This window comes from Micromonospora sp. NPDC048842 (genome assembly GCF_040649935.1).
In the GTDB taxonomy this organism is placed as follows: Bacteria; Actinomycetota; Actinomycetes; order Mycobacteriales; family Micromonosporaceae; genus Micromonospora; species Micromonospora hortensis.
Map to the genome: position 1 here is coordinate 1 of NZ_JBEZGK010000038.1, position 45,623 is coordinate 45,623.

32 protein-coding genes and 2 pseudogenes are annotated in these 45,623 nt (G+C 71.1%); 27 read left to right on the forward strand and 7 right to left on the reverse strand.

Annotation, left to right across the window (positions count from 1 at the left end; genetic code table 11):
• The 6 genes from AB0C19_RS31855 to AB0C19_RS31880 all read left to right on the forward strand — a co-directional run.
• Positions 1 to 1,695 (forward strand): serine hydrolase (locus AB0C19_RS31855; RefSeq protein ID WP_357191334.1); only part of this gene is annotated, 1,695 nt, incomplete at its 5' end.
• A 25-nt stretch (positions 1,696 to 1,720) separates the two neighbouring features.
• Positions 1,721 to 2,689 (forward strand): ornithine carbamoyltransferase, encoded by a 969-nt coding sequence (locus AB0C19_RS31860; RefSeq protein ID WP_357191336.1) that lies wholly within the window; start codon positions 1,721 to 1,723, stop codon positions 2,687 to 2,689.
• Positions 2,659 to 3,957 (forward strand): MFS transporter, encoded by a 1,299-nt coding sequence (locus AB0C19_RS31865; RefSeq protein ID WP_357191338.1) that lies wholly within the window; start codon positions 2,659 to 2,661, stop codon positions 3,955 to 3,957. Before AB0C19_RS31860 ends, AB0C19_RS31865 begins: the two co-directional genes overlap by 31 nt.
• Positions 3,954 to 4,709: an alpha/beta fold hydrolase gene (locus AB0C19_RS31870; RefSeq protein WP_357191340.1), complete on the forward strand. Its 756-nt coding sequence runs from the start codon at positions 3,954 to 3,956 to the stop codon at positions 4,707 to 4,709. The genes AB0C19_RS31865 and AB0C19_RS31870 overlap by 4 nt, the downstream gene beginning before the upstream one ends.
• A 16-nt stretch (positions 4,710 to 4,725) precedes the next feature.
• On the forward strand, positions 4,726 to 5,670 hold the full coding sequence (locus AB0C19_RS31875; RefSeq protein ID WP_357191343.1) for a TauD/TfdA family dioxygenase: 945 nt from the start codon (positions 4,726 to 4,728) through the stop codon (positions 5,668 to 5,670).
• Between the two features lie 35 nt (positions 5,671 to 5,705).
• A complete protein-coding gene (locus AB0C19_RS31880) occupies positions 5,706 to 6,650 on the forward strand; it encodes a TauD/TfdA family dioxygenase (protein WP_357191345.1) in 945 nt (314 codons plus the stop codon).
• A gap of 178 nt (positions 6,651 to 6,828) precedes the next feature.
• Here AB0C19_RS31880 and AB0C19_RS31885 read toward each other — a convergent pair whose 3' ends face one another.
• The 4 genes from AB0C19_RS31885 to AB0C19_RS31900 form a co-directional block, all read right to left on the reverse strand.
• Entirely contained in the window at positions 6,829 to 9,306 is a 2,478-nt protein-coding gene (locus AB0C19_RS31885; protein ID WP_357191347.1) for an FtsX-like permease family protein, read from the reverse strand.
• Positions 9,300 to 10,037 carry an ABC transporter ATP-binding protein gene (locus tag AB0C19_RS31890; protein ID WP_357191350.1) on the reverse strand — a complete coding sequence of 246 codons (738 nt, stop codon included), beginning with the start codon at positions 10,035 to 10,037 and terminating at the stop codon, positions 9,300 to 9,302. The genes AB0C19_RS31885 and AB0C19_RS31890 overlap by 7 nt, the downstream gene beginning before the upstream one ends.
• A 128-nt stretch (positions 10,038 to 10,165) precedes the next feature.
• Positions 10,166 to 10,945, reverse strand: a complete 780-nt coding sequence (locus tag AB0C19_RS31895; RefSeq protein ID WP_357191352.1) for an AfsR/SARP family transcriptional regulator — start codon at positions 10,943 to 10,945, stop codon at positions 10,166 to 10,168.
• Positions 10,946 to 11,130: 185 nt separating this feature from the next.
• Entirely contained in the window at positions 11,131 to 11,664 is a 534-nt protein-coding gene (locus AB0C19_RS31900) for a DedA family protein (RefSeq protein WP_357191354.1), read from the reverse strand.
• Positions 11,665 to 11,844: 180 nt separating this feature from the next.
• Here AB0C19_RS31900 and AB0C19_RS31905 point away from each other — a divergent pair, with 180 nt between their 5' ends.
• The 5 genes and pseudogenes from AB0C19_RS31905 to AB0C19_RS31925 all read left to right on the forward strand — a co-directional run bounded on the left by AB0C19_RS31905 (position 11,845) and on the right by AB0C19_RS31925 (position 16,149).
• Positions 11,845 to 13,134: a sensor domain-containing protein gene (locus tag AB0C19_RS31905; RefSeq protein ID WP_357191356.1), complete on the forward strand. Its 1,290-nt coding sequence runs from the start codon at positions 11,845 to 11,847 to the stop codon at positions 13,132 to 13,134.
• A 47-nt stretch (positions 13,135 to 13,181) separates the two neighbouring features.
• The gene (locus tag AB0C19_RS31910; protein WP_357191359.1) at positions 13,182 to 13,766 is read left to right on the forward strand and encodes a response regulator transcription factor; all 585 of its coding nucleotides are present in this window, start codon (positions 13,182 to 13,184) and stop codon (positions 13,764 to 13,766) included.
• A 281-nt stretch (positions 13,767 to 14,047) separates the two neighbouring features.
• Entirely contained in the window at positions 14,048 to 15,043 is a 996-nt protein-coding gene (locus AB0C19_RS31915) for a helix-turn-helix domain-containing protein (RefSeq protein ID WP_357191361.1), read from the forward strand.
• A gap of 64 nt (positions 15,044 to 15,107) precedes the next feature.
• Positions 15,108 to 15,218, forward strand: a pseudogene (locus AB0C19_RS31920) (transposase); the annotation flags it as partial.
• A gap of 124 nt (positions 15,219 to 15,342) precedes the next feature.
• Positions 15,343 to 16,149, forward strand: a complete 807-nt coding sequence (locus AB0C19_RS31925; RefSeq protein ID WP_357191363.1) for an FkbM family methyltransferase — start codon at positions 15,343 to 15,345, stop codon at positions 16,147 to 16,149.
• 318 nt (positions 16,150 to 16,467) lie between these two features.
• Here the strand turns inward: AB0C19_RS31925 and AB0C19_RS31930 are convergent.
• Positions 16,468 to 16,937: pseudogene (locus AB0C19_RS31930) on the reverse strand (tyrosine-type recombinase/integrase); the annotation flags it as partial.
• A 2,068-nt stretch (positions 16,938 to 19,005) separates the two neighbouring features.
• On the opposite strand from AB0C19_RS31930, the gene AB0C19_RS31935 reads away from it, so the two are divergent.
• From AB0C19_RS31935 to AB0C19_RS31965, 7 genes are all read left to right on the forward strand, one after another.
• On the forward strand, positions 19,006 to 21,885 hold the full coding sequence (locus AB0C19_RS31935) for an AAA family ATPase (protein WP_357191365.1): 2,880 nt from the start codon (positions 19,006 to 19,008) through the stop codon (positions 21,883 to 21,885).
• 151 nt (positions 21,886 to 22,036) lie between these two features.
• Complete coding sequence (locus AB0C19_RS31940; RefSeq protein ID WP_357191367.1) at positions 22,037 to 23,062, forward strand: hypothetical protein; 1,026 nt, start codon at positions 22,037 to 22,039, stop codon at positions 23,060 to 23,062.
• Between the two features lie 151 nt (positions 23,063 to 23,213).
• Positions 23,214 to 25,490 (forward strand): TOMM precursor leader peptide-binding protein, encoded by a 2,277-nt coding sequence (locus tag AB0C19_RS31945; RefSeq protein ID WP_357191368.1) that lies wholly within the window; start codon positions 23,214 to 23,216, stop codon positions 25,488 to 25,490.
• A gap of 79 nt (positions 25,491 to 25,569) precedes the next feature.
• Positions 25,570 to 27,033: a SagB family peptide dehydrogenase gene (locus tag AB0C19_RS31950; RefSeq protein ID WP_357191370.1), complete on the forward strand. Its 1,464-nt coding sequence runs from the start codon at positions 25,570 to 25,572 to the stop codon at positions 27,031 to 27,033.
• Positions 27,030 to 27,839 (forward strand): hypothetical protein, encoded by an 810-nt coding sequence (locus AB0C19_RS31955; RefSeq protein ID WP_357191373.1) that lies wholly within the window; start codon positions 27,030 to 27,032, stop codon positions 27,837 to 27,839. Before AB0C19_RS31950 ends, AB0C19_RS31955 begins: the two co-directional genes overlap by 4 nt.
• The gene (locus AB0C19_RS31960) at positions 27,836 to 30,019 is read left to right on the forward strand and encodes an NHLP family bacteriocin export ABC transporter peptidase/permease/ATPase subunit (RefSeq protein ID WP_357191375.1); all 2,184 of its coding nucleotides are present in this window, start codon (positions 27,836 to 27,838) and stop codon (positions 30,017 to 30,019) included. The genes AB0C19_RS31955 and AB0C19_RS31960 overlap by 4 nt, the downstream gene beginning before the upstream one ends.
• Before the next feature lie 24 nt (positions 30,020 to 30,043).
• Positions 30,044 to 33,076 (forward strand): ATP-binding cassette domain-containing protein, encoded by a 3,033-nt coding sequence (locus AB0C19_RS31965; protein ID WP_357191377.1) that lies wholly within the window; start codon positions 30,044 to 30,046, stop codon positions 33,074 to 33,076.
• A gap of 8 nt (positions 33,077 to 33,084) precedes the next feature.
• Here the strand turns inward: AB0C19_RS31965 and AB0C19_RS31970 are convergent, their stop codons facing one another.
• On the reverse strand, positions 33,085 to 33,864 hold the full coding sequence (locus AB0C19_RS31970; RefSeq protein WP_357191379.1) for a MerR family transcriptional regulator: 780 nt from the start codon (positions 33,862 to 33,864) through the stop codon (positions 33,085 to 33,087).
• A gap of 323 nt (positions 33,865 to 34,187) precedes the next feature.
• On the opposite strand from AB0C19_RS31970, the gene AB0C19_RS31975 reads away from it, so the two are divergent.
• From AB0C19_RS31975 to AB0C19_RS31995, 5 genes are all read left to right on the forward strand, one after another.
• Positions 34,188 to 34,550 carry a hypothetical protein gene (locus AB0C19_RS31975; RefSeq protein ID WP_357191381.1) on the forward strand — a complete coding sequence of 121 codons (363 nt, stop codon included), beginning with the start codon at positions 34,188 to 34,190 and terminating at the stop codon, positions 34,548 to 34,550.
• Positions 34,551 to 34,698: 148 nt separating this feature from the next.
• Positions 34,699 to 35,073 (forward strand): class IIb bacteriocin, lactobin A/cerein 7B family, encoded by a 375-nt coding sequence (locus AB0C19_RS31980; protein WP_030487871.1) that lies wholly within the window; start codon positions 34,699 to 34,701, stop codon positions 35,071 to 35,073.
• A 27-nt stretch (positions 35,074 to 35,100) separates the two neighbouring features.
• Positions 35,101 to 36,267, forward strand: coding sequence for a YcaO-like family protein (locus AB0C19_RS31985; RefSeq protein ID WP_357191383.1), 1,167 nt, complete (start codon positions 35,101 to 35,103; stop codon positions 36,265 to 36,267).
• Complete coding sequence (locus tag AB0C19_RS31990; RefSeq protein ID WP_357191385.1) at positions 36,260 to 37,657, forward strand: TfuA-like protein; 1,398 nt, start codon at positions 36,260 to 36,262, stop codon at positions 37,655 to 37,657. Before AB0C19_RS31985 ends, AB0C19_RS31990 begins: the two co-directional genes overlap by 8 nt.
• 10 nt (positions 37,658 to 37,667) lie before the next feature.
• Positions 37,668 to 39,794, forward strand: coding sequence for a radical SAM protein (locus tag AB0C19_RS31995; RefSeq protein WP_357191387.1), 2,127 nt, complete (start codon positions 37,668 to 37,670; stop codon positions 39,792 to 39,794).
• Between the two features lie 138 nt (positions 39,795 to 39,932).
• Here AB0C19_RS31995 and AB0C19_RS32000 read toward each other — a convergent pair whose 3' ends face one another.
• On the reverse strand, positions 39,933 to 40,826 hold the full coding sequence (locus AB0C19_RS32000) for a LysR family transcriptional regulator (RefSeq protein ID WP_357191389.1): 894 nt from the start codon (positions 40,824 to 40,826) through the stop codon (positions 39,933 to 39,935).
• 92 nt (positions 40,827 to 40,918) lie between these two features.
• Between AB0C19_RS32000 and AB0C19_RS32005 the strand changes: the two genes are divergently transcribed.
• From AB0C19_RS32005 to AB0C19_RS32020, 4 genes are all read left to right on the forward strand, one after another.
• The gene (locus tag AB0C19_RS32005) at positions 40,919 to 41,845 is read left to right on the forward strand and encodes a DMT family transporter (protein ID WP_357191392.1); all 927 of its coding nucleotides are present in this window, start codon (positions 40,919 to 40,921) and stop codon (positions 41,843 to 41,845) included.
• 34 nt (positions 41,846 to 41,879) lie between these two features.
• Entirely contained in the window at positions 41,880 to 43,394 is a 1,515-nt protein-coding gene (locus tag AB0C19_RS32010; RefSeq protein ID WP_357191394.1) for a leucyl aminopeptidase, read from the forward strand.
• Positions 43,395 to 43,616 (forward strand): PhzF family phenazine biosynthesis protein, encoded by a 222-nt coding sequence (locus AB0C19_RS32015; protein WP_357191399.1) that lies wholly within the window; start codon positions 43,395 to 43,397, stop codon positions 43,614 to 43,616.
• Between the two features lie 123 nt (positions 43,617 to 43,739).
• On the forward strand, positions 43,740 to 45,257 hold the full coding sequence (locus tag AB0C19_RS32020; protein ID WP_357191397.1) for a hypothetical protein: 1,518 nt from the start codon (positions 43,740 to 43,742) through the stop codon (positions 45,255 to 45,257).
• Positions 45,258 to 45,623: the final 366 nt, after the last annotated feature.

Sequence of the window (45,623 nt, forward strand, 5' to 3'; positions counted from 1 at the left end):
GAGTTGGGTCAGTGGTGCCGGGTGCGGTTGCCGGAGTACATGGTCCCGTCCGCGTTCGTCGGTCTCGACGTCATCCCACTCAACGCCAACGGCAAAGTCGACCGGCGGGCCCTACCGGCGCCCGACCGCGCCACGATGGACACCGCTGACGAGTTCGTCGCGCCGGAGACGCCCACCGAACGGCTCCTGGCCGGCATCTGGTCCGAGGTCCTCGGCGTCGACCAGATCGGCGTGCACGACCGCTTCGCCGACCTCGGCGGCCACTCGCTGCTGATGATCAAGGTGCTGGCTGCGGCCAGGCAGGCCGGGCTGACCGTCTCTATCTGGCGCATGTACCAGCACGAGACCCTGCACGCACTCGCCGCGGCCGTCGACGCCGACGAAGCCGAGGCAGCCGAGGAGGCCACGCAGGCCGCCGCCCCCGAACCCCAGGTGACGGTGTCGGCCGAGCTCCTGGCCGACCTGCTCTGGCGGGCCGGCGAGGCACCCGGGGCGCAGGACCCGAAGTTCGCCGTGGCCGCGGCCCTGGTGGACCGCGCCCGCGCGGCGGCGTCCCGGGCCGTCCTGCCGGATCTCGCCGACGGCCTCCGCGCTGTCATGGCGGAGAACCACGTGCCGGGCGCGAGCATCGCGCTGCTGCGCGACGGCGAGGTGGCGGAGACGCTCGGCCTCGGTGTGCTCGGCGCGGAGGCCGACCCGGCCGTCGAGCCGGGCACGATCTTCCAGACCGGGTCGATCAGCAAGCACCTGACCGCGTTCGCCGCTCTGCGGCTCGTCGCGGACGGGGTGCTGGACCTGGACCTGGACGTCGACGCGTACCTCACCTCCTGGCGGCCCGCGGCCGACGCGAACGCGCCGGGCCCGCTCACCCTGCGGCACCTGCTCGGCCACCGCGCCGGACTGGCCCGGCACCGCAGCGTCGGCTTCCGCCCTGGCGAGCCGGTGCCCACGCTGCTGGACCTGCTCACCGGACGGCCGCCCGCGGTCAACCCGGAGGTCCGGCGCGAGCTGGTGCCCGGGTCGGCGTTCCGCAAGTCCAGCACCCACTACTGGGTCGTGCAGCAGGTCCTCGAGGACGTCACCAGCGAAGCCTTCGAGCCGCTCATGCGCCGGCTCGTGCTCGACCCGCTCGCGATGACCAGCAGCAGCTTCGCGCAGGACTTCCCGCGTACGGCGGGGCGCAGCGTCGCGCTCGGGCACGACCGGCGGGGGACGGTGCTGGACGGCGGCTGGCGTGAGCGCGGGCACCTCGCGGCGGCCGGGTTGTGGTCAACCGCGGGCGACCTCGCCACCTTCGCCGCGCAGGTGCGCCGCTGCCTGCTCGGGGAGCCGGGGGCGCTGCTCGCCCAGCCGTACGCGCAGCAGCTCGTCGGCGCCGAACCGGGCAGCTTCTACGGGCTCGGCACGATCGTCGACGACACCGGCGCGGACCTCGAGTTGGGCCACGGCGGCGAACCCGCCGGCTACTGGAACATGGCGATCAGCCGGGTCACCGGTGGCTCCGGCTTCGTCGCCCTCACCAACGCCGACGGCGGCAAGGACGTCGTGCGGCACCTGACCGCCGCGCTCGCCGAGCGCGACGCATCCTTCGGCCGCGGCACTCTCGCGGCCGGCTGGGCGGGCACCGCCGGCCCCGACGCGGGCGCCGCGGCGGCCGTGCTGCGGCCCGTGATCACCGACGACGAGCGTGCCTGATCCGGCGCGCAGCCAGGGAGCGGACATGACCCAGCAACGCGTACGCCATCTGATCTCCATCGACGACCTTACCGACGACGACCTGCGGGCCATCGTCGCGCGGGGCGTGGAATTCTCGGCGGCCGCCGGCGACGGCACCAGCGGACGGGCGGCTCACACCCGCCCGCTCGCCGGGCGGGTGGCCGGCATCTACTTCAGCAGGACCTCCACTCGCACCCGTACGGCCTTCTCCGCGGGTGCGCTGCGGCTGGGCGCGCAGATCATCGCGTTCGGTCCCGCCGACCTGCAGCTGAACACGGGGGAGACCAACGCCGACACCGGCCGGGTCATGTCCCGGATGCTCGACGTGCTGGTCGCGCGGACCGCCGCTGACCCGGCCGAGATGCGCGAGTGGGCGGCGCAGGACCGGATGGCGGTCGTCAACGCGATGAGCGCCGACGAGCACCCGACCCAGGCGCTGACCGACCTCACCACGATGACGCGCCGCTTCGGCCACATCGACGGGCTGCGGGTGCTCTACGTCGGCGAGGGCAACAACACCGCCACGGCCCTGGCCCTGGCTCTCACCCGCTTCCAAGGCGTGACGCTGGAGATGCGCACCCCGCCCGGGTACGGGCTGCCGCCTGCGTACCGGCTCGGGGCGACCGAGCAGGCGGCGCGGTACGGCTGCTCGTTCGCCGAGCGCCACGACATGGACGACCTGCCCGCCAACCTCGACGTCGTCTACACGACCCGCTGGGAGACCACCGGCACGGTCAAGCCCGACCCGCGATGGCGGGAGGTCTTCGCACCATTCACAGTGGACGCCGGGCTCTGGCAGGCCAGCCCGAAGGCCGTGTTCATGCACGACCTGCCGGCCAACCGAGGCGACGAGGTGAGCGCCGAGGTGCTCGACGGTCCGGCCAGCATCGCGTTCGACCAGGCGGAGAACAAGATGCACAGCGCCATGGCTGTGCTGGAGTGGTGCCGGCCCGCGGACGGCTCGCCGCGGTGACCGCCGTCGGCCAGGCTCCGCCCGGCAGGGACGCGCCGCCGCCGCTGCGCCGCAACCGCGACTTCCTGCTGCTCTGGTCGGGCGCCGGCGTCTCCTTCGTCGGCGCCCGGGTCAGCGCCGTCGCCTACCCGCTGATCGTCCTGTGGCACACCAACTCGCCGCTGGCGATGTCCGCGGTCTCGTTCGCGGCGCTGCTGCCGGTGCTGCTCGTGCAGTTGCCGGCCGGGGCGCTCACGGACCGGTGGGACCGCCGCCGGCTGATGATCACCTGCGAGGCGGGCCGTGCGCTCGTGCTCGGCAGCGTCGCCGTGGCGCTGGCGCTCGGCTTCGTGTCGGTCGCCCACCTCGCGGCGGCGGCGTTCGTGGAGACCAGCCTCGCCGTCTTCTACAAGCTCGCCGAGCGCGGGGCAGTACGCAACGTCGTGCACCCCGCCCACCTCGGGCAGGCCCTGTCGCAGAACGAGGCACGCAGCCGGGCCGCCGGCCTGATCGGTCAGCCCGGCGGGGTGCTGCTGCATACCGCGGCGCGCTGGGCCCCGTTCTCGTTCTCGGCGCTCGCCTCGTTGATCTCCCTGGTCGCCCTCCTGCTCATCAAGAAGGAGTTCCAGGGCGAACGGGCGCCTCGCCGCAAGCTCACCGCCGAGGTGCTCGACGGGCTTCGGTGGCTGTGGCGGCAGCGGTTCCTGCGCGGAGCGCTGGTTTTCGTGGCGCTCAGCAACATCCTGTTCCAGGTGCTCGCCCTGACCCTGATCGTCGTGGTCAAGGAGGAGAACCGCAGCCCGGCGACGCTGGCCGTGATCGTCGGCATCGGCGGGATCGGCGGCGTCGCGGGCGCCCTCACCGGCGGCTGGTGGCTGCGCCGCCTCACCCAGCGCGCGACCCTGCTCGGCGGCGCGAGCGCCTGGGCGGTGCTGATGAGCGCCATGGCCTTCACCCGCAACCCCGTCGTGCTCGGCGTGCTGTTCGCCGCGACCGGCTTCGTCGGCGCGATCTTCAACGTGACCGCCGCGGTCTACCAGGTACGGGTCACACCCGACGCGCTGCAGGGCCGGGTCGCGGCGGCGATGAACATCGTCGGCTCCGGCACCAACGCGCTCGGCGCACTTGTCGGCGGCGTGCTGCTCGCGGCCTGGGGCGGGGGAGCGACCCTGCACACCATCGGCGCCGCGATGGCCGTGCTGGCCCTCGCGTGTGCGCTGAGCCCGGCACTGCGCGCCGAGGACCGTGCCGTGGGTGTCTCCCGATCCGAGCAGAGCGGACAACGATGACCGACATCCGCCGGCAGGCCCGGCCCGAGGACTGGTTCCGCGCGTACCGCCGGGTCGTCGAGCCCCGCGTACGCCTCGTCTGCTTCCCGCACGCCGGCGGCAACGCCCAGCTCTTCCACGGCTGGTCCGCGCTGCTGCCGGCGGACGTGGAAGTGCTCGCGGTGCGCTACCCGGGCCGGCAGGACCGGCTCGCCGAGCCGTGCGCGACCGACATGGCCGAGCTCGCCGACGACATCACTGCGGCGCTGAGCCGGTGTCCGCCGCGCAGCGTCGCGTTGTTCGGGCACAGCATGGGCTCCTCGGTCGCATACGAGGTCACGCTCCGCCTGGAGGCTGCCGGCATCCCGGTGCGCAGGCTCTTCGTCTCGGCCCGCGCGGCCCCGCACCAGGCCCAGCGGACGGGGCTGCACGAGCTGGGCGACGACGCGCTCGTCGCGGGCGTCCGAAGGCTGGGCGATCTCGGTTCGGCGGCGTACGACAACGCCGAGCTGCGCGAGCTCCTGCTACCGGCACTGCGCGCGGACTACGCCCTCATCGAGGGCTACCGGCCGGCGGCTCCGGCCCCGGTGCGCGCTCCGATCACCGCGTACGTCGGCGACCGTGACCCCGGATGCGCGCCGGAGCGCGTCCGCGGCTGGTCCGATCTCACCGCGCCCGGGCGGTTCGAGCTGCACAGCTTTCCGGGTGACCACTTCTACCTGGCACCGCGCCAGGCCGAGCTCGTCTCGCACATCACGAGGCGGCTGTCGTGAACGAGAGGGTAAGTCAGTGACGCAGACGGAGCACACCAAGGTCTGGTCCCCGCTGGAGATCCCTGCGGTCGGCCGCAGCGGGCCGCAGGGGATCGTCGCACGCCTGGGCGACCTGGGCACCGAGCTGGGCGACCTGCTCACCGAGCACAAGGCGCTCGTGTTCCGGGGCTTCGGCATCACGCCGGAGACGCTGGACCCGGTCTTCGACCACCTGCTGCCCAACCGGCTCGCGTACGTGCACGGCAACTCTCCGCGAACCAAGGTCGGCAGCAACGTCTACACCTCCACGGAGTATCCGCAGGAGTTCACCATCTCGATGCACAACGAGATGAGCTACGCGCACGCCTGGCCGACCCGGCTGGCCTTCTACTGCCAGGTGCAGCCGGGCGGCGGGGGCGCCACGCCCGTGCTGGACGCGGCCCTGTGGCTGAACTCGCTCGACCCGGAGGTCCGCGAGGCCTTCGCCGGCGGCGTGCGCTACGTGCAGAACCTGCACGACGGGTACGGCTTCGGCAAGAGCTGGCAGGACACGTTCGAGACCACCGACCGGGCGCAGGTCGAAGCGTTCCTCGCCGACGCGGGTGCCACGTGGGAGTGGAAGCGCGACGGCAGCGTCCGGATCTGCTCGGTGCGCCCCTCCACCATCCGGCACCCGGTGACCGGCGTGGAGGTGTGGTTCAACCAGGCCGATCAGTGGCACACCGCCGGACTCGGCGACGACACCGCGGCCGCCCTGGCCCAGATCATGCCGGAGGAGGACCTGCCGCAGCACGTCACCTACGCGGACGGCTCGCCCATCCCCGCCGAGTACATCCTGCAGATCCGCGACCGAGGGCTGGACAACGCCGTCGACGTCGACTGGCGGGCCGGCGACCTCATGGTCATCGACAACATGGCGCTCGCGCATGGCCGCCGGCCGTTCACCGGCGGCCGCCGGGTCCTCGTCGCGATGTCCGACTGAGTCGCGGCCGACGGCAACGAAGGGAGCACGCCGACATGACGAGCAGCATCAGGCAGACGGTGGCCGCGGTCCGGCGGGCCCCGCACCCCGGCACCGATGTCCACGACTACATCCGGGACAACCGCGAGGACCTGCGCGCGAACCTCAGGGACCGGGGAGCCGTGCTGCTGCGCGGCTTCCCGGTCGGCGGGGTCGAGGGCTTCGACGGTGTGGTCCGGGCGTTCTCCGGCTCGGCCCCGCTCACGTACGCGGAGCGGTCTTCGCCGCGCAGCACCATCCAGGGGCAGGTCTACACCTCGACGGACTACCCCGCCGAGGAGGAGATCTTCCTGCACAACGAGAACTCCTACCAGGCCGTTTGGCCGCAGACGTTGTACTTCTACTGCATCGAGCCGGCGCACACGCGGGGCGCGACCCCGCTCGCGGACATCCGCGAGGTCTACCGCAACCTCGACCCGGCCGTACGCGAGGAGTTCGAGCGGCGCGGCTGGCGGGTGATCCGCAACTTCCACGCCGACTTCGGTGTGCCGTGGCAGCAGACCTTCGGTACCGACGACCGGTCCACAGTGGAGGCATACTGCCGCGACAAGGGCCTGACCCCGCACTGGCGCCCGGACGGTGGCCTGCGGACCGTGGCGGTGCGCTCCGCGGTGCACACCCACCCGGTGACGGGCGAGCGGGTTTGGTTCAACCACGCCACGTTCTTCCACGTGACCACGCTCGCGGAGGACGTTCGGGAGGGGATGCTGGCGATCTTCGAGGAGGAGGATCTACCGACCAACACGTACTACGGCGACGGCGGGCGCATCCCGGACGACGTTATGGACCACCTGCGCGCCACGTACCGGGCCGCGTCGTCCCGTTTCGACTGGGAGCGCGACGACGTCCTGGTCGTGGACAACATGCTGGCCGCCCACGCGCGGGAGCCTTTCACCGGGCCCCGCCGGATCGCGGTGGCGATGGCGGAGCCGTCCGCCTGAGCCGTTGCGCGGCAACTGCGCGACAAGTCGTGCCCCCAGACATCCCGGCCGCACCCGGCGGGACTGTCTGGGGGCACTGGTCCTTCGGGTCGCCGGGAGCCCGCAATGGGGGAAACGGGCTCCCGGCGGGACCGACCCGAAGCGGTCGGTGCCCGGCGCTGTCAGGGCCGGGCGGCGCTCACTCGCGGGCGCCGGCCAGCTCCACCGGGCGGGTGCGCAGCGCGCCGGCGGCGGGCAGCACGGAGGCGACCACGGCGACCACCACGCACGCCCCCAGCGTCGCCGCGAGCGTCTGCCAGGGCAGCACCACGCTGGACCAGACCGACAGGGCGGCCAGCGAGCCCCAGATGCCCAGGATGTTGACCACCGTCACGATCGTGCCCAGCACCGCGCCGACGACCACGACGGTCATCGCCTCCACGGCGACCAGGATGAGGATCTGCCGCTTCGTCGCACCGGCGAGGCGCAGCACCGCGAGGTCGCGTACCCGGTCGGAGGTGGCCATCACCATGGTGTTGCCCAGCGCGATGCCGGTGTAGATCAGCGCGATGCCGAGCACCACCAGGTAGCCGACGCGGGTCTGGCGGCTGTTGCTCGGGTACTCCGACTGGATCCACTCCGCCCGGGTCTGCACATCCGCGCCGGTGGGCTGCAGGGCGGCCCGGACCGCCGCGGTCCCGGCGCTCGCGTCGGCGCCTGCGGCCCAGGTGACCTCCAGCCGATCCGGCGTGACCCCGGGAGCGTTGCGCGGGGTCAGGTAGACGCCGTTGTTGCCGGTGCCGGCGGCGATCACGGCCGCGATCCGCAGCGACTTCTTGGTGCCGTCGCCGAGCCACACGTCGACCTGCTCGCCGACGGTGTGCTGCGCCCACTCCTCGTTGACGACGATGCTGCTGTCGTCGAGGTCGGCGATGTCGCCGGCCTGCACCGGCAGCTTGCGCGCTGCGGTGAGCTCGCCCGGGTCGACGGCCTGCGCGTCCGAGCGGATCAGCGCCGTGCCCTCCTCGAGGGTGTAGACGGCGGTGGCGGCGCTGGCCATCACCGTGGCTCCGGGCACCTGGCGGACCTGCGCCACCGTCTGGGCGGCGAAACCCCCGGCGGCGTCGTCGGCCTGCACGATCAGGTCGGCGCGGGTCTGCTCCCGGATCTCGTTCGCCTTCGCCTCGTTGATGGTCGCCGTCGCACCCAGCAGCGAGCCGGCCAGCGCCACGGTCACCAGCACGGGCGCCGCGATCGCCGCGGTGCGCCGCACGCCGGCGGCCGCGTTCTCGCGCACCAGCATGCCGGTGGCGCCGGGCAGTTGGGCCGGGAGCCACGCGAGCAGCCGGGTCAGCGGCCGCACGAGGATCGGCGCGAGCAGCGCCACCGCGGTGATCAGCAGCATCGGCTGGGTGGTGTATGTCTTGCGGTGCAGCGCCTCGCCCGGGTCGGCGATCAGCCGCCAGACGAGCATGCCGAGCCCGGTAGCGAGCAGGCCGGCACCGAAGATCCAGCGCCCCAGCGTCATGGCCCTGGTGTCCACCGAGGCCTCCCGCAGCGCCTCGACGGGACGGATGCGCCCCGCCCGCACCGTGGCGACAGTGACCCCGCCGAGCGCGACGAGCAGCCCGGTCCAGAACGCCACGTGGTACGGCCAGGTGTACGCCCCGATGGTGAACCACGGGGGCGCGAGCTGTTCGTCGACGAGCAGGCTCGCGAGCCACGGGGCGCCGTACGAGCCCAGCACACACCCGGCGACCGAGGCGAGCACGCCCACCACCACCGCCTCCATGAACATCATCGAACGCACCTGCCGCGGGGTGGCGCCGGCGGTGCGCATCAGCCCGATCTCGCGGCGCCGCTGGGCGACGGCGAAGGCGAAGGTGGACGCCACCACGAAGACTGACACGAACGTGGTGACGCCGCCCGCCGTGCCCAGCAGGGCGTTCATGGCGATGAGGGCGTCGCGGTCGCGGTTGGGCTCCGGGTCGGCCTTGTGCCGGTCGCTGCCGGTGAGCACCTGGACGTCCGAGCCGGCGCCGACCACCGTACGCACCATCTCGGGCGCCGCCTGCACGACCAGGTTGTCGATGCGCGGCGAAAGTTTGGTGGCCTCCGCGTCGGCGAAGAAGATGGGCTCCTCGAAGCGGGCCGGCGCGACCACGCCGGCGACCGTACGCGTGCTCAGCCCTGCCGGCGTGCGTACCGACAGCGCCTTGCCGACCAGGGACGCGTCGCCGGGGAGCACCACCTCGGTGGGCATGCGGGGCTCGTGCCCGGCGGTCAGCCGGTATCCGCCGAACGCGGCGATCGACCACGGGTGCCCGACCAGGCCGTCGTCGCCGCCGGGTCCGACCACGCGTACGGGGAACGACCGGTCGGCGACCGTGGGGGCCTTCGCGGCGAGCGCCTTGGCGACCTCGGGCGCGACGCCGCGCGGCTGGGCGAGGGGCTGGGTGCGGTCACCGATCGGCGAGGGCACCCGCAGCTCGTCGGCGCCGCGCACCACGACCGGCGCGCCGGCGAAGCGCTCGGGCTTCTGGTCGGGGGCGTCGAGGGTCGACGCGAGCCCGAGGCCCATCGTGGCGATCAGCGCCACGCCCAGCGCCAGCGCGACGAACGTGCCGACGAGCGTCACCCAGCGGGTCCGCAGGGTGCTGAGGGTCACGGTCAGCACGCGACGATCTCCATCTGGGTCATCCGGGCGGCGACGGCCTCGGCCGTGGGCGCCTCGAGCTCGCCGTTGAGGTGGCCGTCGGCGAGGAAGACGACGCGGTCGGCGTACGACGCGGCGACCGGGTCGTGGGTGACCATCACGATCGTCTGCCGCTGCTCGTCCACCATGGCCCGCAGCATCGTCAGGACCTCGCGGCTGGTGGTGGAGTCCAGCGCGCCGGTGGGCTCGTCGCCGAAGAGCACCTCGGGCTGGGTGATCAGCGCCCGGGCGATCGCGACGCGCTGCTGCTGGCCGCCGGACATCTCGCCCGGCCGGTGCTTGGCCCGACCCGCGAGCCCGACCTGGGCCAGCACGTCCTGCACCTGCGAGCGGCCGGGCCGGCGCCCGGCCAGCCGCAACGGAAGCGCCACGTTCTGCTCGGCGGTCAGCGCCGGCAGGAGGTTGAAGGACTGGAACACGAAGCCGATGCGCTCGCGGCGCAGCAGGGTCAGTTTCGTCTCGTTGAGCGTCGTCAGGTCCGTCTCGCCGAGCAGCACCGAGCCGGAGGTCGGCCGGTCGAGGCCGGCCGCGCACTGCAGCAGCGTCGACTTGCCCGATCCGGAGGGGCCCATGACGGCGGTGAAGGTGCCCTCGGTGAAGGACAGGGAGAGGTCGTTCAATGCGGTCACCGCTCCGTCGCCCGCGCCATAGGTGCGGGTGACGTTGCGGAGCCGGATCGCGTCACGGGTCATGGTTCAACCTTGGTGTACGGCGAGGCTTTGCACAGCCTCGCGGGAGCGAATCTTTGGGGTAGTGCTAGCGATACCGGGAAGGGGCACCGGCGTCGGGAGACGCCGGTGCCCCTTCCCGGGTGGAACGGTCAGACCGTGACGAGCGCGGACTCCCGGCTCAGGGCCGGCGTGCGCTCGAGCTCACTGTTGAGCACGGCCTGATAGGTGCGGGTGATGTGCGCTCCCGGATCCACGCCGAGCTCGTCGGCGAGCCGGCGGCGCCCCTCGTGGAAGATCTGCAGCGCCTCCGCCTGCCGTCCGTTGCGGCACAACGCCGTCATCAGCTGGGCGCGCATCCGCTCCCGCAGCGGGTGGTCGGCGACGAGCCCGGTCAGCTCGGCGACGAGCTCACGGTGCCGGCCGAGCATGAGATCGGCCTCCACCCTGTTCTCCACCGCGGCGGTCCGCAGCTCCTCCAGGCGAGGCAGCTCCACCGCGGCCATGTGCTCCGTGACGTTGGACAGCGCGTGGCCGGGCCACAGCTCGAGTGCCTCCCAGAGGCAGTCGCTGGCCCGTTCGTACCGTCCGTCCTGCAGCGACTGGCGGCCCTGTTCGGCGAGGTCCTCGAAGCGCACGAGGTCCACCTGAGCGCCGCCGGTGCGGATCACGTACCCCGGAAGTCGGCGCTCGATCTCCGCGCCGCCGCCGAGCTGCTTGCGCAGCCGCGAGACGTACGTGTAGATCTGGGCGCCCATCGTGACCGGTGGCGACCAACCCCACAGCAGGTCCGCCAGCCGGCCGTCCGAGACCACCCGTCCCCGGGCGAGCAGCAGCGCCGCCAGGACGGTCGTGACCTTCGTGCCCGAAAGGGTCACCCGGGTCATGTCGTCGCGGGTCGCCTCCACCGGACCGAGAATCCTGAATTCCATGTATCCCCCGCTGCCGAACCGTGTTGGGTGCCCACCGGTCATGGGCGATCAACCCGGAGTAATCCTCCGGGGTCCCAACCTTCACCCGGGCGTCCCTACGGCGTCAGGAGGCTGCGATGGCAGCAGGTTGCCACGTGCGAATCCCGCAATGGGGCGACAAATATGGAAGTCTTACGAGTATTCGCTCACGTAACGAGGCTGGTGACACTGCCTGCCCCGCGGGCGACGAGGACGCCGATGAGCGTCCAGGTCACCGCCCACACCACGCTTCCCGCCACCGACCAGGTCAGATACGCGCGCCAGGGGGTCCGTACCATGCCGCACAGTGTGGGCACGAGCGTGCGCAACCCGGGCAGAAACCGTCCGATGAGGACGGCCGCGCTGCCCCGCCCCTCGACCAGTTCGAGCGCCTTCGCGGTGTGCCGGCGGCGCAGCCCGTCACCCCTCGCCGCGGTGGACGCCGCCGCCTTCCACCGCTTACCGGCCCAATATCCGATCAAGTTGCCGAGCACGGCGCCGAGCAGAGCGGCGGCGATGGTCGCGGGTAGCGGGACGACCCGGTGCGAGGCGAGTATCCCGCCCACGACCACCGCGCTCTGTCCCGGCACCAGAATGCCGATGAAGGGAACTGCCGCCTCGAGCGCGGGAAGCAGCAGGACCACCAGCAATGTGCCCCACAGTCCCAGCATCATGACGTTGCCGGCCAGCCAATCGGTCATGGGGTGCTCACCCTTCAGTGGGGTGGTCGTTGCGGTGCGGATGCACTTCATCAAGAGAACAGGATTTGTGGGCCCGACACACGCCTCCGGAAGTGAGTCTTGTTGGTAACGCAGGCACTACCTCCGCCGGTCGCACCTGCTGGCTGGAAACGCGATCACCGGCCGTCTACGGTTGTCCAGGTGAGCGCGCAAAACGTATGGCAGGCCCTGGCCCGGCCGGCTTTCCTGCTGTCCGGGTGGCCTTTGCGCTCGATCGGATATCTGATCGCCAATGCTCTGACGGGATTGCTGACGCTGGTCGTCGCGGTGCTTCTGCTCTCGGCCGGCGGACTGCTCGCGGTCGTGGTCGTCGGCATCCCGCTGCTGGGCGCGATCGCCCTGCTCGGCCTGCCCGTGGCGGTCGTCGAGCGCTGGTCGCTGCGGATGATCGACGCCCGGCCGGTGCCCGACGCCCACCGCATCCCGCCGCGCCCGGGGCTCACCTCGTGGCTGCGGACCCGCTTCACCGAGCCGGTCACGTGGCGCGAGCTCGGCTACGCGGCGCTGCTCATGCTGGTGCTCTGGCCCATCGACCTGCTCGCCGTGACCCTGGGGGTGACCGTGCCGCTCGCGCTGCTCGCCACCCCGCTGCTGCTCGCCACCGTCGGCGAGGGCGAGCAGGTCAACGTGCTGAAGGCGTACGCGGTCACCACCTGGTCGGGCGCGTTCGCCGCCTGCGCCGTGGGGGTCCTCGCGCTGGTCGCCTGCGCGTACGGGCTGGGCCTGCTCGCCGGCTCGCGCGGGGCGCTGGCCCGGGTCCTCATCACCTCGACCGGCAGCCAGCTGGGGGAGCGGATCACCGAGCTGACCCGCTCCCGGGTACGCCTGGTCGACGCATTCGAGGCCGAGCGCGGCCGTATCGAGCGGGACCTGCACGACGGCGCCCAGCAACGGCTCGTCACCCTCACGATGATGCTCGGGGTGGCCCGGCTCGACGCGCCGGCCGGACCGCTGGCGGAGCAGCTGACCCGCGCGCACGACGAGGCCGGAATGGTTCTGGTGGAGCTGCGGGAACTGATCCGCGGCATTCACCCGCCGGTCCTCACCGATTTCGGCCTGGCGGAGGCGGTGGATGATCTCGCGGCCCGCTCGGCGATCCCGATCGACGTTTCCCTGACGGTGCCGCAACGATTCTCCCGGCCGATCGAGTCGACGGTCTATTTCGTCGTCTCGGAAGCGCTGTCGAACATGGCCAAACATTCCGGCGCCGACCGCGGGGAGATCTCCGGCGGATATGCGCAAGGCCGCCTGACGGTGAGCATCTGCGACAACGGTCGTGGCGGCGTCGACATCGACGCAGGGACCGGCCTGCTCGGCCTCGGTGACCGGGTCTCCGTCGTCGATGGCAGACTGACGCTGTCCAGCCCACCGGGCGGACCCACCCGAATAGTTGTGGAGATTCCTTGCCAGCCGCTTCCGAACTCCGAATAGTCCTCGCCGAGGACGGCGTTCTGCTGCGGGAGGGCCTGATCGGGCTGATGGCGCGGTTCGGTCACCGGGTCGTCGCCGCGGTTTCCGATGCCGACGGCCTGCGAGAAGCGGTCGAGACGCACGACCCCGACGTGGTCGTGACCGATGTGCGCATGCCGCCGGGATTCAAGAACGAAGGGCTGCGCGCCGCGGTGGAATTGCGCCGCACACACCCGGCCCTGCCCATCCTCGTGCTGAGCCAGTACGTCGAGACGATGTACGCGACGGAATTGCTGAACGCCGGCGACGGAACGGGCGTCGGCTACCTGCTCAAGGACCGGATCGGGCAGGTGGAGGAATTCCTCGACGCCCTTGACCGGGTCGTGGCGGGTGGCACAGTGGTGGATCCCGAGGTCGTGCGACAGATGCTGCGCCGGCGCCGCAATCCCCTCGAAGCGCTGACCAACCGTGAGCGCGAGGTGCTGGCTCTGGTCGCCGAGGGCCGGTCCAACGCCGCGATCGCCGCGAAGCTGGTGGTCACCGAGGCGGCAGTGGCCAAGCACATCCGCAACATCCTCTACAAGCTCGACCTCCCGCAGACCGAGGAGAACCACCGGCGCGTGCTCGCGGTGCTCACTTTCCTGCGATCCTGAGCCCTGACCTGCGGATCCTCGCCCTCCGCCCGGGCTCGCCGCGTTCGGTGCCCGGCGCGGGCCGAGCCCGGGGATCGATGGCATCTTCCGGCCATGGCAACTTTCTGCCACCGCCTCCAAACAGGACTGAAACCTAACTTGCGCGCCTCGTTCACCACCTTCGATGGGGTTCGCCGGGTTTAAGGGCCTTGGGTTGGCGACGTTGTTTCGTGCAGAATTCCCACCGTCCGTCGCGCTCCGCCGCGGGTGGTGCGGTTCGGTGGTCATGGGGGAGGAGCAGGATGCTGGCCGATCTCGGCTTGGGAACGGATGCTGAGGCTGTCTATCAGCAATTGCTGAAACATTCGGTAGCGACCGCAGTTGATATATCTCGACAATTGAAATGGTCGTCACAACGGGTGCACGCCGCCCTCGAGGAATTGGCAAGGCTCTCCCTCGTGCGCCCGTCGCTGGAGGCGCCGGACGCGCTGCGGCTCATCCATCCGGAGATCGGCCTCGGCATGTTGCTTCAACGTCGGGAGGCTGACCTGCTGGAACGCCAGCGAGCAATGGTCGACACGCGCGCCGCGATCAGCCAAATGGTCGTCGAATACGGCGAGACCCGTCCGCATTCGGACCGGGTCAGCGTACAAGCACTGACCGACCTGGATTCCATTTACGCCTGCAGCGAGCGACTATCACAAACCGTCGTCAGCGAGGTGGCCGTCGTCGCCCCGAGCGTCTTCCGCGGCCCGGAAGGACGGGTCTTGGAAACGGTCGACACGCGCCTGCTGTCCCGGGATGTCACTGCACGATGCATTTTCCTGGACAGCATCGTGAACGACGCCGAATCCACCTCCCGCGCCTGCACCCTGATCGACGCGGGCGCCCAGATCCGCACGGCGCCCTACCTGCCGCCCCGCATGACCATCTACGACCGGGCGACCGCCATCCTCGACCTGGACCCCGAATGCCCCGGCAGCGGCGCCCTGGTCCTGACCGGCGCCGCACCCGTCGCCGCACTGCACGCGCTGTTCGAGAACGTCTGGCGGCAGGCGAGCCCGCTCGGCAAGGGCGAGCAGACACCGGACGAGGAACTGACCCGGCAGGAGCGAGTGATCACGGAACTTCTCGCCGCGGGCTACACGGACGAGGTGGTGGCCCGCAAGCTCGGCGTTTCGGTCCGCACGGCCAGGCGCATCGTGGCGTTCCTGATGAAGCGGTTGCGCGCCAGCAGCCGCTTCCAGGCCGGCGTCCGCGCTGCCGAACGGGGCTGGATCAGCTCCGGCCGGGTCTGAACCGCTCTGGCCGGATCGAACGGCTGCGGCCGGAGCTGAACCGCTCCGGCCGGAGTGGGTGCCCTCGACGTGGCGTGACCTGCCGGAACGGTTCGGGCCGTGGAAGACCTGCCACGAACAGCTACGCCGCTGGACCGCGGACGGCGCCTGGGATCGGATCCTGGCCGCAGCGCAAGTCCGCCTTGCGCCGCGCCTCCGCAGCGGGGCCAGGGTTCGGGCGGGTCCCGCGATATAGATGCCGTATAGCGACCACCCCCACGCTGGCGTGACTTCGCGCTCCTGGAAGGGACGGTTCAGCCATGGACACAGGGACACGCCCGGCCCCGAGCCCGCGCCCGTTCGAACCGGTCGAGGTGCGTCTGCCGGGTCACGCTCCCGTCTGGGGCGTGGGCTCGGCCGAGACCATGTCAGTGTGGCGCGAGATGACCCCGGACGGCATGTACGGCCGCGCCGCCGCCCGTCTGCGCCCGGGCGACCGCGTACTCGACATCGGCGCGAACATCGGGCTGGCCTCGGTGTTCTTCCACGATGTCCAGCCGGGGATCACGACCGTCGCCGTCGAGCCCGCCCCCGACCTGTACGCCTGCCTGCAGGCCAATCTCGCCGCGCACGTCCCCGGCTCACGGGCCGTGAGGGCTGCGATCACCGACCACGTGGGTCACAGCAGGTTCGTCTATTACCCGAACGCCCCGAGCAACTCCGGGCTACACGCCGACCCGGTGACCGATGACGCGCTGACCCGCCGCTACCTGGAGAACTCCGGTGTGGAGGAGGAGTTCATCGAGATGGTGCTCGAGGGGCTGCACGACGGTGTGAGCCTCGAGGTGCCGACGCTGACGGTCTCCACGCTGCTGCGCGAGCGCCCGTACGGCGACATCGCGCTGCTCAAGGTCGATGTCGAGCGCGCCGAGCTGGAGGTGCTGCGAGGTGTGGAGGCCGCCGACTGGCCCCGTATCGGTGAGGTCGTGGCCGAGGTGCACGACGAGTGTGGCCGCCTCGACGCCTGTTGCGAGCTGTTGCGGGCGCAGGGCTTCCGCATCAGCGTCGATCAGGATCCCGCGCTGGCCGGGACGGAACTTTATGAGATCGAGGCCCGACGCGCCTGACCGGGGGCGCGATGCCTCACATCGGGGTGCCGTACCGTCCAGGCCCGCACGGTGTGTTGGATGCCGCCGTCCGGTCCGATCGGCACGCGCCGGCGCAGCGCATCGTGCACGGCGGCCTGCTGGTCGCTGCTCAGCGACTTCAGGCCTGTCAGTCGGGTGTGCTGAACGTGCGGCATTGTTGGCGGGTGGCGGTTTCGCCTCGGGTGAGACGGCGAAGCACCCGGAGGGGGTCGCTGCGGCATGGGCCACGCGCCATCGGCGTTTCTTGTCGGAAGATCGAGAAGGCCCCTCTGTCGTGCCTGGTGACTGACTGAGTGACTACGCTTCACCGTCGAAGATCCGATCCATGGCGACTGCGTCGCCCAGGAGCACCGGCCGTAGTTGGTGCCGGTAGACGCTCTCGGTGACCGCCGTGCCTGAGTGGCCGCAGAGGTCCGCGATCTGTTCGAGGCTCATGCCGCTGTCCGACAGTAGGGACACGAAGCTGTGCCCGGGGTGTCCAGTCGCGCGGGTCGAGGCCCGCTTTGGCGACGACGGGGCGGAAGGCCCGAAGCATGTTGTGCCGGTCGAGGGCCGTGCCGGCGGTAGAGGCGAAGACGAGGTGGTGAGGGACAGGCTGGCCTTGGCACTCGCGGTGGGTGGTGAGCGCGGTGACGCAGCGGGCCGGCAGAGCCAGGGTACGACGCGACTTCCTTGGTCTTGGTGTCTCCATCGGCGCGGACCGAGCGCCAGACCTGAATGGATGGCGGCACCGGGGGATCGTTGGCCGGCTTGCCGGCGAGGTCGACGTTGGTGTCGCAGGGAATGACGCACCCGCAGATCGCTCAAGTCGTCGGCATGACACGCGCCCGCGTTGGACAGCTCCCATCGTCTGGACCCCGACCGGAACGAGCGATGCTGGGCAGTGGCCCACTCACCGACGCGGTCGGCGGCAATTTCGAGGCGGGCAGAACAACCCCTTACGCGGTCGTCTCCGCCGAAAAATGCTGGCCGCGTACGAGAAGCTGTCCAACCTGGCCCGGGGACTCGCCTTGAAGACCGAGTACGAGGTGGTGCCCCCTGCCGTTCGTCGGGCAGGTGCTCGCGTCCGATCCGAAGCTGGGCTTCGGCGTCGGTCTGTGCCCAGCACTATCGATGCTGGTCGGCGGTCCACAGAAGATCGGTAATGGCAAATTCCGGTAGCTCAAGTTCAGCCGCCGGGGTGACTTGGAACGTCCCACCCGACGCCTCCGGCGTCCAACCAGCACTCAGCCCGTAACAGACAAGAACGCGTACGTTCGCAGCTGTCGGGAACGGATACGTTTCCCCACTGCCATGCACGTCGGTCTCGACGTACCGATAGCCAGAGGCAACGGTGGGTTCCGAGGAGGGCAGCTCGGTCAAGTCGACTTGTAGGACACGGCCGTTCTTTCCTGAACCCCACACGCGGAGCCTTATGCAGCGGTGCAGACGACCGTCGGGGCCAGATACGGATCGGATGTCGGCCTTCCAGGTGGCGGCGTCGCCACTGTGACCAGCGCAAACGGTGGGCGATGCTACGGGTCGGTCGGGCGAGCAGGACGTTGATCAGACGGCCGATCTCGTTGACGGTCAGCCCGATCATGTCGGGCTGAGCGTGGCGGTCTGCTGCTCGGGCATCCGTGGCGCAGATCGCAAGGACGGCGAGGGCGGCCAGGGCGAGGGTGGTGAGCCGGTGCCACGAGGTCCAGCGGCGGACTTGGTGCTGGTCAAGACCGACCTGACCCTTTCCGGCCTGGAACGACTCCTCCACGATCCAACGAAGCGATGGTCTACTACGCCGAGCACGATGCCTACCGGCCTGAGTGACTAACTGGATGACGATCACGGAGTACACGGCTGGACGTTGGCGGACGACGATGGACGCTGACGCCAGCCCAAGGCGTGCGTTGAGGGAGCTTGACGGGTTCTGATCGTTGCCTGGGGGCCAAGGGGGCGTCGGTACGAATCCGGCCGTCCGGTCAGCGCGGTGGGATCTTCGCAAGGTTTTGTCGGTCCCCCGTTACCCCCCCCGAAAATCCCGTCCGTGGTTGACGGTCAGTGACAAGAGGTGATCAACGCTTGATCGGGCCTGTGCGGCTCCGGATCACCCCTGACAGCAAGCAGCGGCTCAAGTTTTTGCGGTTGGCCACCGCACCGGCTCGCCGGCTGGAAGCCGGCGGGGCGCAGACACAGGGTGACGACAACGCAGGAGGGTGTTGTCCAGGGTCTGGTTCGTCACGGGCACTTGGCGCCGGCTAGCGCAGGGAGCAGGCCGCTCGGCCCGATTCCCGTCGGCTGGATGCCTGCGGCTTTTCTGTGCTCGTCTCGTATGTGCTTGTTGCGTCTGCATGTTGCTGTTCGCATGTTGAAAATTGGCGGCAGGGGGCCGGTTCTGGCAGTGGGATTCCAGTCAATTGCGGTCTGGGAATCCTTTGCCGTCGGCTCATAGTGTGGGATGAGCGTCACGACTGAGGAGTAAAGGTGGAAATATGGCCGCTTCGGGCGATTCAATATGGACGGCCATTATCGTGGTGATATCAGATTGGGCGCGGCCCTCCGATGATTGTCCAGGTGGGCTGGTCGTAGCCCCGGAGCCCGGTAGTGACCTGGGGTTCGTTGGCGATAGCCCGGGCGTAGTAGACGACAGGTGATTTATTGGGTTTCATGGACATCATTCCACGCTTCTGACTACCGGTCCTTTTCTGCCGGTTGTGGTGCGATGCCGGGAAGAACTGCATCTCGCCGCCACCTGTTCAATAGGGGTTGACCGCCGCGGTTTGTTTCGACAATTGGCGGTGCTCCGGTATAGTGCGACCAATTCCCATTGAGTGTGCCGGAAGGCGTCTGGTCTGCGTGATGACACCTGGGCTGGAAAGCGCATCATCGAGCCCGCGCTTCGTCGGGCGACGACCACAGTTGGCACGTATCGGGAGAGCCCAGGCCGCCGTGCTGAGCCGTGGCTGGCAAATGGTCTGCGAGGTGGTCGGAGAGCCGGGCATCGGCAAGACCCGGTTCGTCCGCGAGGCCCTGGAGCGGTGCGACTCCACAGTCCCCTCGGCCGTCGGGACCTGTTCGCCGGATGAGCGAGGAGTCCCCTTCCATGTGTTTCGACATGCCTTTACGGAGGGGCAGTCACTCCGACGCGGGGTGCGTGCTGGACGGCCCACTGGGGAGAGCTGGGCGGAGTCCGTCGCCGCGGTGCCGGCGTCGCCGGCGCGGGCATCGGACGCCCGGCGGTTCCGGACTTACCAGCTGGCCCGCCGGCTGATCGGCCTGGCGGCACGGGACGGTCTGGTGCTGGTCCTCGACGACCTGCACTGGGCGGATGCCTCCTCCACCGGTCTGATCACCCACCTACTGCGGTATCCGGTGCCCGCCCCGCTGCTGCTCGTGCTCGTCTACCGCCCGCGGCAGATGGCGACCCCGATGCCGTTCGGGCTACCGGATCCCGACAAGCACGCCGATGTGGAACCGACGTCACGCGATCGGATCGAACTTCGCCCTCTCAGCCTCGCCGAGGTCGCGCTCCTGCACCCCCACATCGACCACGTGGAGCTGCGCGCCCGGTACGACCTGACCGACGGCAACCCCGGTTACCTGGCGGTGCTGCCGAGCGACCCCACCTCGAACAGCGCGGACCCGGTCCGTGAAGCACAGGGTGGCCGGCTGTCCGACGCGGCGGTGGCCGTGCTGCGCCGCGAGTGGACGGACCTACCCCCCGTCGAGCTGGCCTGTCTGCGGGCCGGGGCGATCGTCGACGCGCCCTTCACCGCGGACCTGCTCGCCGAGGTTGCGCAGGTCCCGACGTCACTGGCGGTCGAGGCCTGCTGGCGGCTGGCCCGGCTTGACCTGATCCGCCGCGTCCCCGGCACCGGACGGTTCGCCTCCCGGCACCCGGTGCTGCGGATGGCGGTCGCTCAGGACACCGACACGCAGTGGCAGGTGGAGGCGTGTGCGCGGGCGCTCACCGCGCTGGTCGATCTGGGCGCGCCACCCGCGGATCGGGCCCGCTACGCGGAGCGCCTGCTCGCCCTGCCGAACGGTGGCTGGGCCGACCGCTGCGTCAACGTGCTCTGCCGGGCCGCGCAGGAGGTCCGGCGCGAGACGCCGGACCTGGCCATCCGCTGGCTGCGACTGGCGCTGCGTGCGCTGCGGCCGACGGCCGGTCTGACGCGACGTCGCCAGGACGTGTCGCTCGCGCTGGCCGAGATCACCGGGGAGGCGGGGAACCTGGCCGAGAGCAGGGCCCTGCTCCAGGAGATCGTGCCGCTGTTCTCCGCCGACCCGGAGGGACGGCGGGCGCAGGCAGTAGCTCTCTGGGCGCGCGTGGAACGTCTGCTCGGCAACTACGCGGAGGCGGTGGCCATCAGCCGGCGGGAGCTGTCCGCCCTGCCAGCCGATGCCGGACCTAGCGACAGCTACCGCCTCGCCACCGAGATCGGCGTCGCCGGCATCCTGGCCGGCCGCCCCGTGACCGGGCTGCCCGACGTGCTCAGCGGAGATCTCGGCGGCTCCGGCGCGGACCGGGCCAGCCTGCTGGCGGTGCGTAGTCTGGCCGCCAACCTCGACGGCGCACTCGACGCCGCCCAGGGCTTGCTCGATGCCGGCGCCGGGATCGTCGACTCGCTGCCGGACCGGGACGTGCGGGACCACCCCGACTGCTTCACCGCACTCGGCCTGAGCGAGTTGTATCTCGAACGGCAGGCCGACGCGGTGCGGCACCTCGACCGAGGGCTGACACTCGTCCGCGCCTCGCACCGCGACGACGGACTGTGCCAGCTGCTGCTCGGTCGTAGTCAAGTGGCCTACCACGGCGGGCAGCTGAGCGCCGCCATCGGATTGGCTACCGAGGCGGGCATCGTTGCCCGGCGCATCGGCAGTCGCGACCTGTTGAGCTTCGCCCTGGCGTTCGAGGCGGAGGCGACGGCGTGGCGTGGTGGCCTTCGGGACGACGACCGGGCGGTGGCGCTGGCCCGCAGCGCCGCCGGAATCGCCACCGACCTCGCCACCTGGTGCGGTCGTACCGCCGCGACGGCGCTGGCGACCGCGGCGCTGCTGGCGGGTGATCCGGCGACCTGTGCCGAACTGGTGCGCTCAGCCGGCGGCGACAGCCGGCTGAGCCGTCTCCAGACGTCCCTCCGGCCCAGGTGGTACGAGCTGCTCTGCGCCGCCGCGCTCGCCGCGGGCGACGTGGCAGACGCCGAGCGGCAGGCGCGGCTGGCATTGGCCGAGGCGGATCAGGTCGGTCTGCCCGGGCAGCGGGGCTTCGCCGAGTCGGCGTACGGCGAGGTGCTGCTCGCCCGCGGCGAGGTCCGGGCGGCGTTGCTGCACCTGGAGACCGCGGCTGACCTGTTCCGCGCCGGCGGGATGGTGCTACGGCGCAGCCTCGCCCTGGCCTCCCTGGTCCGGGCAGCCGAAGCCGCCGACCAGGCCGGCCTGGCGGCGCGGGCCCGCCGCCGGGCGCTGGAACTGGCCGGGTGGTGCGGAACGGAACGGGTCGGCCTGCGACTGGCCCGTCCGGTCGGCCCGCGCGAGGTCGCCGCCCTGACCGACAGGGAGTGGCACATCGCGCGGCTGGCGGCGACCGGGGCCACCAGCCGACTGATCGGGCGGCAGCTGAACATCAGCCCCCGCACGGTTGAGGCGCACCTGACCCGCCTCTACCGCAAGACGGGCGTCGCTTCCCGGTCGGGCCTGGCCGCCTGGGTCGCTCGTCTCGATGACACCGATCGGTGACCGCATTCCAGGCCGGATGACGTCGTTCGGTGCAACGTCGACAGGCCGGGCAGCACGAGGCCGCGCCGCCACCGTCGTGGCCGGACAGCCGCTCACATACTCGACTGCATCGGACGCGATTCCCGTGCACCGGTGGTGGATGGAGGACGAGATGCTGGGCAGAAGATCCGTCAGGAGCCCGCGTACCCTCGCCGCGCCGGTGCGGGTGATGCCGTTCGCCGCCGCCACGGTGGCGTTGCTCGTGCTGACCGGCTGTGCTGGTGAGCCAGTGGACGCGGCGACCCCGGCACCTCACGGTTCGGCCACTTTCGGTCGGGACCGGGCCGCGCTCGTGCTCACCGTCTTCGACCAGGCCGACTCGGCCGCCTCGGTGGCCGGTGACGTCGAGGCGCTGCGGGCGCAGGAGGTTTCGCCCTCGCTGGACATCAGCATCGCCGCAGTACGTCGGGCCGCGTACAACCAGCGTGCGCAACCGTCCTTCCAGCACATCAACCCGGTCTTCGCGGTGCCACCCGCCGACCCGGCCTGTTTCCTCGCCACGGCGACTCTCCGGCTGACCGGCTCGGAGCTGGCGCCCACGGACGTCAGCCAGTTCGTGCTCGGTGCTGACGGCCAGTGGAAGCTCAGTCACAACGTTCAGGTCACCCAACCTTCGCTGGTGGTCGCCCGGAGCATCGACGGCCGGCCGGCCACCGCGGGCGGCGCCGCCCTGGACGAGACCAGCCGTCGGGCCCTCACCGCCGAGGTGTTCGCCCGCAGCATCGGGTCCACGACGGGCAACCGGTCCCTCGTCGTGTCGAGCCCGCTGCTCGACGGCCAGTTCGCCGGCGGTTGGGAGGTCTACGGGCAGCAGCTCGCCGGTGTCGGCGGGGCGGTGCAGCGGACGATGGACCGGGCCGAGTGGTCCGACTGCGCGGTCGCGGTGCCGACCGGCACGCTCACCTTCTTGACGATCCACGCCACCGACACGCTGCGCCCGGCGCCCGGCGGTCCGGCCACCGTCCGATTGGAACCGCAGAGCCCGGATCTGATCGCCACCGGTCACCTCAAGGCGATCAGCGGAAAGTCGATCCGGGTCACCCGGGTGGAGACCTTCGTGCTGCTGGTGCCGGCACAGACCGTCGGCACATCGGTGCTGGGGCTCAACGACACCGCGTTGACAGTCACCGCCGACTGACCCTGCCGCCGAGCGTCCACGGCGTCGGCGACGGCAGAAACCGGTGGCATCACTCGGATTGGACGCCACCGGACCGCGACGATGACAGCAGCCGTGATCGCCGGCGGGGCCGCCGGTGCCGCGGTCCGGCCACGAAGCTCGGGAGGAACCCATGTGGCGTCCGCGCTTCCGATCGGACTACGTGCCGGTGCGGCTGCCCGACGGTCCGCTCGTGGTGCTGGGGGAGACCCGCAGCCTACTCATCGACGACCCGGTCGCCGCGGACCTGGCCGACCAGCTCGACGGTGCCGCCCCGTTGGCCGACGTGGTGGCCCGGCTGGCCACCCGACACCCGGTCGCCGCCGTCGCCGCAGCCCTCGCCCGGCTGCGCGACCACGGCCTCCTGGTGTCCGGTCCGGCGCACACCTCGGCAGCCGAGGCCGCCGGCTGGGACGCCCGGGGTGTGCCGCCCGACGTCGGGCGGCGGTGGATGGCCGGCGGAAGGGTCACCATCGTCGACCTCGGGGCGCCCCGGGTGGCCGAGACCGCCGACGCGCTGCGTGCCCTGGGCCTCGCCCCGACAGTGGTCGGGCCGGACGCACCGGACCCTGGTCCGGGAGACGCACAGGTGCTGGTGCTGCCGTCGTCGATGCTCGACCCCCGGCTGGCGCTGATCAACGACCGCCACCTGGCCGCCGGTCGCGCGTGGACGCTGGCCCGGCCACACGGCAACGTCGTCTTCCTCGGCCCGCACCTCGTGCCGGGCCGTACCGGCTGCTGGGCCTGCCTGCGCCAACGCTGGCAGGAGAACGAACAGGTGAACGCCTTCCTCGACGGGCAGGATCTGGCCGGTCCGCTGCCGCAGCCCGGCCGAGCGGTCCTGCCCGGACTGGCCACCATGGCGGCCGGGCTGCTCGCTGCGGAGCTCGCCGTGCTCGCCGTCCGGGGCGCGTCGCCCCGTCTCACCGGCCGGATGGTCGCCCTCGACACCCGGGACCTGAGCACGGAGAGCCACCAACTGGTACGCCAGCCGCAGTGCCCCGCCTGCGGTGACCCGGACCTCGTCCGCAAGGCCGAGCCACGGATCGACCTGCCACCTAGTGGCGCCCAGCCCAGTCGGGCCGGGGACTCCCGTGTCCGCGAACCCGCCGAGGCGTACGCCGCGCTCGTCCACCACGTCAGCCGGTATCTGGGCGTGGTGAGCCGGCTGACTCCGCTGGAGACGACCGACAACGGCGTCACCCACACCTACTCGGCCGGGCACAACTTCGCCCAGCCCCGCCAGCTCGCCGCGCTGCGCCGGAATCTGCGCGGGCAGAGCGGCGGCAAGGGCCGGACCGACCTGCAGGCCCGGATGAGCGCGGTCGGGGAGGCGGTGGAACGCTACTGCGGGGTGTGGCGCGGCGACCGCCCGGTGCACCGGGCGACCTACCGGCAGCTCGGTCCGGACCGCGCGGTACACCTGCGGGAGCTGCTGCTCTTCTCGGAACGCCAGTACGCCGACCGGCACCGGCTCAACCGCGACCTGGGCCACCTGCACCGCATTCCCCGCCCGCTGCCCGACGAGGTGGAGCTGGACTGGACCACGGGCTGGTCGCTGACCCGGCAGACACCGCGCGAGCTGCCCGCCGCGCACTGCTGGTACGGGCATCCGGAGCTGACCGGGTTGGGGGTGTGCTCGGCCGACTCGAACGGCTGCGCGGCCGGCGGCAACCTGTCCGAGGCAATCCTGCAGGGCATCTGCGAACTCGTGGAGCGGGACAGCGTGGCCCTGTGGTGGTACCACCGATCCCGGATGCCCGGGGTGGACCTCGCCTCGTTCGGCGACCCGTGGACGGCCGCCTGCCTCGACCATCACGCCACCGCACTGGGCCGCGAACTGTGGGCCCTCGACCTGACCGCCGACCTCGGCGTACCCACGTTCGCAGCGGTGTCCCGGCGGGTCGACCGAGGGCCGGAGGACGTCCTGGTCGGCTTCGGCGCGCACCTGGACGCGCGGGTCGCGCTGACCCGGGCGCTCACCGAGGTGAACCAGTTCCTGCCCGCCGTCGCCGGTCCCACTTCCGCCCGCAACCGCTACGGCGTCGACGACCCGGACACCGCGCGTTGGTTCGGCACCGTGCGGGTGGCCGACCAGCCCTGGCTGACCCCGGATCCCACCCGGCCGTCGCGCACCGCGGCGGACCACCCGACGCTGACCACCGGCGACGTCGGGGATGACGTGCGTCGTTGCGTACGCCGGGCGGAGCGGGCCGGCCTGGAGGTGATCGTCGTCGACCAGTCTCGTCCGGATGTCGACCTGGCGGTGGTGAAGGTCGTCGTGCCGGGCCTGCGGCACTTCTGGCGCCGGCTCGGTCCCGGCCGGCTGTGGGACGTGCCGGCCCGCCTCGGTCGGGGCCCACTGGCCGTCGACGAGACATCGGCCAATCCGCTGAACGTCTTCTTCTAGCCGCGCTCCCGGGCCACCGGGACCGTGGGAAGGATGTGGGGATGACCACCGTGGTGGACCCGGTCGGTCGGCGGTCGTCGTGAGCGGCTCCGTCGGCGGTCCGCCGATTCAGGAGTCGTACCGGCTGCGCCGGGACGCTGAGCTGCGGCTCGGCGAGGACGGCTCGCTGACGCTGCGGCAGACCCGCTTCCAGCTCACCCTGGAGCAACCGGGCATAGGCCGGCGGGCGCTGCTGCTGCGACTCGCCGCCGACTGGGTCAACGACGTCGAGGTCGGCCGGCTGATCAGCGGCCTGGAGGGGGAGAACCGGGTGTTGCCCGCGCAGATGCTGCTGCGCCGGCTGCTCGCCCACTCCTGGCTGGAGCGCCGCGTACAGGTCGACGATCGGCCGCTGCTCGACCTGGTCCCCACCGGCCTGGGCCGGGGCAGTCTGCCGGAAAGTCGCCCACACGCGCCCGGGGTCCGCTACCGGCTCTCCCGCTTCGCCGCCCTTCAGCACGAACGGGGCATGCTGGTGGCCGCATCACCGCTGAGCACCCTCGTTGTCGGCTGCGCCGACGCCGCCCTCGGCGCGGTACTGGCCGCCGCCGCGCCGGGCGTCGGACCCGAGACGGTGGCCCGCACGCTCGGCGTGCCGCCGGACGTCGCCGGACGGGTGCTCGACGAGCTGGCCACCGCCCGGATCCTGGTCACCGACGCCGAGTTCGAGGCGGAGTGCGACGACGCGCCGCTGGCCTACTGGTCGCCGGAGGAGCTGCGGCTGCACCACCGATCCCGGGCCGGCCGACACGCGCTGCCGGTGGGCGGCACCTACCGGATGCGGGGGAGCTTCGCCCCGCAGCCGCTGCGCCGCCCGTACGACGGGGGCCGGGCGGTGGACCTGCCACTGCCGGACCTGGCGACGATCGCCGAGGCGGATCCCGCGTTCAGTCAGGTCGTCGCCGAGCGGCGCAGCGTGCGCGAACACGACGACGCGGCGCCGCTGCCGCTGGAGCGGCTGGCGGAGTTCCTGCACCGGTCGCAGCACACCAGCGCCGTCGGCGAGGCCGGCGGGCAGGAGATCGGCCACCGGCCCTACCCGGGCGGCGGCGGCGTCTACGAGCTGGAGATCTACCCACTGGTCGCGCGCTGCGCAGGGCTCGACCCCGGGCTCTACCACTACGACGCCGTCGGGCACCGGCTGGAGCCGGTCGCCGGCTGGGGACCGGCCGCGGACCGGCTGCTGGCGTACGCCCGGGCGTCCGGCGCCCTGCCTCGGCCGCCGCAGACGGTCCTGGTGGTCACCGCCCGGGTCCAGCGGCTCATGTGGAAGTACGAAGGGATGAGCTACGCCATGATTCTCAAGGACGCGGGTGTGCTGACCCAGCAGATGTATCTCGTCGCCACCGCCATGGGGCTGGCACCGTGCGCCCTCGGCGCCGGGGACTCCCAGGCCTTCGCCGAGTTGTCCGGGCTCGACCCGCTGGTCGAGCCGAGCGTGGCCGACTTCCTGCTCGGCTCACACCGCGCCACCGGCCCGGCCGCGGCACAGGGCCGGCCATGAAGTTCCGGCGGCAGGCTCTGCGCCAGTTGGAGGCGCCCGAGCAATTGGACCGGGCGGTCCGGCTGACCACGGTGCCGAATTGGCTGGCCACCACCGCGCTGGTCATCGTCGTCGTCGCCGCAGGTGTGTGGTCGGTGCGCACAGTGGTGCCCCGGACCGTCGAGGCGGCCGGGGTGCTGATCCACTCGAACGGGATCTCGGCCCTCGACGCGCTCGACAGCGGCCAGGTCACCAAGGTGTGGGCGGCACCGCACCAGCGGGTGCCGAAGGGCATGCCCCTCTACAGCCTGCGCACGGCGGACGGCAAGGTGCGGGTGGAGACCGCGCCGGGTGACGCGTACGTCGTCGCCTGGCTGGTCTCGGAAGGCGAGATCGTCACCCCGGGCACGCACCTGGCCGACCTGGAACGGCTCGACACCGCCGGGGACGCGTTGCAGGCAGTCGTCTACGCCCCCGCCGTCGCCGCCCCGCTGCTGCAACCCGGTGTGACCGTCGAGGTAGCCGCCGCGGCCGCGCCGCGCAACGTGTTCGGCACCCTGGCCGGCCAGGTGACCACGGTCGGCGCCTTCCCGGAGACCGAGGCATCGCTGCGCGCCTTCCTGGGCACCGGGCCGGACGTCCGGCGACTGCTCGCCCGCGGCAGCGTGGTGCGGGTGACTGTCGCCCTGGAGCCCGACCCGGCCGCCCCGGGCGGCCTGCGCTGGACGAAGTCTCCGCCGCCGTTCCAGCTCAACTCGGCCAGCGAGGTCACCGCCTGGTTCACAGTGGACCGGGAACACCCGATCGATTGGTTGCTTCGGCGATGAGCGCGCCGACGACCGCCGTCAGCGGCACGCCGGAGCTGCCCAGGATCCGGCGTCGACGGGTCCGTACGCCCACCCTGATCCAGATGGAGGCGGTGGAGTGCGGTGCTGCCGCGCTGGGGATCCTGCTCGCGCACCACGGTCGGCACGTGCCCCTGGAGGAGTTGCGCCGGGTGTGCGGAGTGAGCCGGGACGGCTCCACCGCGGCCACAGTGCTCAAGGGCGCCCGCCGCTACGGCATGGTGGCCAAGGGTTTCCAGATGGACCTGGCCGGCCTGGCCACCGTGGCGTTGCCGGCGGTGCTGTTCTGGCGGTTCGAGCACTTCGTGGTGCTGGAAGGGCTCGGCCGCAAGGTCTTCATCAACGATCCGGCCACCGGTCCCCGTGCGGTGAGCTGGGAGGAGTTCGACGGCGCCTTCACCGGCATCGTGCTCACCATGGAGCCCGGCCCGCAGTTCCGGCCCGGCGGCACCCGCTACCGGCTGGTGCGGGCGCTGGCCGAGCGGTGGCGCGGCCCGGGCTCGGCGATCGCGCAGATGCTGCTGCTCGGCCTGCTGATCGCCGTGGTCGGTCTGACCATCCCGGTGATGGCCAAGGTCTTCGTCGACCGGGTGCTGTTGCAGGAGGATCGAGCCGCGTTCGCCGGTCTGGTGGCGGCGGTGGCGGTGGCCACCGTGCTGACCTTCCTGGCCAGCCTGCTTCAGCAACGCCTTACCGTACGCGCGGAGACGGCGCTCGCCCTCGCCAGCGCCGCCCGGTTCTTCCGACATCTGCTGCGGCTGCCGCCGACCTTCTTCGACCAGCGGCAGGCCGCCGACCTCAGCCAGCGGGTCCGCGGCAACGAGGTGGTCGCCGAGGTGCTCACCCGCCGGACTGCCACCACTGTGGTGGACACCGGCCTGGTGCTGGCGTATGGGGCTCTGCTCTGCCATTACGACCTGCTGCTCGGACTGTGTGCGGTGGTCCTCGCCGGGCTGAACGTCAGCGTGCTGCGCTATGTCGCCTCGACCCGGTCCACCGCCGTCGCCGGTCTTCAGGCGGACCGCAGCAAGCTGGTGACAACGGTGTACACCACCGTCCAGATGATCGAGACGGTGAAGGCCGGCGGCGAGGAGGAACGCGCCGTGGCCCGGTTCGCGGCGCGCCACGCCACCGTCGCCAACCGTCAGCAGCGGCTGGGCGTGCCCACCGCGGTACTCTCCGTGCTGCCGGCGTTGCTCGCCTCGGGGACCACCGCGGTGCTGCTGGGGTTGGGCAGCCGGCAGGTAGTGGCGGAGGCGATGAGCGTCGGCGTGCTGGTCGGCATGCAGAGCCTGGCCGCCGCGATGAACCGCCCGCTGGGCAACCTGACCGCGCTGGGCTCGCGGTTGCAGGACATGAGCGCCGACCTCAACCGGCTGCGTGACGTGGAGCGGTACCCACTGCCGTCGGCCCCGGACCGATCCGCCCGACCGATGACGCCGATGGAGGGGCACCTGCGCATCGAGGAGGTCACCTTCGGCTACAACCCGTTGGGTCGTCCACTGCTGGAGAACTTCAGCCTCGACTTGCCGCCGGGCGCCCGGGTAGCGCTCGTCGGGCGCTCGGGCAGTGGCAAGTCGACGGTCGGCCGGCTGGTCGCCGGGCTCTACCGTCCCTGGGCCGGACAGGTCACCGTGGACGGACTTGAGCGGGCCGCGGCCGACGACGGGCTCTGGGCAGCCAGCGTCGCCATGGTGGACCAGGACCAACGGCTGTTCGAGGGGACGGTCCGGGACAACGTCACCATGTGGGACCTCACGGTCGCCGATGAGGACGTCGTCAGCGCGCTGACCGACGCGTGCCTGTACGACGAGGTCGCGGCCCGTCCGGGTGGCCTCGGCAGTCCGGTGCGGGAGAACGCCCGCAACTTCTCCGGTGGGCAGCGGCAGCGGCTGGAGATCGCCCGAGCGCTCGTGCGCAATCCCCGGGTGCTGGTGCTGGACGAGGCCACCAGCGCGTTGGACGCCGAGACCGAACGTCGGATCGACATGCACCTGCGCCGGCGGGGGGCGACCTGCCTGATCGTGGCCCACCGCCTGTCCACCGTCCGCGACTGCGACCTGATCGTCGTGCTCGACGGCGGCCGGGAGGTGGAGCGCGGCACCCACGAGCAGCTGGTTGCCCAGGACGGGGCGTACGCGCGCCTGGTCCGGGACCACTGACCACGACGATCCGAGGAGACGCTGATGAGTGGCGCGGTGGAGGATCCCCCGGCCGGCGGCCTGATCGGCTTCTGCTCGGACGGCGTACGCCAGGTCTGCCGCCTGGACGGCCCGGCGGCCGGCTGGCTGGTGACCGGGGGCGAGGCCGACCTGTTCGCGGTGCGTCGGGCCGGAGTGAGCCCCTCGCGTCGTCACCATGTGGCCCGGCTGCCCGCGGGTGGCCTGGTGCCGACGTCCACCGCGATCGGTGCGTGGCGGTTGATCCTGGTGCCGCTGCCCGGCACGGAGTTGCGTGGGTTGTCCCGGCGTCACCTGTCCCTGCTGGAGCGGCATGTTCGGCTCGGCCGGGTGGCGGACGAGGGGGCGTCGCTGCGGGCGCGGACCGCCGCGACGGAGCTGGTCGCGGCGGTTGACCTGGTGCTGGTCACCGTTGCCGACGCGCTGCGCCGCGGGCAGGCCCCTCGGGAGGCGTCCACGCTCTCTGGCCGCGAGATCATCTCGCTGTCGGAGGGTAGTGCCCTCACCTCGACCGGCGGCGCGTGGTGGCTGCGCAGCGCTGGTGGGCAACTGCGACGCAACGACGGTGGCCCGGCGGAGATGTCGGGAGAGCGGGAGCTGCTGCTGGTCGCCGAGCGGGACTGGGTGGTGGCCGAGTCGCCGTGCGCGGTGGAGAGTCACGGCAGCTGGGACCTGCTGGTCAACGGTCAGCTCCGGCCGGCCGTCGACCAGCATGTGGCCCGGCTGCTGCGGATGGTGGAGACCCGGATCGAGGAGGCCGACGCGGCGTTGCTGAGTGCCGTGCAGCGGCGCCGGGAGACCGACGCGGCGGTGCTCGCCGCGGCGGCCCGCCGGTCGATCGGGGTGATCGGCGCGGGCGGTGCGGTTCCGGTTCCCGACGACGAGGCCGGCTTCGACCGGTATGGGCGGGCGGCCTCGGTGCTCCGGGTGGTCACCGAGGGGATGAGCAGCCCGATCAACGAGCCGGCCGACCGCAGCCGGGCGCCGCTGGACGACCGGACGGCGGTGCACGCGGTGACCCGAGCGTCCAGCCTGTTCTTGCGTGAGGTGCGGCTGCCGGACCGATGGTGGCGGCGGGACCTGGGGCCACTGGTGGGGTGGCGGGCCGGCGATGCCCCGGAGCGCGCCATCGCGGTGCCGCTGGTGTTCCGCCGGGGTCGCTACCACCACGTCGACCCGGACACCCGCGCGTACGGTCCGATCGACGCGACAGTGGCCGCGACGTTCGCTGCCGAGGCGACCGAGGTGCAGGCGCCGCTGCCGCCGACCGCTCGGATGCGCCACCTGCTGCGGGCCGGGCTGGTCGGTGCGTCCCGCGATGTGCGGGGTCTGCTGTTCGCCGCCGCCTGCGTGGCACTGCTGGGCCTGGGCGTGCCGCTGGCCACCGGCGAGGTGCTCGGCCAACTGGCCCGGCAGGGCGAGGTGAACGGCCTTGGCGGTTTCCTCGCGCTGATGCTCAGCGCTGCGGTGGTCGCGGGGCTGGTGGGTGTGGTGCAGAACCTGCGCCTGCTGCGGTTGGACGGCCGGATGCAGTCCGGCGCGCAGCTGGCGATCTGGGACCGGCTGATGCGGCTACCGGCCCGGTTCTTCGCCGGTCGCAGCAGCGGTGAGATCGCCAACTCGATGTTGGGGATCTCGTTCGTCGGTGAGGCGCTGAGCGCGCTGCTGCCGCAGCTCGTCGCGGCGGCCGCGACCGTCGCGGTGACCCTCGGCATGCTCCTGGTGGTCGAGCCCGTGCTCGGGCTGTGGGGAGCGGGGATCGTCGCTGTCACCATGCTGACCTTCGGCGCGTTCGCCGTGCTGATCGTCCGTCAGCAACGGTCCGCGCTGCCGGCCGAGCACCGGGCGGCGGCGATGACCAACCAACTGCTCGGCGGCATCGTCAAGATCAAGTTGGCGGCGGCCGAAACCCGCGCTCACGCACGTTGGTCGGAGGTCGCCGCGACGGCTCGAGCGGCGCTGCAACGGGTCCGGCAGAGTCAGGCGGGCCTGGTCGCCTTCGGCACCGTGCTGCCGGTCGCCGGCCAACTGGTCCTGTTCGCCGTGCTGATGGGGCCGCTGGCCGGCCGGGTTACGCCGGCCGACTTCTTCATCCTCAACGTCGGGTTCGCGATGCTGCTCGGCGCGCTGCTGGTGCTGGTGTCGGCCGGGGTCGAAGTGATCGCGGCAGTGCCCCGGCTGGGGAGCCTGCGGGAGATCCTGCGCGCCGATCCCGAGGCGCGGCCGGACCGGGTGGACCCGGGCGAGTTGCGCGGCGAGATCGCGCTGCACCGTCTCACCTTCGCCTACCAGCCGGACGAGCCACCGGTGCTCATCGACATCGACCTGCACGTCCGCCCGGGTGAGTTCGTCGCCATCGTCGGACCGAGTGGTTGCGGGAAGTCCACACTGCTCCGGTTGCTGCTCGGCTTTGAACGCCAGCAGCAGGGCGCAGTGCTCTACGACGGCCAGGATCTCTCCGAACTCGACGTCCACGCGGTCCGCAGGCAGTGCGGAGTGGTCCTGCAGGACGGTCAGCTCTTCGCCGGCTCGGTACGCGACAACATCTGCGGCGCCGGCAGCTTCCCGCTCGACCAGGTCTGGGAGGCGGCGCGGATGGCCGGCCTCGCCGATGACCTGGAGGCGCTGCCGATGGGGATGAGCACGATGGTGCCGTTCGGCGGCGGGACGCTCTCCGTCGGGCAGCGTCAGAGGGTGCTGATCGCCCGCGCGCTGGCCCCGCTACCCCGGATCATCTTCCTCGACGAGGCGACGAGCGCTCTGGACAACCGGACCCAGGAGGTGGTCAGCCGGAGCACCGCGGCCCTGGCCGCGACCCGGGTGGTCATCGCCCACCGGTTGTCCACGGTCCGTGCTGCGGACACCATCGTGGTCCTCGAAGCGGGACGGATCGTCCAGCGGGGCAGTTTTGACGAGTTGATGGAGCACCCTGCAGGGCTGTTCCACCGGTTGGCGCGGCGGCAACTGCTCACTGAACCGGAACGGTCTGACACAGTGCCGGAGAGCCGAGAGGCGGACGGGCAGCCCGCGACAAGCTGACGACCCGGTCAGCCGTTGTCGATGACAGTGCTGTCCTCCAGGCACACGTCCGCGTCGAGGTGGTTCTCCAGCAGTTCGGCGATGTGCGCCTCCGACTGGTTCTCCACGGCGAGCCGGAACGCCTCGGTGAGCACGTTGACCACGCCCTGGGTCAGTAACAGGGTTTCCCGGTCGAGTTCGGCCCAGGACGACCGGGCGTCGCTGTGGACCAGTTCCGGGGCGAGGGTCAGCAGCCGGGCGGTGACGGCGGCGACCAGCTCGTCAGCCACCGGTCGGAGGCTGTCCAGCACCTCGCTGAGGGTCTGCAGTGCCGGCACCGTGCCCACTCGTACCCGATGCAGGTCCAGGGCGGCGCGCAGCGGGCGTGGCCGGACGGTGCGGACGGTGCCGTCGGTGGTCCGGCCGATCACGCCGTGCCGGGTCAGCGCGTGGGCCAGCGCGGGACGGTCGGCGGTCAGGCGTTGCAGCATCGCGGTGAGCCCGTCGGGCGCCTCGTCACTGGCCCGGACCCCGAGCATCGCCTCGATGGACACCAGGTTGAAGCCCTGACGTTGCAGGGCGAGGATCGCGTCCAGTCGGCGGACGTGGGAGTCGTCGTAGAGCGCGGCCCGACCGCGCCGCACCGGCGGGGGCAGCAGCCGTCGGGCCTGGTGCGCTCGGATGTTGCGCGGCGACATCCCCACCTTGCGGGCGAGCTCGTCCACGCTGTACCCGACCGGCCCGCCCGGCGTCGTCGTCACCTCGTCGATGGTCACGGTGGCCTCCGGCAGCACTCGGTGACGGAACACGGCAACCCCGTCGAACCGCTGTCACGCTGTGCGGTCCGCCGATCGCAGCGTAGGTGTGGGCGCCGGGCGGGTAAAAGGCGAGGAATTACTACTTGCCCACAGTGGTGACATTGATTAAGATCGCCGTCCGCCGTAAGTCGCTGATTCCCAATTACCCGGCTTTCGCCGCAGCGCGACCTTTTCGCGGCCACATTCGATGAAATTGCCGCTCTCCGGACGGATCGCATCCACAGGTGACCCACGATGAAGCGAAACCGGCGGCCCGGAACATCCCGCGCTGCCTGTCGCCGCCACCGGCGGCCGACCATCGAAGGGAGCAGGGTGTGACACCTGTCGATCGAGCGGTCTTCGTGGCCGCGTACAGCCGGCTGGTCGCCGACGTCTGGGCCGACCCGGTCAAGGAGCAGGCGCTCGACCGGGACCCGCGGGGGTTCCTCGCCGGCTACGGGCTCCAACTGTCCGAGGATGTGCAGGTCCGGGTGGTCCGGGACGTCGCCGACGCCGACCCGGATCTAGAGGTGCAGGTCGAGTCCTGGCAGCAGGCGGCCGCCAGCGGCGCCTTCGTGCTCTTCGTGCCGTCGCTGCTGCCGGTGGCTCAGGCGGAACTGGCCGAGGACGAACTGGACAGCGTCGTCGCCGGCCTGGACCCCAGCTGTGCCTGCTGCTGCCCGTGCTGCTGCACCTGACACCGAAGTTGGCCGCCCATGAGCTCGCGCGGCAGATTCTGATGGCAGTCACACGGAATCATTGATTGTCGAAGCTCGATCTTCGTAGCGTTCTCGCCACACCGATCAACCGCCCGTCTCGCAGCGATCCCGAGGAAAGGACCGAACGATGAGCAACGACGAACAGGAATATGGCGCGAGGTTCGTGACCAAGTACTCGGAACTGGTCACCGCCGTATGGCGCAGCGACGATGAACTGCAGCGCCTGCTCGCCGACCCGACCGGCTACGCGACGGCGGCCGGCCTGCCCGTCGCCGCCGGCTCCCGGGTCGAGGTCGACCGCGCCCAGCCCGCCACGCTCTACACCAAGGACCAGATCGTCGCCGACTGGGCCGGCACGCCCGGCCTGCACGTGCTGCACGTGCCCGAGGTGCCGCTGGTCGACCTCAACGAGCTGACCGAGGCCGAGTTGGAGACGGTCGCCGGCGGCGTGGCCCCGATCGCCGACAACAACGTCAACATCATCGCCGTCCTCATCCTCTGAGTTCCCCACCCCTCGCCGGGAGCCTCGATGACTGACACGACCGAGACCATCGCGTTCCGATCCGGCACCTACCGGACGGCCACCGTGGAGCAGACCTGGGAACGGATCGGGGGCCTGCTCGACCGGTTCCGGATCACCCGGGTCGCCGACATCACCCGGCTCGACGAGATCGGCCTTCCGGTGCACGTCGCCTACCGGCCGGTCGGAGCCACCATGGCGGTGAGCGTCGGCACCGGCGCCACGACGACGCAGGCCCGGGTCAGCGCGGTCATGGAGAGCATCGAGTCCTGGCATGCTGAGAACCTCCGGCCGGGGACCGTCGTCCGGTCCCCGGCGGAGGCGCTCGACCTGCCGTACGACGTCCGGTGGCTGCACCTGGCGGAACGGTCACCACTGACCCCCGCCGTCGAACTCGACTGGGTGGCCGGCCGCGGGCTGGTGACCGGTGCGGATTGCCTGGTGCCCCGCGCCACCATCGAACTCGACTTCACCATCCGGCGGGGCTGGGACCGTGCCCTGTTCACACCCAGCAGCAACGGGCTGGCCACCGGGAACACCTTCGCCGAGGCCAGCCTGCACGCTCTGCTGGAGGTCGTCGAACGCGACTGCATCGCCCCGTACTGCACCTCACCGTTGGCCGAGCGCACCTACGCCGACCCGGGCACCGCCACCAACGTGATGACCCGCACGGTGCACGAGGCGCTGGTGCGGGCCGGTTGCTGGGTGGAGGTCTGCGACATCACCAACGCGGTCGACGTACCCTGCTACGCCGCCTCGATCTGGTCGGAGGACCTGCCGGTCACCTTCGGCGGCTTCGGCTGCCACGTCGACCCGGAGATCGCCGTCGGTCGGGCCATGGCGGAGGCAGCGCAATCACGGCTGGTCATGGTCTCCGGAGCCCGTGATGACATCGACGCCACCGCCTACCACGATGTCGGCGCACCGCCGGTGCCGCCTCCCACAGTCGACCGGCCCGTCCGACCGGTCCGCCGGAATGCCCCGCCGGTGGGGGACGTGACCCAGGTGCTGCGCGAGCTGGCATCGCGGGTGCAGCGGGTCACCGGCGTCGAGCCGTTCAGCGTCGACCTGACGCACGACGACATCGGCATTGCGGTGAGCAAGGTGTTCGCCCCCGGCCTGCGGATGTTCGACGAGCGGGCCCTGAGTACCCGACCGGGAGTGCCCCGTGACTGACGTCGTCTTCATCGGTCCGAGCCTGCCGGCCGACGAGGTCGGTCGGCTGCTGCCCGACGCGGTGGTGCTGCCGCCCGTCGCGCACGGCGACCTGCTGCGCCTGGACGTCGCCCGCGGCGACCGGGTCCTCATCATCGACGGGTTCTTCCTGCAACACCCGCCGGTCCGCCACCGGGAGATCCTCGACCTGCTCGACCGTGGCGTGACCGTGGCCGGCGCCGCCAGCATGGGCGCGCTGCGCGCCGCCGAGCTGTGGCCGTTCGGCATGCGTGGCGTGGGCGAGGTGTTCCAGCTCTACCGCGACGGGGTCGTCACGGGCGACGACGAGGTGGCCGTCGTGCACGGACCTGCCGAGGATGGCCACCGCGCCTTGAGCGTCCCACTGGTGAACATCCGGGTCGCGCTGCGTCGCGCCGTCGCGGCCGGCGTACTCAGCGACGCCGAGGCGGTGCTGCTGCTGGACATCGGCCGGGACCTGCCCTTCCGGCGGCGGTCGTACCAGGCGCTGGAGCGCAGCGCGCCACCCGAGGCGGCGGCTGTGGTGGGCCGGTTCCTGACGTGGCACCGGCGGGACCCCTGCGACACCAAGGGCGCCGACGCGCGGATGCTGCTGTCAATGGCTGCGGACAACGCGCCCGAGCTGTGCCCGGCGAACGCCGGCGACCAGCCGCTCGACAACCTGCACACCCGCTTCCTCGACAGTTGGCGCGCACGGTTCGCCGGGAAGTCGGTCGGCGGGCACTGGGCCAGCGACCGGGAGGCCGCCGCGGTGCTGATGCTGCTGCATCCCGAGTCGGCGGCCTGGCACCGGCGGGGGGTGCTGGCCGGGCTGGCCGAGGTGGACATCGACGACCCGATGGTCGAGGAGCGCGCCAGCGAGGTGGCCCGCCGGCGAGGGCTGACCGGTGCGCCGCCGAGCGGGTGGGACTGGCTGACCGACCGGGAACGGGGTCTCGACGACCGCGAGGCGGTGTTGCGGGTGTTGGTGCGGGCGTTCGGCACCACGCCGCACCGCAGCCTGGCTCTGTGGATGCTCGCGCCGCCGCTGCGTACCCCCGCGTTACTCACCGCGGCACGGCAGGTCGCGGCGACCGCAGCGTCGCTGAACGAGACGCTCGTCCCGCGTACGACGGGGCATCGCCGCCCGGGTGCTCGGCTGCACTTCCGCACTGAGATCGTCGATGCGTGCTTCGCGAGGCTGTGGGGCTGTGCCGCCGACGGGCTGGAAGCGGCGGCGTGGGACCGGGGCTTCGTCGACCTTGCGGCGTTCCGGTACGCCGCCGAACCGCTTGTCGCGTACGTCAAGGCGTTCGGTACCCCGCGACTGCCTGCGGTGGGCATGCGCGCCCAGGAGGACACCCTGGCCGGTTCCGCGGCCCGGGTCGGCTGAGGAGGAATCGATGAGCGGCACGGTGAAGGCAGCATTGATCTACCCCCCGCTGACCGATCCCACCTCGGGATACCACTCCCTGAACTACCTCGATTCGTACGCCCGGGCACAGGGGCACCAGCCGGCGGAGATCATCGACGCCAACATCGAGGCGTTCCACCACTCGTACACCCCGTCGGCGTACGACTGGCTTCGGCGGGAGCTGTCCCGGCTCTCGATCGACGACCTCAGCGGCCCGGACGCGCTGATGGCCCGGGCGAACCAGCTCGGCCTGCCCGACCCCGATCCGGAGCGGCTGCGCCGGTCGATCGGGGTGCTACAGGATCCGACCCTGTTCTACGACTACCGGCACTACCAGGACGCCGTCGAGGGCGTGATCTCCTGGATGGACGCCCTCGGCACGGTCGGGTTCCCCGGGCAGTTCCACGCCGGCTTCCGGCTCCACCCACCGCCGATGATCTCGATCGGCTCGGTGGCCGCACTGACGGACGAGGCGCTGCTCGCTCGGCTCAACCGACCTTTCCTGCCGTACTACGAGGACGTGCTGATCCCGCGGCTGGCCGCCGGCGGGCACCAGGTGATCGGCATCAGCGCCACCTACCAGTGGCAGTTGCCGTTCGCGCTCTGGATCGCCCGACTCGTCCGGCAGGCCTGCCCGGACGTCTTCCTCATCGCGGGCGGCACGGAGATCTCCGACGTCTGGAAGTGCGCCAGCAAACCCGAGTACGTCTTCCAGGTGCTGGCCGACTTTGACGCGATCGTGGTCGGGGAGGGGGAGAGCGCGTACACGGAGATCCTGGACGCGGTGGCGGCGGGCACGCTGCCAGCCGGGCACCCCAACGTCCGGCTACACCCCAAGTACGGCCGCCAGCGTCAACTGCCCCTGCGTTATGAACGCCTGGCGCAGGTGCCGGTCCCGGACTTCTCCGGCCTGCCCTGGGACCTCTACCTCAGCCCGGAGCGGTTCGTCTACTATTCGCCGACCCGAGGCTGCTACTGGAACAAGTGCACGTTCTGCGACTACGGACTGAATACCGACGGTCCCACCAGCCCATGGCGGCAGGACACGGTGAGCACCATGATCGCGGACGTCACCGAACTGTCGAAGTTCGCCAAGTTCATCTATTTCTCGGTCGATGTGCTCGCTCCCGCGACCATCCTGCGCTTCGCCGAGCAGGTCGTCGAGCGAGGGCTGGACTTCCGCTGGGGTGCCGAGATCCGGCTGGAGAAGTACTGGTCGGACGAGCGCTGCGACCTACTGAGGCGCAGCGGCTGCGTGGCCATCTCAGTCGGCTTCGAGTCCGGTAACCAGCGCGTCCTCGATCTGATCGACAAGGGCACGAAGCCGGAGCAGGCACGACGCACCATGATGGCGATGACCAAGGCGAACATTGGTGTGCAGATGATGGGCTTCACCGGGTTCCCCACCGAGACCCGCGAAGAGGCACTGGACAGCGTCAATTTCCTGCGTGACAACCCGGACCTGTGGACCCTCGGCGGGCTCGGCGACTTCATGCTGACGCCGGGCGCCATCGTCGCCAAGGAGCCGGACCGGTTCGGCATCACCAACGTGCGGCCGGTGGAGGGATCGGACATCGTCCGGATGCTCAAGTACGACGAGCCGGTCACCGAGGCCGCGCAGGCCGAGGTCGCCCTGGCCAAGGCCGGCCTCAACCCCGGTCACTACCACCGTCCGTGGCTGGGCGCCACCGACACCCCGCACACGTTCTTCTACCACGACCGGTACGGCACTGCGGTACGCGGCGTCCTCGCCCACGACCGGGTACGCCACGACACCGACGACCAGACCGAGTTCCTCGCCAACGGCGCCTTCGTGGATCGCGACGACGAGCAGGTCTGGGAGGCGTACCGGCGAATCCGATCCGACGAGCAGGAAGGCGTCCCCGGCGACCTGCCGGCGGACCGGCACCTGTTCCGCCGGATCGACGGTCAGGTGTTCGCACTCAACCGCAGCAGCCGGCTTTTCCTGGATCTCTTCAGCGCGCCGCTCACCCTCGCCGAGGCGCAGCGTCGGCTCTGGATCGTCGAACCGACTGTCGCGGACCGGGTCTGGCGAACCTTCATCGGGCAGCGGCTGATCCGCCGGCATCGGCTCCCGGCTGATCCGGCGCGGTGACCCGCTGTCAGGCGACTCCCCGAAAACCCGCCCAGCGTCGACGAAGGGTGACAAGGGTGATGAGTGCCTGGCGATGTCTCTGCCGAGAGGCTGCGGCCGGATCAGCCATGTCGCGACCGCTACTGGGGACGCTTGGGTTCACTCCTTCGTGGCGTTCGTGAGGGCGTCGATCAGCGCACGCACCGCGGGCTGTGTCAGTGAAATTTCCCGAGCGGCCGCATAGATCGTGCGGATCGGCTCCGGATGGCGGACCTGCCGGACGACGATCCCCGGGTGGCGTGTGCCCAGCGCCAGGCGGGGGATGAGGCTGACTCCGAGGCCTGCGGCGACGAATCCCTGAGCCGTCGCGTAGTCCTCCGACTTGGCCACGATGTCAGGGGTGAAGCCCGCTGCGGCGCAGGCGTCGACTATTGGCTCCAGGCAGGGGCCGGGCGGTTCGCTGCCGACCCAAGGTTCGCCGGCGAGGTCGGCCAGGGTCACCACCTGCTGTGTGGCGAGCGGATGCCCGGTGGGCAACACGACCTGGTACGGGTCGTCGAGCAGGCGTACCAGTCGAATTCCCGGGCGGCTCTCGCCGGTCGGCCGGCGAACGACGATGGCCAGGTCGCCGTTGCCCTGCTCGACGTCCGGCAGGGATTCCTGCGGGTCGGTCAGCTTGGGGTCGACCGTCACGCCGGGATGCTCGCGTCGGAGCCGGGCGATGGCGGGCGCCAGCAGGGTCGGGCCGACCGAGGCGAAATAGTGGATCGTCAGGCGGCCCGTACGCCCGGCGCGCAGGTCGGCCAGCGCGGTCTCGGCCTCGGCGACGTGCTGGCTGATGATTGCCGCGTGCCCGATGAGCAGCTGGCCCGCCGCTGTGGGCTGTACGCCCCGGCCGACGCGTTCGAGCAGCTCAACCCCGGTTTCCTTTTCCAGTGCCGCTACCTGCTGGCTGACGGCGGAGGGGGTGTAGCCGAGGTGCGCCGCCGCCGCGGTCACCGACCCGCTGGCCGCCACCGCCCGCAGTACCTGCATCCGCCTCACATCGAGCATGTAGATGAACTTAACAGATATGCAGAATCTTTTGCTTGTCCTTCACGATCACCCAGGGCACCGTTCAGGCGAGAACCGACCGAGGAGGTCAAGTGAACGGTGTCGCAGGCAAGGGCTGGACGTGGGCACGCGTCGGGGTGCTCGCCCTGCTGTGGGGATCGACGTTCCTCTGGATCGAGCTGGCCCTGACCGCGCTGACACCGGTGCAGGTCACCCTCAGTCGATGCGTGTTCGGAGCCGCCACCCTGCTGATCGCCTGCCTCGCTACCGGCCGGCGGCTGCCCCATCACCGGGCGACCTGGGGTCACATCACCGTGGCCGCGTTCTTCTGCAACGCCCTGCCGTTCGCACTGTTCAGCGTCGGCCAGCAGACGATCGACTCGGGGATTGCAGGCGTCCTGAACGCGACTACACCGCTGTGGACCCTGCTGGTCGGCCTCGCCCTCGGCTCCGAGCGCGGACTGCGTCCGACCCGGCTGGCCGGGCTCCTGCTCGGATTCGCCGGCGTCGTACTGATCTTCGCTCCCTGGCAGATGACCGGGCCGGTTGGCTGGGGCGCGCTCGCGATCGTTGCCGCTGCGGCGAGCTATGCCGTGGGTTTCGCATATATGGGCCGCCACCTGGTCGGGAAGGGCATCCCCACCATCTCTTTGTCCGCCGCGCAGCTGATCGCCGCGACCGGCATGACCGCGCTGACCCTGCCGGCGGGCGGCCTCACACCGATCGACATCGACCCGCCAACGGCGATCGCCGTACTGATCCTCGGGATCGTCGCCACCGGGATCACGTTCCACCTCACCTACCGGATCATCGCCACTGAGGGCGCCACAAACGCTGCGACGGTCGGCTATCTGCTGCCGGCGGTCTCAGTGGCGCTGGGGACCATCGTGCTCGACGAGGGTTTCAGCCTCCGGATCGCCGCTGGGATGGTGGTCGTGCTCGTCGGGGTCGGCCTGACCCGCCGGCACAAGCCGCCGCCGGCGGTAACCCCGGCCGCGCTGGCCACGCCGAGAACCTGACCAACCTTCCGGGAAGAGAACAGGACGTACGTAAGTGACCGCACTGACGGTAAGCGCGACCCCCGCTGCATCGCTGCCCGCGGACTGCATCGTGATCGGTGTCGCGAAAAGTCCCAAGGGGCCGATGCTGGCGCCCGGCGCGGCGGCGGTGACCGACGCGTTCGACGGCACGCTGGCAGAACTCCTCGGCATCCTCGGCGTGACTGGTGCCGAGGGCGAGGCGGTCAAACTCCCCGCGCCCACCGGCATCGAGGCCAGACTGGTCCTCGCGGTCGGCCTCGGCGACGCCGCCGACAACGACACCGAGTGCGACGCCGAGGCGCTGCGCCGGGCCGCCGGGGTGGCCACTCGGGTTCTGGCCGGCGCCGGGACGGTCGCACTGGCGCTGCCGGCCGGGACCGTCGAGGCCGTGGAGGCGGTGGCCGTGGGTGGCTTACTCGGCGCGTACGCCTTCACCGCCTACCGCACCACCGATCACGCCGCGGCCCCGGTCCGCGAGCTGGTGATTCTCGTGAACCCTGACGGCCGGACGGACGCCGAGGCCGCCGTGCGACGCGCCGGCGTGCTCGGCCAGGAGCTGAACCGGGCCCGTGACCTGGTCAACACGCCGGCCAACGACCTGCATCCTGAGAGCTTCGCCGCCGCCGTGGTTACGGCCGGCCGGGAGCATGGGCTGGCGGTCGAGGTGCTCGACGATGACGCGCTCGCGGCGGGCGCCTTCGGCGGCATCCTCGGCGTCGGGCAGGGCTCGGCGCGACCGCCGCGGCTGGTGCGGATCGCCCACACCCACCCCGAGGCGGAGGTGAGTCTCGCCTTCATCGGCAAGGGCATCACGTACGATTCGGGCGGCATCTCGTTGAAGCCGGTTGGTGCCAACGAGATCATGAAGCGCGACATGTCCGGCGCGGCGGCCGTGTTCGCCGCGGTGCTGGCCGTCGCCCGGCTCGGCCTCCGGGTCAACGTCACCGGCTGGCTTGCGCTGGCCGAGAACATGCCGTCCGGCTCCGCCGTCCGTCCCGGCGACGTGCTGCGGATGTACGGCGGCCGGACCGTCGAGGTGCTCAACACCGACGCCGAGGGACGCCTGGTGCTTGCCGACGCGCTGGTGCGCGCGGGCGAGGAGCGGCCCGACGCGATCGTGGACGTGGCCACCCTGACCGCCGCCATGCGATTCGGCCTGGGTAACCATCTCTTCGGGGTGATGTCCAACGACGACGCCTTCCGTGACCGGGTCCTGGCCGCCGCCAGCCGGACCGGCGAGCGGGCCTGGCCGATGCCGCTGCCGGCTGAGCTGCGCAGAAGCCTGAACTCCCGGGTGGCCGACATCGCCAACGTCGGCGAGCGGATGGGCGGTGGCCTGGTGGCCGGCCTGTTCCTCCAGGAGTTCGTGCCGGCCGGCACCCCCTGGGCGCACCTGGACATCGCCGGACCGGCCTTCCACGAGGGTGAGCCCTACGGTTACACCCCCAACGGCGGCACCGGGTGCGCGGTCCGCACCCTGGTTCGGCTTGCGGAGGACACCGCGATCGGCGGCCATGATGTTTCTTGAATCAGTGGCGACGGCCGAGGCGCCCGAGCCGTTCGGCAACTACTCGCAGTGGCGTGGGAGCTGAACAACTCTGAAACGGCCTTCGTGCTGCCCGCCGACGCCGCCGATCACGACGTACAGGTGCGGTTTTTCGCTCCGACAACGGAGGTCCCGACCTGCGGGCACGATCAGTTCCTCAACGTCCATGCCGCAAATCCGCGACTACGGACAACCAGGGATTGACCGCGGTCCTGGCGCGCGCCATGATCTCTCTCAACTTGATACTGATGGCCGTCGCTCGCACATCCAATGCTGATGCGAGGCGGTGGTCGCGCGTCGGCGTCTCACGGGGGAGATCGTTGCCGAATGACCATGTCCAGGATCAGGGCTGCCACCACGTCGGAAATCCGGGTGCAGGCGGCCGAGGACGACACACCGAATGATCGGCGGCTGACCGTCGGTCGTCGCCGGCTGCTCGTCGGCGGGTCCATCGCAGCCGCATCGCTGGTAGGCCAGGGCCTCGTGGGAAGCGCCGCACGGGGTGCGGCGGGCACCGAGCTGTCAGTCGGGAAGGTGGAAATCACTCCACCGGCGGGCACGTACCTGGCCGGTTACGGCGTCGACGTGCCCCGCAAGGCGACCGGGACCGCTGCCCCGCTGTTCGCGCGGTGCACGATCCTGTGGCACGCGGGTGTGCCCCACGCCATCGTCACCGTCGACGTCCTCGGTTTCGCGCGTGGCCTGCACCTGTCGATCCGCAGCCAGGTGGTCGCTCTTGGGCTGGCGTCGGAGAGCTTCGCGCTGACGGCCACGCACACGCACAACGGTCCCGTGCTCCCCGACAAACTCGACCCGTTCATCTCGTACTCGATGGACTCGGCCCAGCAAGCACAGGTGCGTGCCTACGGCGACCAGTTGGCCACGAAGATCGTGCAGCTGGTCCGGAACACGCTCGACGGCCCCCGCACGGCGTGCGTCCTCGACTACCAGGTCGTCGACCAGCACTTCTCGTACAACCGGGAAAGTCTGCCGTACGTCGAGTCGGACGTGCCTGTCCTGACGGCTCGTACGCCGGGTGGTGAGCCGCTGGCCGTGCTGTTCAGCTACGGGTGTCACCCGGTGGTGGCGGGGTCGCAGACCTTGTTCGACCCGGACTACCCGGGGGACGCGGTCACCCGGGTCGAGCAGGCGACCGGCGCCTTCGCCCAGTTCCTTCTCGGGCCAGCCGGTGACCAGAACCCTGCCGGCGCGCGGGGTTGGGCCCAGCGGAGCATGCGGGGCGCCGAGCTCGCGCAGGCCGTCACGACGGCGATGCTGCGGCCGGGCCGGTCGGTCGCCGGCCCGACGAGGACCCACTACCGGGAGGTGAACCTGCCACTGGACGTGACGCCAACCGCGGATAACCTCCGGCGGGTGATCGCCTGTTACACCGCGCGATCGACCAACGCGGGCCTGCCGGGCTACTACCGACGGCACGCGCAACAGATGATCTCGCAGGTCGAGGCCGGCACGTTTGCGACGTCGATCCCGGTGCCCGTCCAGTCGTGGAGGTTCACCGGCAGCCCAGACCTTCGGCTCCTGCTGGCCGGCGGCGAGATCGTGTCCGGATACGCCGTCTACTTCCGGGCGCGATACGGCACGTCGAGCCGACTGCTGTTCGCCGGCTACGCGAACGAGGTGAGCGCGTACCTCCCCAGTGATGAACTGTTGCGGAGAGCTTCGACGTACGCCGGCGGGATCGACAGCGACTTCCCGGGCATCGCCGGCGGTTCGATGACTGTCTACGGCTGGTTGGGGCACCTCAAAGGAAAACCGACCGCTCAATCTCCCGACGGAGCAGAGCAGATCCTCATCAGCGCGATTGACGCGGCGCTGGCGGCGTAGGCCAGCCGCGTAGAGAAATACCTTGCTTCTGGAACCTCGACTGAGACCTCTACGACGTAACCCGGCGTCCCGCCATTTGGATCCCTGCGTTCGTCGGCTCTCGCAGCGAGTCAGCTACGAGGCATGTCGAGCATGGGGTGGGACGCGGTCCGAGGACTGCTCACCGCCCTCGTAGTGCGATCAACTCACCCACCCGAGCACGTCTGGGCCTGGTCACGATGGCGCCGACGACGCCGGCTACCCCTGACCAACTGCCGTTGCAGTACTAGACGCAACGCCGTTCAGTTAAGTGGTTGGTGTGGTCGTCAAGGGTCGGGGATGACGATGTCGATACTGGTGGTGGCTTGGTAGCTGCGCCGGTCGATG

Excerpts from the sequence above, each read along its gene's own strand:
- AB0C19_RS31860 (WP_357191336.1), top strand. The coding sequence starts at position 1,721 with ATGACCCAGCAACGCGTACGCCATCTGATCTCCATCGACGACCTTACC.
- AB0C19_RS31870 (WP_357191340.1), top strand. The coding sequence starts at position 3,954 with ATGACCGACATCCGCCGGCAGGCCCGGCCCGAGGACTGGTTCCGCGCG.
- AB0C19_RS31880 (WP_357191345.1), top strand. The coding sequence starts at position 5,706 with ATGACGAGCAGCATCAGGCAGACGGTGGCCGCGGTCCGGCGGGCCCCG.
- AB0C19_RS31890 (WP_357191350.1), bottom strand. The coding sequence starts at position 10,037 with ATGACCCGTGACGCGATCCGGCTCCGCAACGTCACCCGCACCTATGGC.
- AB0C19_RS31895 (WP_357191352.1), bottom strand. The coding sequence starts at position 10,945 with ATGGAATTCAGGATTCTCGGTCCGGTGGAGGCGACCCGCGACGACATG.
- AB0C19_RS31900 (WP_357191354.1), bottom strand. The coding sequence starts at position 11,664 with ATGACCGATTGGCTGGCCGGCAACGTCATGATGCTGGGACTGTGGGGC.
- AB0C19_RS31910 (WP_357191359.1), top strand. The coding sequence starts at position 13,182 with ATGGCGCGGTTCGGTCACCGGGTCGTCGCCGCGGTTTCCGATGCCGAC.
- AB0C19_RS31915 (WP_357191361.1), top strand. The coding sequence starts at position 14,048 with ATGCTGGCCGATCTCGGCTTGGGAACGGATGCTGAGGCTGTCTATCAG.
- AB0C19_RS31925 (WP_357191363.1), top strand. The coding sequence starts at position 15,343 with ATGGACACAGGGACACGCCCGGCCCCGAGCCCGCGCCCGTTCGAACCG.
- AB0C19_RS31935 (WP_357191365.1), top strand. The coding sequence starts at position 19,006 with ATGACACCTGGGCTGGAAAGCGCATCATCGAGCCCGCGCTTCGTCGGG.
- AB0C19_RS31940 (WP_357191367.1), top strand. The coding sequence starts at position 22,037 with ATGCTGGGCAGAAGATCCGTCAGGAGCCCGCGTACCCTCGCCGCGCCG.
- AB0C19_RS31945 (WP_357191368.1), top strand. The coding sequence starts at position 23,214 with ATGTGGCGTCCGCGCTTCCGATCGGACTACGTGCCGGTGCGGCTGCCC.
- AB0C19_RS31955 (WP_357191373.1), top strand. The coding sequence starts at position 27,030 with ATGAAGTTCCGGCGGCAGGCTCTGCGCCAGTTGGAGGCGCCCGAGCAA.
- AB0C19_RS31960 (WP_357191375.1), top strand. The coding sequence starts at position 27,836 with ATGAGCGCGCCGACGACCGCCGTCAGCGGCACGCCGGAGCTGCCCAGG.
- AB0C19_RS31965 (WP_357191377.1), top strand. The coding sequence starts at position 30,044 with ATGAGTGGCGCGGTGGAGGATCCCCCGGCCGGCGGCCTGATCGGCTTC.
- AB0C19_RS31980 (WP_030487871.1), top strand. The coding sequence starts at position 34,699 with ATGAGCAACGACGAACAGGAATATGGCGCGAGGTTCGTGACCAAGTAC.
- AB0C19_RS31985 (WP_357191383.1), top strand. The coding sequence starts at position 35,101 with ATGACTGACACGACCGAGACCATCGCGTTCCGATCCGGCACCTACCGG.
- AB0C19_RS31995 (WP_357191387.1), top strand. The coding sequence starts at position 37,668 with ATGAGCGGCACGGTGAAGGCAGCATTGATCTACCCCCCGCTGACCGAT.
- AB0C19_RS32000 (WP_357191389.1), bottom strand. The coding sequence starts at position 40,826 with ATGCTCGATGTGAGGCGGATGCAGGTACTGCGGGCGGTGGCGGCCAGC.
- AB0C19_RS32020 (WP_357191397.1), top strand. The coding sequence starts at position 43,740 with ATGACCATGTCCAGGATCAGGGCTGCCACCACGTCGGAAATCCGGGTG.